The organism is Paenibacillus sp. YIM B09110 (assembly GCF_037167145.1).
Taxonomy (GTDB): domain Bacteria; phylum Bacillota; class Bacilli; order Paenibacillales; family Paenibacillaceae; genus Pristimantibacillus.
Genome location: NZ_JBANSP010000030.1, coordinates 1 through 57,671, shown reverse-complemented (window position 1 = coordinate 57,671; position 57,671 = coordinate 1). Strand labels below are relative to the sequence as shown.

General features: G+C 52.9%; 50 protein-coding genes and 2 riboswitches (1 of these 52 running past the window's edge). Of the genes, 36 read left to right on the top strand and 14 right to left on the bottom strand.

The window, feature by feature from the left end; all coding sequences use genetic code 11:
- Positions 1-329, bottom strand: partial view of an AraC family transcriptional regulator gene (locus V8F51_RS27500; protein WP_337103703.1) — the start only. It extends 1,972 nt beyond the left edge of the window; 329 of the gene's 2,301 nt are visible here — the first part of the coding sequence; it begins with the start codon at positions 327-329; the stop codon falls past the left edge of the window.
- A 263-nt stretch (positions 330-592) separates the two neighbouring features.
- Here V8F51_RS27500 and V8F51_RS27495 point away from each other — a divergent pair, with 263 nt between their 5' ends.
- The 14 genes from V8F51_RS27495 to V8F51_RS27430 all read left to right on the top strand — a co-directional run bounded on the left by V8F51_RS27495 (position 593) and on the right by V8F51_RS27430 (position 20,443).
- Positions 593-1,537, top strand: a complete 945-nt coding sequence (locus V8F51_RS27495; protein ID WP_337103702.1) for an ABC transporter permease — start codon at positions 593-595, stop codon at positions 1,535-1,537.
- Between the two features lie 16 nt (positions 1,538-1,553).
- The gene (locus V8F51_RS27490) at positions 1,554-2,423 is read left to right on the top strand and encodes a carbohydrate ABC transporter permease (protein WP_337103701.1); all 870 of its coding nucleotides are present in this window, start codon (positions 1,554-1,556) and stop codon (positions 2,421-2,423) included.
- Between the two features lie 73 nt (positions 2,424-2,496).
- A complete protein-coding gene (locus V8F51_RS27485) occupies positions 2,497-4,032 on the top strand; it encodes an extracellular solute-binding protein (RefSeq protein ID WP_337103700.1) in 1,536 nt (511 codons plus the stop codon).
- 62 nt (positions 4,033-4,094) lie between these two features.
- Complete coding sequence (locus V8F51_RS27480) at positions 4,095-5,036, top strand: glycoside hydrolase family 43 protein (RefSeq protein WP_337103699.1); 942 nt, start codon at positions 4,095-4,097, stop codon at positions 5,034-5,036.
- Between the two features lie 20 nt (positions 5,037-5,056).
- Positions 5,057-6,574 carry an alpha-N-arabinofuranosidase gene (locus V8F51_RS27475; RefSeq protein ID WP_337103698.1) on the top strand — a complete coding sequence of 506 codons (1,518 nt, stop codon included), beginning with the start codon at positions 5,057-5,059 and terminating at the stop codon, positions 6,572-6,574.
- 55 nt (positions 6,575-6,629) lie between these two features.
- On the top strand, positions 6,630-9,068 hold the full coding sequence (locus V8F51_RS27470; RefSeq protein ID WP_337103697.1) for a beta-mannosidase: 2,439 nt from the start codon (positions 6,630-6,632) through the stop codon (positions 9,066-9,068).
- Positions 9,069-9,098: 30 nt separating this feature from the next.
- The gene (locus tag V8F51_RS27465) at positions 9,099-10,406 is read left to right on the top strand and encodes a family 4 glycosyl hydrolase (RefSeq protein ID WP_337103696.1); all 1,308 of its coding nucleotides are present in this window, start codon (positions 9,099-9,101) and stop codon (positions 10,404-10,406) included.
- 336 nt (positions 10,407-10,742) lie between these two features.
- Entirely contained in the window at positions 10,743-11,744 is a 1,002-nt protein-coding gene (locus tag V8F51_RS27460; RefSeq protein WP_337103710.1) for a methionine ABC transporter ATP-binding protein, read from the top strand.
- The gene (locus V8F51_RS27455; protein WP_337103695.1) at positions 11,741-12,406 is read left to right on the top strand and encodes a methionine ABC transporter permease; all 666 of its coding nucleotides are present in this window, start codon (positions 11,741-11,743) and stop codon (positions 12,404-12,406) included. The genes V8F51_RS27460 and V8F51_RS27455 overlap by 4 nt, the downstream gene beginning before the upstream one ends.
- A 50-nt stretch (positions 12,407-12,456) precedes the next feature.
- Complete coding sequence (locus tag V8F51_RS27450; protein WP_337103694.1) at positions 12,457-13,308, top strand: MetQ/NlpA family ABC transporter substrate-binding protein; 852 nt, start codon at positions 12,457-12,459, stop codon at positions 13,306-13,308.
- Positions 13,309-13,743: 435 nt separating this feature from the next.
- Positions 13,744-15,102 (top strand): polysaccharide deacetylase family protein, encoded by a 1,359-nt coding sequence (locus V8F51_RS27445; protein ID WP_337103693.1) that lies wholly within the window; start codon positions 13,744-13,746, stop codon positions 15,100-15,102.
- A 190-nt stretch (positions 15,103-15,292) separates the two neighbouring features.
- Positions 15,293-16,333 carry an AAA family ATPase gene (locus V8F51_RS27440; protein WP_337103692.1) on the top strand — a complete coding sequence of 347 codons (1,041 nt, stop codon included), beginning with the start codon at positions 15,293-15,295 and terminating at the stop codon, positions 16,331-16,333.
- On the top strand, positions 16,330-17,706 hold the full coding sequence (locus V8F51_RS27435) for a DUF58 domain-containing protein (RefSeq protein ID WP_337103691.1): 1,377 nt from the start codon (positions 16,330-16,332) through the stop codon (positions 17,704-17,706). The genes V8F51_RS27440 and V8F51_RS27435 overlap by 4 nt, the downstream gene beginning before the upstream one ends.
- On the top strand, positions 17,693-20,443 hold the full coding sequence (locus tag V8F51_RS27430; RefSeq protein WP_337103690.1) for a transglutaminase-like domain-containing protein: 2,751 nt from the start codon (positions 17,693-17,695) through the stop codon (positions 20,441-20,443). The genes V8F51_RS27435 and V8F51_RS27430 overlap by 14 nt, the downstream gene beginning before the upstream one ends.
- Positions 20,444-20,597: 154 nt before the next feature.
- On the opposite strand, the gene V8F51_RS27425 is transcribed toward V8F51_RS27430, so the two are convergent.
- Positions 20,598-20,774 carry a hypothetical protein gene (locus tag V8F51_RS27425; protein ID WP_337103689.1) on the bottom strand — a complete coding sequence of 59 codons (177 nt, stop codon included), beginning with the start codon at positions 20,772-20,774 and terminating at the stop codon, positions 20,598-20,600.
- A gap of 123 nt (positions 20,775-20,897) precedes the next feature.
- Here V8F51_RS27425 and guaA point away from each other — a divergent pair, with 123 nt between their 5' ends.
- Positions 20,898-22,436 carry a glutamine-hydrolyzing GMP synthase gene (gene guaA / locus V8F51_RS27420; protein ID WP_337103688.1) on the top strand — a complete coding sequence of 513 codons (1,539 nt, stop codon included), beginning with the start codon at positions 20,898-20,900 and terminating at the stop codon, positions 22,434-22,436.
- Positions 22,437-23,017: 581 nt separating this feature from the next.
- Here the strand turns inward: guaA and V8F51_RS27415 are convergent.
- On the bottom strand, positions 23,018-23,662 hold the full coding sequence (locus V8F51_RS27415) for a metallophosphoesterase (protein WP_337103687.1): 645 nt from the start codon (positions 23,660-23,662) through the stop codon (positions 23,018-23,020).
- Positions 23,663-23,784: 122 nt separating this feature from the next.
- On the opposite strand from V8F51_RS27415, the gene V8F51_RS27410 reads away from it, so the two are divergent.
- On the top strand, positions 23,785-24,060 hold the full coding sequence (locus tag V8F51_RS27410) for a hypothetical protein (protein ID WP_337103686.1): 276 nt from the start codon (positions 23,785-23,787) through the stop codon (positions 24,058-24,060).
- Here V8F51_RS27410 and V8F51_RS27405 read toward each other — a convergent pair.
- From V8F51_RS27405 to V8F51_RS27390, 4 genes are all read right to left on the bottom strand, one after another.
- Positions 24,057-24,572 (bottom strand): hypothetical protein, encoded by a 516-nt coding sequence (locus V8F51_RS27405; protein WP_337103685.1) that lies wholly within the window; start codon positions 24,570-24,572, stop codon positions 24,057-24,059. The genes V8F51_RS27410 and V8F51_RS27405 overlap by 4 nt on opposite strands.
- Before the next feature lie 35 nt (positions 24,573-24,607).
- Complete coding sequence (locus V8F51_RS27400; protein ID WP_337103684.1) at positions 24,608-25,000, bottom strand: hypothetical protein; 393 nt, start codon at positions 24,998-25,000, stop codon at positions 24,608-24,610.
- A gap of 209 nt (positions 25,001-25,209) precedes the next feature.
- Complete coding sequence (locus V8F51_RS27395; protein ID WP_337103683.1) at positions 25,210-25,980, bottom strand: CPBP family intramembrane glutamic endopeptidase; 771 nt, start codon at positions 25,978-25,980, stop codon at positions 25,210-25,212.
- 1 nt (position 25,981) lies between these two features.
- Positions 25,982-26,506 (bottom strand): PadR family transcriptional regulator, encoded by a 525-nt coding sequence (locus V8F51_RS27390; protein WP_337103682.1) that lies wholly within the window; start codon positions 26,504-26,506, stop codon positions 25,982-25,984.
- 189 nt (positions 26,507-26,695) lie between these two features.
- Here V8F51_RS27390 and V8F51_RS27385 point away from each other — a divergent pair, with 189 nt between their 5' ends.
- The 7 genes from V8F51_RS27385 (at position 26,696) to V8F51_RS27355 (ending at position 36,842) form a co-directional block, all read left to right on the top strand.
- Complete coding sequence (locus V8F51_RS27385; RefSeq protein WP_337103681.1) at positions 26,696-27,553, top strand: AraC family transcriptional regulator; 858 nt, start codon at positions 26,696-26,698, stop codon at positions 27,551-27,553.
- Positions 27,554-27,710: 157 nt separating this feature from the next.
- Positions 27,711-28,685, top strand: coding sequence for an N-acetylglucosamine kinase (locus tag V8F51_RS27380; RefSeq protein WP_337103680.1), 975 nt, complete (start codon positions 27,711-27,713; stop codon positions 28,683-28,685).
- Positions 28,686-28,732: 47 nt separating this feature from the next.
- Positions 28,733-30,040 (top strand): 6-phospho-beta-glucosidase, encoded by a 1,308-nt coding sequence (locus V8F51_RS27375; RefSeq protein ID WP_337103679.1) that lies wholly within the window; start codon positions 28,733-28,735, stop codon positions 30,038-30,040.
- A 336-nt stretch (positions 30,041-30,376) separates the two neighbouring features.
- Positions 30,377-31,009, top strand: coding sequence for a carbohydrate-binding protein (locus V8F51_RS27370; RefSeq protein WP_337103678.1), 633 nt, complete (start codon positions 30,377-30,379; stop codon positions 31,007-31,009).
- A gap of 31 nt (positions 31,010-31,040) precedes the next feature.
- Positions 31,041-31,910 (top strand): class B sortase, encoded by an 870-nt coding sequence (gene srtB / locus V8F51_RS27365; RefSeq protein WP_337103677.1) that lies wholly within the window; start codon positions 31,041-31,043, stop codon positions 31,908-31,910.
- Positions 31,911-31,976: 66 nt separating this feature from the next.
- Complete coding sequence (locus V8F51_RS27360) at positions 31,977-35,069, top strand: ThuA domain-containing protein (protein ID WP_337103676.1); 3,093 nt, start codon at positions 31,977-31,979, stop codon at positions 35,067-35,069.
- Between the two features lie 168 nt (positions 35,070-35,237).
- Positions 35,238-35,338: riboswitch (purine riboswitch) on the top strand.
- A 118-nt stretch (positions 35,339-35,456) separates the two neighbouring features.
- Positions 35,457-36,842, top strand: coding sequence for an NCS2 family permease (locus V8F51_RS27355; protein WP_337103675.1), 1,386 nt, complete (start codon positions 35,457-35,459; stop codon positions 36,840-36,842).
- Positions 36,843-37,162: 320 nt separating this feature from the next.
- Here the strand turns inward: V8F51_RS27355 and V8F51_RS27350 are convergent, their stop codons facing one another.
- The 4 genes from V8F51_RS27350 to V8F51_RS27335 all read right to left on the bottom strand — a co-directional run bounded on the left by V8F51_RS27350 (position 37,163) and on the right by V8F51_RS27335 (position 40,507).
- Entirely contained in the window at positions 37,163-38,086 is a 924-nt protein-coding gene (locus tag V8F51_RS27350; RefSeq protein WP_337103674.1) for a proline dehydrogenase family protein, read from the bottom strand.
- A 119-nt stretch (positions 38,087-38,205) separates the two neighbouring features.
- Complete coding sequence (locus V8F51_RS27345) at positions 38,206-38,889, bottom strand: hypothetical protein (RefSeq protein WP_337103673.1); 684 nt, start codon at positions 38,887-38,889, stop codon at positions 38,206-38,208.
- 107 nt (positions 38,890-38,996) lie between these two features.
- Positions 38,997-40,079, bottom strand: a complete 1,083-nt coding sequence (locus V8F51_RS27340) for a phosphodiester glycosidase family protein (RefSeq protein WP_337103672.1) — start codon at positions 40,077-40,079, stop codon at positions 38,997-38,999.
- Positions 40,076-40,507 (bottom strand): hypothetical protein, encoded by a 432-nt coding sequence (locus tag V8F51_RS27335; RefSeq protein ID WP_337103671.1) that lies wholly within the window; start codon positions 40,505-40,507, stop codon positions 40,076-40,078. The genes V8F51_RS27340 and V8F51_RS27335 overlap by 4 nt, the downstream gene beginning before the upstream one ends.
- A 319-nt stretch (positions 40,508-40,826) precedes the next feature.
- Between V8F51_RS27335 and V8F51_RS27330 the strand changes: the two genes are divergently transcribed.
- The 3 genes from V8F51_RS27330 to V8F51_RS27320 all read left to right on the top strand — a co-directional run bounded on the left by V8F51_RS27330 (position 40,827) and on the right by V8F51_RS27320 (position 44,392).
- Complete coding sequence (locus V8F51_RS27330; protein WP_337103670.1) at positions 40,827-42,593, top strand: stalk domain-containing protein; 1,767 nt, start codon at positions 40,827-40,829, stop codon at positions 42,591-42,593.
- Positions 42,594-42,687: 94 nt separating this feature from the next.
- The gene (gene msrA, locus V8F51_RS27325; protein WP_337103669.1) at positions 42,688-43,674 is read left to right on the top strand and encodes a peptide-methionine (S)-S-oxide reductase MsrA; all 987 of its coding nucleotides are present in this window, start codon (positions 42,688-42,690) and stop codon (positions 43,672-43,674) included.
- A gap of 145 nt (positions 43,675-43,819) precedes the next feature.
- Positions 43,820-44,392, top strand: a complete 573-nt coding sequence (locus V8F51_RS27320; protein ID WP_337103668.1) for a nitroreductase family protein — start codon at positions 43,820-43,822, stop codon at positions 44,390-44,392.
- A gap of 327 nt (positions 44,393-44,719) precedes the next feature.
- On the opposite strand, the gene V8F51_RS27315 is transcribed toward V8F51_RS27320, so the two are convergent.
- Positions 44,720-45,997: a LysM peptidoglycan-binding domain-containing protein gene (locus V8F51_RS27315; protein ID WP_337103667.1), complete on the bottom strand. Its 1,278-nt coding sequence runs from the start codon at positions 45,995-45,997 to the stop codon at positions 44,720-44,722.
- A gap of 387 nt (positions 45,998-46,384) precedes the next feature.
- A riboswitch (purine riboswitch) is annotated at positions 46,385-46,484 on the top strand.
- A complete protein-coding gene (locus tag V8F51_RS27310) occupies positions 46,462-46,692 on the bottom strand; it encodes a hypothetical protein (RefSeq protein ID WP_337103666.1) in 231 nt (76 codons plus the stop codon). Its footprint overlaps the riboswitch before it by 23 nt.
- Positions 46,693-46,721: 29 nt before the next feature.
- On the opposite strand from V8F51_RS27310, the gene purE reads away from it, so the two are divergent.
- Genes purE through V8F51_RS27290 form a run of 4 tightly spaced genes read left to right on the top strand, consistent with a single transcriptional unit; the run spans position 46,722 to position 50,614 of the window.
- On the top strand, positions 46,722-47,207 hold the full coding sequence (gene purE / locus V8F51_RS27305; RefSeq protein ID WP_337103665.1) for a 5-(carboxyamino)imidazole ribonucleotide mutase: 486 nt from the start codon (positions 46,722-46,724) through the stop codon (positions 47,205-47,207).
- A complete protein-coding gene (purK, locus tag V8F51_RS27300) occupies positions 47,204-48,397 on the top strand; it encodes a 5-(carboxyamino)imidazole ribonucleotide synthase (RefSeq protein ID WP_337103664.1) in 1,194 nt (397 codons plus the stop codon). Before purE ends, purK begins: the two co-directional genes overlap by 4 nt.
- A gap of 7 nt (positions 48,398-48,404) precedes the next feature.
- Positions 48,405-49,700 (top strand): adenylosuccinate lyase, encoded by a 1,296-nt coding sequence (gene purB / locus V8F51_RS27295; RefSeq protein WP_337103663.1) that lies wholly within the window; start codon positions 48,405-48,407, stop codon positions 49,698-49,700.
- 17 nt (positions 49,701-49,717) lie between these two features.
- Entirely contained in the window at positions 49,718-50,614 is an 897-nt protein-coding gene (locus V8F51_RS27290) for a phosphoribosylaminoimidazolesuccinocarboxamide synthase (protein ID WP_337103662.1), read from the top strand.
- 63 nt (positions 50,615-50,677) lie between these two features.
- Here V8F51_RS27290 and V8F51_RS27285 read toward each other — a convergent pair whose 3' ends face one another.
- Positions 50,678-50,938 carry a hypothetical protein gene (locus tag V8F51_RS27285; protein WP_337103661.1) on the bottom strand — a complete coding sequence of 87 codons (261 nt, stop codon included), beginning with the start codon at positions 50,936-50,938 and terminating at the stop codon, positions 50,678-50,680.
- A 229-nt stretch (positions 50,939-51,167) separates the two neighbouring features.
- Here V8F51_RS27285 and purS point away from each other — a divergent pair, with 229 nt between their 5' ends.
- From purS to purN, 6 genes are read left to right on the top strand one after another with little or no spacing between them, the layout of a single operon-like run.
- Complete coding sequence (gene purS / locus V8F51_RS27280) at positions 51,168-51,413, top strand: phosphoribosylformylglycinamidine synthase subunit PurS (protein WP_307476050.1); 246 nt, start codon at positions 51,168-51,170, stop codon at positions 51,411-51,413.
- Between the two features lie 4 nt (positions 51,414-51,417).
- The gene (gene purQ, locus V8F51_RS27275) at positions 51,418-52,113 is read left to right on the top strand and encodes a phosphoribosylformylglycinamidine synthase subunit PurQ (RefSeq protein WP_337103660.1); all 696 of its coding nucleotides are present in this window, start codon (positions 51,418-51,420) and stop codon (positions 52,111-52,113) included.
- Positions 52,091-54,334: a phosphoribosylformylglycinamidine synthase subunit PurL gene (gene purL, locus V8F51_RS27270; protein ID WP_337103659.1), complete on the top strand. Its 2,244-nt coding sequence runs from the start codon at positions 52,091-52,093 to the stop codon at positions 54,332-54,334. Before purQ ends, purL begins: the two co-directional genes overlap by 23 nt.
- Complete coding sequence (purF, locus tag V8F51_RS27265) at positions 54,319-55,797, top strand: amidophosphoribosyltransferase (protein ID WP_337103658.1); 1,479 nt, start codon at positions 54,319-54,321, stop codon at positions 55,795-55,797. Before purL ends, purF begins: the two co-directional genes overlap by 16 nt.
- Before the next feature lie 59 nt (positions 55,798-55,856).
- Positions 55,857-56,900, top strand: coding sequence for a phosphoribosylformylglycinamidine cyclo-ligase (gene purM, locus V8F51_RS27260; RefSeq protein WP_337103657.1), 1,044 nt, complete (start codon positions 55,857-55,859; stop codon positions 56,898-56,900).
- A complete protein-coding gene (gene purN, locus V8F51_RS27255) occupies positions 56,900-57,514 on the top strand; it encodes a phosphoribosylglycinamide formyltransferase (protein ID WP_337103656.1) in 615 nt (204 codons plus the stop codon). Before purM ends, purN begins: the two co-directional genes overlap by 1 nt.
- Positions 57,515-57,671 lie beyond the last annotated feature (157 nt).

Sequence of the window (57,671 nt, the reverse complement as noted above, 5' to 3'; positions counted from 1 at the left end):
GGGTACGTCGATTGGATGTCGATCATAATTTCCATCGCGTCGCGTTCCTGCACCCGGTCGAACTGTTTGTTCATTAATACCGTGATGATGCGGTTATTGTTCAGCAGGTGGCTGCCGATCGTTCCGATCTGCTCGTGCACGATGTTGGAGGCATAGCTTGTCTGCTGGAGCATGGAAATGACATGCTTGCTGATCGTTTGCTCCGTCTTCGATGCGAACAGAAAGTAGAGCGTACTGCTGACGGCGAGAACGGCCAGGGCGACAAGCAGCACGAAATTAATGAGCATTTTACGATAAACGGCATAACGAAAAAACGGATTCCATCTCATCCGGGTCCCATCCCCCTAAACTCTCTCTATTTATAAACCGCTTACACCTCTTGATGTTCAAACTTTAAAATAGATGCCCGTTTTTTGCAACGTGGACGGTGTGCTTTTCGCAAAAATTGTAGCCGCATCCGATATTTAAAGTGCCGAAAAAGCCCGATTTTAAACGGTTTTCAAATGTTTTAACTACACAGCCCCCTGTTCCCGAATGCATACTGAGAACAGCCAAGAACGACATCTTGACGAACACGAAGGAGGACGACCGAATGGAGCGCACCATAGCCAAACGCGCAAAACGTTATACCTTTTTTACCGACATCCGGAAAAATCCGGTTTCCTATTTACTGGTGCTGCCGGCCATGCTGTACACGCTTATCTACGGATATATGACGCTGCCATACATGGTGATCGCTTTTCAGAAGTTCAGTTATACGAAAGGCATCTTCGACAGCGAGTGGGTAGGGTGGAAAAACTTCGAGTTCTTCTTCCATTCCACTGCGGCAAGCATGGTGACATGGAATACGATCAAGCTGAACTTCCTGTCGATCGTATTCGGAACACTCGTTGCTTTATTGTTCGCTATCTTATTAAACGAGATCCGATCGCGCGTCTTTAAGCGAGTATCGCAATCGACCTTGCTGTTCCCGCACTTTCTGTCTTGGATCATCGTCAGCTATATCGTATACAGCTTGTTCGCCACGGAGCACGGCCTTATCAACAACCTGCTCGAGACGTTCGGCTTCGATCCGAAGAACTGGTATTCCGATCCGAAGCCATGGACCTGGATTCTTGTTGCGCTGAGCGTATGGAAGGAAACGGGGATGTCGGCGGTCATCTACCTGGCAGCCATTACGGCAATCGACGATTCATTGTACGAAGCGGCGAAGATCGACGGTGCGAACCGCTGGCAGCAGATCAAATCGATTACGATCCCGATGCTCATGCCGACCGTATCCATTCTGACTTTGCTGGCCATCGGCAAAATTTTCTATTCCGACTTCGGCATGATCTACGCCATCATCGGCGACAACGGCATGCTGTACTCGACGACGGATGTAATTGATACGTACACGTTCCGTACGCTCCGTACCTCGGGCAACCCGGCGATCGCGATGGCCATCGGTCTGTATCAATCGGTCGTAGGCTTCGTGCTTGTCCTGTCCGCGAACTGGGTCGTGAAAAAATTCAACAAAGACAGCGCCATGTTCTAAGGGAGGGGGAATCTACGTGAAAAAATTCGATCTGTTCCAAATTATAAACACCTTGTTCATCTTTTTGTTCGCCCTCATGTGCACGCTGCCGATCTTGCTCGTCTTGATCGTATCGTTCACGGACGAACAATCGATACTAAGAAACGGTTACAGTTTTTTCCCTGAGCATTTCTCGCTAGAAGCTTATAAATCGGTTTTCGCCAGCAACGGACAGCTGCTTCAGAGCTATGGCATATCGATAGGCGTTACCGTTATCGGTACGCTGGCGGCCGTCATCATTACGGGAATGGCAGGCTACATGCTCGCCAATCGCCAAGTGCGCTACCGCAATCCGATTGCGCTGTTCTTCTTCATTACGATGCTGTTCAATGCCGGCCTTGTGCCTTGGTATATGATGAACGATTTTCTCGGGTTCAAAAACAATCTGCTCGCATTGATCATCCCGACGCTCATCTTCAGCCCGTTCAACCTGTTCCTTGTCCGGAACTTCATGCAGGAGCTGCCGGAGGCGTTGCTGGAATCGGCGCGTATCGACGGGGCAAGCGATGCCTACATCGCCTTCCGAATCGTCTTCCCGTTGTCGTTGCCGGTTCTCGCGACGGTTGCGTTATTTTATGGGCTAGGGTATTGGAACAACTGGTTCAACGCGATCATGCTCGTCGACAAGGAAAGCTTGTACCCGCTTCAATATTTGCTCTACAAGCTGCAGTCGGAGATTAACATGATCAACCAGATGCAAGGCATAGCGGTATCCAACGTGACGGCGCCGACCGAATCGTTCAAGATGGCAATCGCGATCATTACGATCGGGCCTATCGTCCTGCTCTATCCGTTCTTGCAACGGTTCATTATCAAAGGTCTGATCGTCGGCGCGGTCAAAGGCTAAGCTACCAACAAATTTTGATATACGGCTGAAAAGCTTTATATATAATAAAAGTTGCAGAGAGGGGAAACAGAAAATGCACAAAAAGCTTCGATTCATTCCTGCAAGTCTGGCAATTGTAATGCTTGTCGTCCTTATGATGGCATGCGGCAACTCGAACAACGAAGGTAGTGGCAACAGCAACAACGGAGGGAACAGCACGGAGGAAGTTCTTCCGGTACGTTATGCCGTTCCTGGCACGGCGAAACCTGATTTGGAAAATGTGATTAAGAAGGTCAACGAGAAACTGCTTGCCGATGGCGTTAATGTAAAGGTTGAGATTAACTATATTCCGTGGGATGCATGGGATCAAAAGACGAACCTGATGCTTAGCACGGGCGAAGAATTCGAGCTTCTTCACGTGATGGAGAACGGCTCCGTGCCTGTCGGCTCCTATGTCGGCCGCGGAGCGCTTCAGCCGCTCGACGAGCTTATCGACCAATATGGACCTGAGCTTAAGAAGCTGATTCCTGATTACGCGTGGGAAGCGGCTAAGATCGACGGAAAAATCTATTCGATTCCAGCCATCTGGCGCTATGAAACTTCCGGCAGCGGAGAAATGGGTACGCTTGGCTACCGTCAAGATTTGCTGGAGAAAGCGGGCGTATCGTTCCCGACAACGGCGGACGAGCTGATCGATGCGGCAGAAAAAATGCAGAAGGTCGCTGACAAAAATTTGTACATCCAGACCGAAGCAGACGTCTCGCCGATCTTCCTGCACCGTACGTATGATTCCTGGCCGTTCTATGTCGATTATCGCGAACAAATCATTAAGGTCGACCAGCAAGGCAATGTATCTTCTTGGATCGAGAGCGAAGAGTTCAAGAAGGACGCGGAATTCTTCCGTAAGCTTTATGAGAAAAAACTGATCAACCCGGATATTCTGACATACAAAAAAGAAGAGCGCGACAAAGCAATGACGCTTGGCGACTTCCTGTTCAGCACCAACGGCGCTTTGTACTCATCCATCGCGATTGCGAAAAACAATCCGACAGCGAAGATCGAAGAAGGTTACCTGTCCGCAGAGAAGCCTTTGCTTCAATACTTGGCATTCGGCAACACGAACGCCGTTCCGATTACGGCGAAGCATCCTGAAGCGTCGATCAAGTTCATGAACTGGCTGTACAGCAACAAGGACAACCATAATCTGTTCCTCTACGGTATCGAGGGCACGAACTTCAAGACGGTAGGCGACCGCACGATCGACATCATCCGCGACGCCAACGACCAGAACTACTATTTCGATTCCTGGATGATCGGCAATATCAATTATATGATGTTCGACTCCAAGACGCCTGAGAACTACTTGAAGACGCAAACAACCGAACCGACGAACCCGGTTGAATTCTCGCCGGTGCTTGGCTTCCGCTTGAACACGGAACCGATCGCGGTAGAGTACGCGAACGTATTGTCCGTCGTAAAGTCGAGCATTATTCCGATCAAATTGGGCGTTGTGCCTTACGACAAACATTTCCCTGCCGCGCTGGAAAGCTTGAAAGCGGCTGGACTTGATAAAGTCGTTGCGGAATATCAGAAGCAGTTCAAAGAATGGCAAGCGAAGCAAAACCAATAGTTTGCATAATTCGAAATCCGCGGTCTAGGCTGCGGATTTCGCTTATGAAGGGGGATAAATCAATGGGTAAATCTCACAATGCCAGCTTGTCGGGCAATCCGGTGTTCCCAGGCTGGTATGCCGATCCGGAGGCTAGAATTTTCGAAGGGAAGTATTGGATCTATCCGACCTATTCGGCACCTTACGATCAACAGACCCATTTCGATGCGTTTCATTCCGAGGACTTGGTCCAGTGGACGAAAGTGGAGCGCATATTGGAGCTAGGCGACATTCCATGGGCTAGACGTGCCATGTGGGCGCCTTCTCCTATTGAGCGGAATGGCCGCTACTATTACTATTTCGCGGCTAACGATATCCAGAGCAATGATGAGCTTGGAGGCATCGGCGTCGCGGTCGCCGATCATCCCGCAGGTCCATATCGCGATGCGCTAGGGAAGCCGCTGATTGACCGGTTTCATCACGGTGCGCAGCCGATCGATCCGCATGCGTTCATCGACGACGACGGCATCGCCTACTTGTATTATGGCGGGTGGGGGCATTGCAACGTGGTCAGACTGAACGACGACATGATCAGCTTAGCGGCATTCGAAGACGGGGACATATACAAGGAAGTGACGCCGGAGCAGTTCGTGGAAGGACCTTGCATGATCAAGCGAGGCGGAAGCTACTATTTCATGTGGGCCGAAGGCGGATGGGGAGGCCCGGGTTATTCGGTGGCTTATGCCATCTCGGAATCTCCGGTAGGACCGTTTAAGCGCGTCGGAAAAATATTGCAGCAAAACCCGGACGTCGCGACCGGAGCGGGTCATCACGGGATGATTCAAATACCGGGTGAGGATGAATGGTACATCGTGTACCATCGCAGACCGTTGTCCGAGACGCTCGCCCAGAACCGAGTCGTCTGCATGGACCGATTATGGTTCGAAGAGGACGGCAGCATTCGTCCCGTCGAGATGACTTTCGAAGGCGTTCAAGCGAGGCCGATGAAAGGGACTCAGCGATAGAAAGCGGGTTGGGATTTCAGATGAATAACGTAATCAGAGTGCGTGTGCAAGAGGAGTTAAGTGTAATCAATCCCAATATTCATGGCCATTTCATCGAACATATCGGAAGCTGCATCTACGACGGAATTTGGGTAGGGCCGGACTCGGCTATCCCGAATATGGACGGGCTTCGATTGGATGTAGTCGAAGCCTTGAAACAAATCAATCCGCCGGTCATTCGCTGGCCCGGAGGCTGCTTCGCCGATCAGTACCATTGGCGCGACGGTATTGGACCGCGCGGAGAGCGGGCTTCGCAGGTCACCAGCCGCTGGGGGCCAGACGAAGTAGAGCGCAATGAGTTCGGCACGCATGAGTTTATGCGTTTTTGCCAGCTGCTCGGAGCGCAGCCTTGGCTTGGAGGCAATGTAGCGACCAGTACGCCGAAAGAGCTGCGGGACTGGGCGGAATATTGCAACTTCCCGGATGGTACGACGCTATCGAAGGAAAGAATCGCAAATGGGGCAAGCGAGCCCTTTGACGTATTGTACTGGGGAATCGGCAACGAAAGCTGGGATTGCGGCGGCAAGTTCATGCCGGATACCTACGCGGACGCTTATCGGCATTTTGAAAGCAACTTTCCTAATTTTTACGGTAAACCATCGTATCTGATCGCCTGCGGTCCGGACGGGAACAAGCTGGAGGAGCGCAAGGAATGGACGTCGGCGTTTTTCGGACAGCTGGCGAAGTGGCGCAAGCCGCGCCTTCATGGCTACGATGCTCATTTCTATACATGGAACAGCTCCGCGCATGCGGGGACGCCAACGGAGTTTACGGTGGACGAGTGGTATCGGCTTATCGCTGAAAGCATGAAGGTAGAAGAGATGATACTGGAGACGCGGGCGATGATGGATGAATATGATCCCGAGCGGAACATCGACATCATTGTAGGAGAGTGGGGCACCTGGCACAAGGGACGCAGAGAGGACCCGCTCCTATGGCAGCAGAACAGTATGAGGGACGCTATTATTGCGGCCGTCAATTTGGAAATTTTCCATGAACATTCCGATATCGTGAAGATGGCCAACCTTGCGCAGACCGTTAATATATTGCATTCGCTTATTTTGACCAAGGAAGAAAAGATGATCCTAACGCCTACCTACTATGTGTTTAAGCTCTATCAAGGTCATAAAGGAGGGCGACGCGTCGGATTGGAGCTAAGTTCACCTGTTGTGACCTTCGCGAACGGGACGACGAAAGATTCACTCCCTGCATTAAAGGGAACGGCTTCCGTGAAGGACGGAGTGTTGACGCTAAGCGTCGTCAATCTTCATGCGTCGGATGCGATCGATGCGGTTATCGAGCTTCCTGGGGAGACTGCAGGGGAATGGTCGGCAGAGCAGCTTTCGCATGAGAGATTGAACAGTCACAATACATTCGAACAACCGGATACCGTCGTTCCTAAGAAGGTTGAAGCCGGCTTCATCCATGAGGGAAAGCTTCATTTTGTGTTTCCGGCTGCTTCGGTTACCGTATTCACCGCGACGCTCGCGACGGTCTAGCTGATCACTCCAAGCGGGCTTGACGAATAAAGAGTTAAGGATGGGAGAGAGAGAAATGATTAAGCTGTTGTTGGATGGAACGTGGCAGTTGACGCATGAGAGGAGCCATGAAGCCTATCGTGCCCAGGTTCCAGGATTCGTTCAACGCGATCTTGCTTTGGCGGGCGTCGTTCCGGACGAAAACGATCCGTTATTCGAATCGAAGGTGGAGTGGATCGAGCACGACGATTGGGAGTACCGGCGAAAGTTCTCGCTTAGCGAGGAGATGCTGCAATCGGATGCGCTCGATCTATTGTTCGAGGGCATCGATACGTATGCTTCCGTCACGCTTAACGGTGTGGAAATCGGCAAAACGGAGCTCATGTTCGTTCCATACCGATTCGGGATTAAAGGCGTAGCCAAGCTGGAGAACGAACTCGTCGTAAGCATCTCGTCGCCGACAGCCGTACTCGCAGAGAAGGAGAAGTTATTCGGCGAGCAATTGAAGCTGTGGAACGGCTCGACCGTTCGATTGCAGGGTCGGAAGGCGCAATACGGTTATGGCTGGGACTGGGGTCCGCGCCTCGTCACCGTAGGCATTCATAAATCGGTCAGCATCGAAGCTTATGACGCGATTCAGGCGGAGCGCCTCGGATACAACTTGACCCGTCTTTCAGAAGAGAAAGCAATCCTGAACGCGTCGTTCTCACTCCGCAACGTCCGTGAGGAAAGCTTGGCGTCCGAGATCGTCTACCGTTTATATGAAGGAGATACCGTGTGCGCGGAGAAAAGGGAAGCGGTGAAGCTGAGGCCCGGCGATCAGAAGCTGAGTGCTTCCTTCGAGGTTGCGAATCCGAAGCTCTGGTATCCGGCAGGTTATGGCAGTCCTCATCTGTATCGGCTTGAGGTGTCTGTTGTATCGGCTGCTGCTTCCGTCCAGCTGGAGCGGACCGTCGGCATTCGAGAGGTGAAGATATCCCAGCCTTACAAGGAGAAGGGACGGCGCTTCATTATCGAAGTTAACGGCATTCCGATGCTCTGCAAAGGCGTGAACTGGATTCCGCTGACGCTTTATCCGAATCAGGATACGAGAGAAGATTACCGCCGCGAGATCGACGCGATTGCGGCCGGCAACATGAATATGATTCGAATATGGGGCGGCGGCGTATACGAGAGCCAGTCTTTCTTCGACGAGTGCGACGAGAAAGGGATTATGGTATGGCAGGACTTCATGTTCGCCTGCGGCGATTATCCGGACGATGATACGTTCTGCGAGCTTGTTCGCCAAGAGGTGGATTACATCATTACGGAATACGGCTACCATCCGAGCATCGTGCTTTGGTGCGGCAATAATGAGAATATGACGTTCATCGAGCGAAGCCGCAAGCATCGCGCTCACGGCTTCGGCGAAAAAATATTTTTTGACCTCATGTATGAGGTATGTGCGCAGGATACGCTGCGTCCGTATTGGCCTTCGAGTCCGTACGCGCATGCGTTCGATCATAACAACTACGAAGGTACGTACGGCGACCAGCATTATTGGCATGTATGGGGACGTACCGAGCCGTATGAGAATTACCGCAATATTGAAGGAAGCTTCTTATCGGAATTCGGGATGCAGAGCTATCCGTCCAATCGCGTCATGAATAAGGTGGACGCTTCGGGCATGCTGCACGGCGAGAAGATCCATGCGATTCAGAAAGGCGTCTACGGCCATCAGAAGCTGATGTATTACATTACCGCGGACTATCATCTGCCGGCTAGACGCGACGATTATGTTTATTTGTCGCAATTAATGCAGGCGAACGCGCTGCGGACGGGCGTTGAGCATTGGATTTCGAGAATGCCGGATACGTCTGGCGTGCTCGTCTGGCAGTGGAGCGATCTATGGCCATCGATCAGCTGGTCGATTCAAGACTTTGACAAGGTGCAGAAAGCGTCATACTTCTACTTGAAGAGAAGCTTCCAAACGCCGAACGCGCTGCTTAAGGTCGAGATCGGCGCGTCGGCAGCGGACGTTTACGTTATCCATGAGCAAGGCGGCTTCTCCGGCGGCGTTGCCGTTGAATGGTATGATCTGGACAACGATGCGGTCATTGACGTGCAGCAGTTCGAGGTGAAGCTTGATGGACATCAAGCGACCCTTATCGGACAAGTGGATCTGGGCGGTTATAATCCGTCGCGTATAGTGGCTTTCGTTGAACTGTTCGATGAAGCGGGGCAACTGCTTGCCGTCAACTCGTACTTGCTCTGCAAGCCGTATGATCTGAAGCTGCGGCCTGCGAAGCTTACGGTAGCGCAGAAGCAACTTGCTAACGGCGATATTGAGCTGACCGTAACAAGCGATACGTTCGCGAAGGACGTGAGCATTCCAGATGTGGCGGCGCTGTTATCGGACAACTTCTTCGATCTGAGGGCGAACGAGTCGAAGATCATTACCGTTCATCAACCGGCTTTGGAGGATATGAAGTTCGAAGCCATTTGCCTTAACAACGTGCCATATATCGGCTACTAACATAGAGCTTGAACAGAGAGGGGAATGGATATGAAATTCGTATTGATCGGCGGAGGCAGCTTTGTCTTCGCGCCTACGGTGCTGGAGGATGTTATCGTTAAGAATCGCTTAATGAACGATGAGCTTGTGCTTGTCGACCCCAATGCCGAGGCAGTGGAGGCGATGGCGGGAGCGGGACGCCGCATTGCGGATAAGCTTGGGGTTACGGTACGCATATCGGCAACTACGGATCGTCGCCAAGCGCTCGCGGGCGCGGATTACGTCATTGTATCGGCTTCGCCGCAAGGGGCGCGCCGCTGGGCGATGGACTACGATATTCTGAACGAGCTTGGCATGGCGGATCAGGCAAGAGAGTGCGGAGGCGTCGGCGGGCTCATGAACGGGCTGCGTTCGATTACACTGCTTCTCGATGTATGCCGCGATATGGAGGAGGTTTGCCCGCAGGCAAGAATACTGGACGTTACGAATCCGATGCCGCGTGTCGTAACGGCCATTGATCGCTATACGTCCATTCAGGCAGCAGGCTTCTGTAATATCGCCTACCAAGGCGCTGAGGGCTATGCGTTCTTGCCGGCGTTAGTAGGCAAGAAGCCGGAGGACGTTGATATCGTAACGGCGGGATTGAACCATTTTGCTTGGGTCGTATCGATGAAGGACAGGAAGACTGGCGAGGATCTGTTGCCGGCGCTTATCTCGTTCGTACAGGAAGGGGATTGGTCCGCGCTGCCGGAGCATAAGCGCCGCGAGCTGAAGGTGATGCGCAGATGGCTGGAGCAATACGGCGCTGTCGCCGCGGGTGCGGTCGATCATCATGCCGAATATTTGCCGCTGCAGGAGGATATTCATTATGCGACAACCCCTCCTTACCATGGAACGGAGGAAGAGCGGAGACAGCGGCTGCTGGAGCTGCAGGCGATCGCCTCCGGCGAGAGCGGCGATTGGGAGGTGCTGTTCAACCACCCGAGCTGGGAGCATCCCATTGATGTCGCGCTCACGCTGAAATCGGGCGCAACGCGGACGTTCGATATTTTGAACATCCGCAATAACGGTGCGATTCCGCAGCTGCCTTCGGAGCGTATCGTCGAAGTGCCTGTCCGGATCGAAGGAGGCGAGTGGACGCCGATTGCCATACCTGCTCTGCCGGATGCGTTGGCTGCGGCCGTGCGCCGAATTTCCGACGTACACGAGATCATTGCCGAGGCTGCTGCCAAAGGTGATGCTGCGCTTGTGCACCAAGCCGTAGATCTCGATCCGGCTATTAGCAACAAGGAAGCGGCCCATGTTGCCGTTGACCGGATGCTGGCTATTCATGCCGACCTGCTGCCTCAATTTAAATAGGAACTTATCATTTTCATGTCTAATGATGAACCGTCAACCCCGAGCAAATGCTTGGGAGAGGCGGTTTTTTTGCGTAGGATACTTGTTAGCTGAAAGTAGTCCTATTGGCGGAATTAACATGGTTTTTTCCATCTATTTGCATGTTCTATTTGCATTACTATTGCAACAGATACTAATGAAACGATCTATGTTGGAGACAATAGAGCATGAATGGGCAGACTGGAACATTTTGTGCGTTGACCGGAGCGACATCCAATTTATACAATATGGCTTGCTGTAATAGGGGAGTACGGAGCGGGCAACCGCATGGTATGGCACGATAGGGGGCACACGCATCTGATAGAGCTGCATAACATTACGAAATCGTACAAGGTCGGGGCTGTCTCGGTAGAGGCTGTTCGAGATATAAGCTTAAGCGTCAAAAAAGGCGAGATATTCGGCATAATCGGGCATTCCGGCGCCGGTAAGAGCACGCTGCTGCGCTGCGTCAATCTGCTGGAGCGCCCGACATCGGGAACGGTGAAGGTAGGCGAGGTGGAGCTGACGGGGCTGTCGCAGCGTCAATTGCAGGCGCAGCGACGCAAAATCGGCATGATCTTCCAACATTTCAATCTGTTGTCGATGTCGACGGTGCGCGACAATATCGCTTTTCCATTGAGGCTGGCGGGGCAGAGCGGATCTGCCGTACGCACTCGCGTGGACGAGCTGCTGAAGCTTGTCGGGCTGGAGCAGCATGGAGACAAGTATCCTTCGCAGCTGTCGGGCGGGCAGAAGCAGCGTGTCGGCATTGCGAGAGCGCTCGCGGACAATCCCGACGTACTTCTATGCGACGAGGCGACGTCGGCGCTTGACCCGCAGACGACGAACTCGATTCTGTCGCTGCTGCTCGATATTAACGCCAAGCTAGGCATTACAATTCTGTTGATTACACATGAGATGCAAGTTATTCGATCCATTTGTGACCGTGTAGCAGTAATCGACAAGGGAGAAATCGTGGAAATGGGCGAGGTGCTCCATGTGTTTCTGAAGCCGGAGCATGCGGTGACGCGCGATTTCGTCGAGCAAGTGTCCGATACGAGCGCTACAAGCTTGCTGCTGGAGAAACGGCAGGGACGGCTGCTTCGCGTCACTTACGTTGGAGAGCTTACGTATGAGCCGATTCTGTACAACGCGGTGAAGCATACGCCGGTGCAGTTCGCTATTTTGCAGGGGACTGTGTCGCGGATGAAGCAAACGCCTTACGGACAGCTGATCGTGGAGCTGCTAGGCGAGGATCGCGAGATCGATAACGTCATTGCGGCTCTGCGGAAGGAAGGGCTGGAGGTGGATACGCTATGATGATGAGCTTCGAGAACGTGCGCTGGGATGAAATTTGGGAGGCTACCAAGGATACGCTGTATATGTTGACGGCCTCGCTTCTGTTCACCATTATTTTAGGCTTGATCATGGGTGTCGTGTTATTCCTGACCTCGCGCAGGCAATTGCTGCAGCAGCCGATTGTATATGGCGTCTTGTCGTTTATCGTAAATATTTTGCGCTCGGTGCCGTTCGTCATATTGATGATTATGATTATGCCGATTACGAAATGGATTACGGGAACGTCGCTTGGCGTGGAAGGTTCAATTCCGCCGCTTGTCGTTGCGGCAACGCCGTTCTTCGCTCGGCTGGTTGAGACATCGCTGCGCGAGGTGGACCGCGGCGTAATCGAGGCGGCGCAAGCAATGGGCGCTTCCAAATGGGATATTGTGCGACGCGTGCTTCTAAGCGAAGCTCGGCCCGGATTAATGGCTGCCGTGACGATTACGGCAGTGACGCTTGTATCGTATACGGCGATGTCGGGCGTAATCGGCGGCGGCGGATTGGGCGATCTTGCCCTTCGTTACGGCTACCAGCGCTTCCAAACCGACGTCATGCTCGTAACGGTCGTGCTGCTCATCGTCCTGGTGCAATTGCTCCAGATGGCGGGCGACGCGCTTGTTAGCCGCTATAGCCGCAAATAAGGAATAAAGTAGAAATATGGAGAGAAGCTACATTCATAGGAGGGCTAGAGATGAAAAAAACAGGATATATCTTTGTCATGCTGATGCTCGTGCTTGCTTTGGCCGCATGCGGACAAAACAAAAATAACGGTAACGGAGCAGAGCCAACCGATAATGCCGGCAACGCCGGCGAACAGCCAGAGAAAGTGAAGCTGAAGGTCGGCGCATCGCCGGTGCCGCACGCCAAAATATTGGAGGTCGTGAAGCCGCTGCTCGAGAAGGAGGGCATCGAGCTCGAAATCATTGAATTCAATGATTATGTGCAGCCGAATACGCAGCTCTACGAGAAGCAGATCGACGCGAACTTCTTCCAGCACACGCCTTATCTCGAGCAGTTCAACAAGGATAAAGGCTACGATCTCGTTAACGTAGCGGGCGTTCATATCGAACCGTTCGGCGCTTATTCGAAAAAAATCAAAACCATCGATGAGTTAAAAGATGGCGCGAAAGTCGTCATTCCGAACGATCCGTCGAACGGAGGACGCGCATTGGCGCTGATGGCTTCGAACGGCTTGATTAAGCTGAAGGCAGACGTCGGCGTGAACGGAACGGTCGGCGACATTACGGAAAATCCGAAGAAGCTGGACATTAGAGAAGTAGAAGCAGCGACGCTGCCTCGCGTGCTGGACGAGGTCGATCTGGCGCTCATCAACACGAACTACGCTCTAGAAGCCGATCTTGTGCCGACCACTGATGCGCTATTCATCGAAGGCAGCGACTCGCCTTACGTGAACATCCTCGTGTCCCGTCCGGATAACAAGGATTCCGATGCGATCAAGAAGCTTGCAGCCGCCCTTCAATCGTCGGAAGTGAAGAAGTTTATTGAAGATACGTACAAAGGCTCGATCGTTCCTGCATTTTAACGGATGATTGAAGCGAGCGTCCACCCTAGCGGTGGGCGCTTTTTTTTGTTGTTTAGGAAATTATGGAGTTCTTGTGCTGCGATTTGGTGCCTAATCCACTCTAGTATCATTCTAGGCAACTAATTAGTCTTGTGCCAAGCGAGCCGGCTGTTTAGTTCGATATCAGGCAATTAAACGGACTAGTTTGGTAAGTTGGTGGCGAATCGGCACAATTAGTTCGATGAAAGGCAACTATCGAGCCATTTATCCGGCGGTGAGCAGCGGTACGCTCCAAAAGCCAGCTAATCCGCTATCGTGTTACCTACATCAGATGAATGACGATCATAGAGTAGAGTCATTTTGGAGGAGGCTGTCATTTACTAGACTTGCCCTTCATATAATCTATCACATGGTTGAAATTCATTACGATGATGGTAGAGAAGGGTGGCAATGTCGATGCGGCGGACGATGCAGGCGGCTATTTGCGTAATTGTAGTATGGGTCACGATGTTCGAGCTTGGAGGATGGGCAGTGTACAAAGGGGAAGCGGCTGTAGAGGCGACAGCGGTCGAGCTGACGGCTGCCGCGCCTGCTGCTCCTATTACGATTACGCATACCGAGAAGCAGCCGCTGCTCGCAAAGCCGGCCGCTTATGAGTCTGCTGACGACGTGGAGATAGAGCAAGCTGTTGGGAAGCAAGAGCCAGACGTGCAAACGAAGCAGGCTGCAATCGCGAGTGAGCCCGTTGTTCCTGCGCCAACTAAGCCAAGCGGCAAAACCGTCTATTTGACGTTCGACGACGGTCCAAGCCAGCATACGGAGCAGGTGCTTGATATTTTGCAAGCTGAAGGCATTAAGGCGACGTTCTTCATGCTTGGAGAGCAGGTGGAGCAGCAGCCCGATATTGCGAGGCGAGTGCTTGCGGAAGGCCATGCCATCGGCAATCATTCCTATAATCATAAATACGAGAAGCTGTACGGCAGCTTCGCCGTATTCGCGGAGCAGGTGATGAAGGCCGACGATGCGATCTTCGCCGCAACCGGCGTCAGAACGCCGCTGTTCCGCGCACCAGGCGGGACTTACAGCAACTTCGATCAAGGGTATTTTGACGCGATGGCTGCCGCAGGTTATATCGTACACGACTGGAATGTAGATAGCGGCGATTCCAAGCGGCGCGGCGTGCCGTCGTCGGAAATTATCGCGACGGTGAAGGGCTCGAAGCTTGCGGACAGCTTGAACGTGCTGCTGCACGACGGCGGAGGGCATGAGGAGTCAGTGAAGGCGCTGCCTGCGATCATTGCTTATTATAAGGAAAAAGGCTACTCGTTCGCGCCGATTACGACAGCGGTGACGCCGATCCATTTTTCATTGGCCAAAAAGCTGAAGTGGAGCAGACCTGCCGTGAAGGAGAGCGAGAAGGCGGCGCTTGTGCTCTATGCGGAGCAGCTGAGCAGAGATCGGATGACGTTGCCGCAGCCGGTGCATGCGGAGCCGAATCTCATCCTTCATAGAGGCGAGGAACAGCTGGTGTTATCGCCGGAGGAGTATTCCCTAAGTAAAGGCTCGATCAAGGTGTCACTTGCAAAGCTGACCGAGTGGATCGGCGGCACAGCCGAGCTTGATCCGGATAGCGGCGTCGTGGAAGCTTATTATAACGGCGAGCGTATCTATTGGCTGACCGACTTCGCTCTTGGCGGGGCGAAGGGGAGAGACGAGGCGGCCATCGTTCCTGTCCGTTCTACGCTTCAGAAATTCGGTCTAGCAATTGAGAGTTATGTCTATAACGCGGAGCGACGCGAGATTTGGGTAAGATGAAACGCCTGACGGCGTCCTTTCAATAGACGCCATCGTTTCGTCGAAACGTATAGAGAAAGTATGAGCAAACTCATATACCTTCCTATACGTTAAAATAGCGGCCGAATCCGATTCTAGCAGGTCTAAAGCGAGAGTAAGCTGGGGAGACTGAAAAATAGATAGATTTATTTTTCAGGAGGCGAATTATACGATGAATGCTCCCCAATTGTCCGAGGAAGAAGATAAACTGCCGCATAGCCACTGGGCTGAACCGCCGCAAGTGTTATTGAATCGATTGCTAGTGAAGGTAGAGAGTGTCTTGCTAGGAAAACAAGACGTCATTAGACATACGCTTATCGCGCTGCTGGCGGGAGGTCATGTGCTGCTGGAGGATGTGCCTGGCGTTGGCAAAACGATGCTTGCGCAAGCTTTCGCCCGCGTTGTCGGCGGTGATTTCAAGCGCATACAGTTCACGTCGGATATGCTGCCGGCCGATGTGATCGGGGGCGTCGTCTGGGATGCGCGCTCGAGCGAGCTCGTCTTCAGGCCTGGACCGATTATGGCGAATGTCGTGTTGGCCGATGAGATTAACCGTACTTCTCCGCGTACGCAATCCGCGCTGCTTGAAGCAATGGAAGAACGGCGAATCAGCATAGAAGGGAAGACTCGCAGGCTTCCTGTCCCGTTCATGCTCATTGCGACGCAAAATCCGCTTAGCTTCGAGGGAACGAATACGCTGCCTGAGGCGCAGCTCGACCGGTTCATGATGCGGCTGTCGATCGGCTATCCGGCAGCGGCGGAAGAGAAGAAGCTGCTTGAGCAGTACGCTGACCGGAAGCGGGTCGAGCCTGAGCGGCTGCGGCCGGTTATTGCAACGGAGGAATGGCTGCAGATGCAGGCGGAAGCGCGCCAAACGCATATGCATCCGGCTTTAATTGAATATATGGTACAGGTGGCGGCCGTAACGAGACGAGCGCCTGAGGTGCTGCTTGGACTTAGTCCTCGCGCTTTGCGCGACTGGCTGCGCGCTGCGCAGGCAAGCGCTTATGTAGACGGACGCGGTTATGCGATTCCCGATGATGTGCTGGCAACGGCGGAGGCCGTCCTTCCGCATCGGCTTGCGATGCGTTATGTTGCATCCTCTAACGCTCCCGATGCCCTCACCGTCATTAAGCGCGCGGTTCGTGAAGTTCCTTGGCCGGCAGCTGCTGTCGGGGTAAGCGCAGCGCAAGGGGCCGGGAGGCGCAGATGAGCAGTCGCCTGGATTCAGATGCGATTATTGATGAGGATGAAATCATTTCTATACGCGCTTATCGCACGAAGTGGTGGCTATGGTGCCTGATTGCAGTCGGCTGGGGCTGCTCGGTTGCGGCCGTTATGATACGCGGCGGAGCGGTAGAATGGTTCATGGCGGCCGTGCTTACGATGATCAGTCTAATAAGCGGACTTATGCCGGCGCTTGCTGCCGCGGGGCTGAGCGCTGTTCGCAGCGTTGACGGAGTCATGCTGAGAGACGGCGGAGAGGCTGGCGTAAGGCTGTCGATTGCCCGGCGTGCGGCAATTCCGTTCATATGGGTCGCAGTGCGCGAGGAAATCGCCAACGCTTATACGATGAAGGAAAGCCGAGTCGTATACGGGGCGGTATTCATTCCCCTTATGGAGAAGGACAAGGAGCTCGCATATAAGCTGCGCCGATTGCGGCGAGGAAGTCATTCCTTCGCGCCGATGTCGGTGACGGTTGGCGACTGGCTCGGTTTAACTGCCATTACGAAGCAAGTGGACTGTCACTCGGAAGCGATTACCGTTTTGCCTGCCTTGCCTGCCTTGGAGCAAATAGACGAGGCTGATCGAGCTGCGCAAAAAGCGGCGGAAGGCTCGGAGGCGGTCTATACAGGTACGGGACGGGACTCAGGCGCGAATGCGCGTGAGGACAGGACAGCTATAGCGAAAACGGCCGGAATCGGGCCTGACAGTCGGCCGTACCGCGCCGGCGACTCGCTGCGTCATATGGACTGGCGGTCAGCGGCGAGGGGAAGGGGCTTGCAGACGAAGCTGCACAGCCAAGAGACACCGGTTGGTACGTGCATTGTATTGGATACGTGCGCGGCGGGTTATGACGGGAATGACCGGTTATTCGACGCTTGCGCGGGCTGGGCGGCGCTTGCTGCCGAGCAAACTGCAGTTACTGGAGCACAGGTGACGCTACTTATGCAGCACGGAGCAGGTGTTAGCGCTGTCCGTTCGGGATTGGAGGGAGACGGCTTGACGCGCGTATCGGAGCTGCTGCTCGCGATGTCGCGGGCAAAGTGCGACAGCGGAGAGTCGATAGCGGCATTGCTGCTGCTTGAGGAGCAGCTTATAGAGCGGGATGGCGCGATGCTTGCTTTTACCGGCGATTGGCGAAGCGGCAAGCAATGGGGAGATTTGGCTGCTTATGCAGCATCCAAGAGCTGCAGGCTGGAGCTGTTCATCGCCGTGCAGAGCGCCGTGCCTACTTTCGCGATGAGAGAGCAGCAGAAGTGGCTGGAGAGCAGCGGCGTGAAGGTGACATGGCTGCACATTCCGGCAGTCATGAACGAGCTTCCTTTTGCTGAGGAAGGAGGCGAGCTGCATGTCTACGCCTAGATCTAATGCGGAAGGCAAATGGAGCGGAATGAAGCGGGTCGCCGACTCGGCATCTGATCGCAGTATCACGACGGATGAGCACTCACTGCCCTACAAAGCCGTGACGAGCCTGTTATTGTTTGGTTTGCTTGCGGAGTGGCTCCTCCCATGGACGGATGCTGGCGAATGGGCGGCCATTTATCATCCGATGGCGCTGCTTGCCGTTATCGGCTGCGTACTCGCGGCAGGATTATTCCGTATGCCGATGGCGGTGACGATTGCGTTCAGCGTCGTGCTCTGCGTGTTTGCTCTTGCTTTCATGTATAAGGGCGATAGCGAGGGTATGCTCGAGTGGTTAATGGGGTTTCCCGAGCTGCTTGGCGACGACTTCGCGATGATGGCTAACAACGGCTTGTGGGCGATGTCCGGTGAACTTCGCACGCTTATGCTGCTTGCAGGCTGGGCGATGCTCGCACCGGCGCTTCAAGCGCTGCTATGGCTGCGCCAGACGGCGATCGGACTTGCCGGCATTACGGCAGGTTACTTAATTGTGCTTCATGCATGGTTAGGCATTGATGTCATGGGCGGCTTGCTGCGCACCGTTGCGGAAGGGCTGCTGCTTGGCGCGATCGTAACTGTCCCGCGAGCAAAACGTATTTTGGCGGCGGGAATAGGCGCGGTGAAGCGTCTGGATACGGGCTGGCTGACGGGTTCATTGTTCCTGGTGGTTACGATCATTGGCTGCGGATTGTTGTTTGCCGGAGGCAAGGAGACGACGATGGCTCCTGCCGGGTGGACACAATCGTTATCGCAGAAAATAGAACATGCCGTGAATGCGCTTGGCAGTCAAGGCGGCGGTTCCGCGCCAACGTTTCAACGAGCCGGCGGATTCGTGTCAAGCAGCGGGTTGACCGGCTACGGCTTCGACGACAGCCAGCTTGGAGCTCCTCTGCGGAAGGACGGGCGCATTATTTTTACGGGGAGCTCACCGGTTGCCGCATATTGGCGGGGCGAATCGAAAAATTTGTATGACGGCAGAGGGTGGAGCAATGATTGGAGCAACGTGACGCTTATGCCGGTAAGGAAGTCTTCGGATGAAGATGCAGCGCAAGCTGTCCAGTCGAACGAAATCGGCGATGAAACGGTCATTCGGCAGATGATCGTATGGCAGGAGCCTGTGGCTGCCATGCCGTTGTTTGCTTCGGGCAGCGACAGCCGCGTTACGGAGCTGATCGCTTCCGATCCGCGCAGGAAGCTTGGCAGCTTCATGTATAACGAGCGCGCCGATTCGCTGTATGCGCCGTCGCAATCGACGAAGGTGGAGCGATATACGATTGAAAGCGTAATGCCGGTAACAGACGGCGTAAAGCTGCGTGCGTTAAGCGAATACGAGGACGGACAGATGGCGGAGTATGGGGGGGACGAGGCTGCGGCATCCGGACTGGATGAGGATCTTGAGCCTTATTTGCAGCTGCCGGAATCGTTGCCGGGCCGTGTAGTAGCGCTTGCATCCGAAGTCGCGGGCGGAGGCGTAACGAGCCGTTTCGATCAGGTGACCGCGATCGAAGATTATTTGCGTACGAGCTATACGTACTCGCTCGCAGACAGTACGGTACCGCCTGCGGACGCCGACTTTGTCGATTACTTTTTGTTCGAGCAGCAAAGCGGCTATTGCGTGCACTTCTCCTCGGCGATGGTTGTCATGCTGCGGACGCAAGGCATACCCGCTAGATGGGTGAAGGGTTTTACGTCTGGAACTAGGCTGGCGGACGATTCCTCGGCGGGGAGCGTGAGCGATGGAGCTGCCGGCGGTTCAGAAGTTGAGGTAAAGGCGGGCAACGGCGGCGTTCGGCTCGCTAATTACGCCGTCAGCGCTTCGGATGCGCATGCGTGGGTGGAAGTGTATTTCCCGGGCGCAGGCTGGATGCCGTTCGATCCGACGCCGGGATTCACCGGCGTCATGTCGGATGCGGATGCGGCGGCGATTAGCGCCGCATCCGGCAGTGGCGGCGCGGTAGGCGTCAGCGCCGGCGATATAGGCGAGGCGAGCTCGCCGTGGATGGCGGGCGCAGCCCGCTCGTTCGAGGCGGCGGCGGAACGCGCCGCCTCGGCAGTGGCGCGAGCGGCGGATGCGCTCGCGGGGGCGGCGCAGAGCGCCGCCAAGGGCGCGGCGGCAGAGCCCGCCGCTGCCAGCGCCGCAGGCGCGGGCGTGCTGGCGCTGGCGTTAGCAGCGCTGGCTGCCGCGCAGCGGCCACGGCTGCGCCTGGCGCTGGCGCTGCGCCGCTATGGCGCGGCCCACGCCGGCGTTGCTCGGCGCGGCCGCGCAAGCGAAGCTGACGCGCCTGCCCTAGGCGGCGGCGCAGCGCCGCAGGCGCCGACGCTTGCGCCGCGCAGCCAAAGCGGTCGCGGCCGCGCATCGGCCTCGCCCGGCGGCGAAGAGACGCGCCTGCGCGAGCGCTTCGCCGCAGTTGCTGCGGCGCTCGCGCCGCTCATGCATCGCCGTCTCGGCGAGCGCGCGCCGCATCAGACGGCGCGGCAATACGCAGCCGCAGCCGAGTCCGGCTTAGCGGCAGCCCAGCAGGACGCTCTCCGCCAGATGACACTCTGGCTGGAGCAAGCGCAATTCGGCCGGCCGGGCCTCTGGTCCGGCGCGCCGACACCTGCAGAGCTGCGCGCAGTGCTGCGCACGCTCATCAAGCAGCCGCCGAAGGAGAATGTTCCTTCGGCAGACACCGCGCCCCGCCACGCGAATCAATAACCGCGGCGTTGGCGCACAACCAAAAGGCCGTCCACGAGCAATCAGTGGACGGCCTTTTTTCGCAGACGTTACGGACTCAGATAACGCTATGAGCCCGTATGCCGCATATTAACGCAGCTAACGGAGTCCATTGGCGCTAACCGGGCAAATCGAGTCAGAATAGAAGCACAAACGCCACAATAGAACCTCTATGGTCCGTAACTTGCCCCCAAATGCCACCTTTGTCGACATAACGTCTGTACAGTCCGTAACCGACCGAACTAACCGGATAACTGAGCTGTCTTTCAACCGCATTCGTCCCTTTTTCGCCGACCGTTCTCAGTACGCACACAGCCTTAACTAACTAGTAACTTGCGCCCCAAACATTGCCAATTCGCACCTGCGAACGCATTCGCCTTGACTCGCTTAAACCCCCTTATATATAATTACTACATCTATTGAGGGAGGCTCGGTAATGACTAAGCAAAATGAAATCATCGTTGTTCTCGACTTTGGGGGACAATACAACCAACTAATTGCACGCCGTATTCGCGATTTAGGCGTATACAGCGAGCTGCTGCCTTACAACACGTCGGTGGAGCGGATCCGCGAATTGCAGCCTAAAGGCATCGTATTCTCGGGAGGACCGGCTAGCGTTTATGAGGAAAATTCACCGCTTGTAGATCCAGCGATTTATGACCTGAACATTCCAATCTTCGGTATCTGCTACGGCATGCAAATGATGTCGCACCAGCTTAACGGCAAGGTTGAACGCGCAGGCAAGCGCGAGTACGGCAAAGCTGAAGTTGACTTTGTGGAAGGCTCGCAAATCGGCTTCGGACTCGACAAAGTACAAACGGTATGGATGAGCCACGGCGACCATGTCGTTGAACTGCCTGAAGGCTTCCAAGTCGACGCAAGCACGGAGCATGCTCCCGTTGCGGCGATGAGCAACGCGGACCGCAAGTTCTTCGCGGTGCAATTCCACCCGGAGGTGCGTCATTCGGAGTTCGGCACGGATATGATCCGCAACTTCCTGTACCATATCTGCGACTGCGACGGCAACTGGTCGATGACGTCGTTTATTGATGATACGATTCAAGAAATCCGCAACCAAGTCGGCGACAAAAAGGTGCTATGCGCCCTCTCCGGCGGCGTTGATTCCTCCGTTGTAGCGATCCTGCTGCACAAAGCGATCGGCAAACAGCTTACTTGTATGTTTATCGACCACGGCATGCTGCGCAAAGGCGAAGCGGAAGGCGTTATGGAAACGTTCGTTGGCAAATTCGATATGGAAGTTATTAAGATCGATGCCCAAGAGCGTTTCCTTAGCAAGCTGAAGGGTATAGACGACCCTGAACAGAAGCGCAAAATTATCGGCAACGAATTCATTTACACGTTCCAAGAAGAGTCGGACAAGCTGGAAAACTACGAGTTCCTTGCTCAAGGCACGCTCTACACGGATATCGTTGAGAGCGGTACGGCTACGGCGCAAACGATCAAGTCCCATCATAATGTCGGCGGCTTGCCGGAAGACATTAAGTTCAAGCTTGTTGAGCCGCTTAAAGCGCTGTTCAAGGACGAAGTCCGTAAAGTCGGCGAAGAGTGCGGCTTGCCGGAAGCGATCGTATGGCGTCAGCCGTTCCCAGGTCCGGGTCTTGCGATCCGCGTGCTTGGCGAAGTAACGGAAGAGAAGCTTCACATCGTACGCGAATCCGACGCTATTCTTCGCGACGAGATCGCGAAAGCGGGTCTTGACCGCGAGATTTGGCAGTACTTCACGGCGCTTCCGAACATGAAGAGCGTCGGCGTTATGGGCGATGCTCGTACGTACTCGTACACAGTAGGCATCCGCGCGGTTACTTCGATCGACGGCATGACGGCTGACTGGGCGCGTATCCCTTGGGATGTGCTCGAGAAAATCTCCGTCCGTATCGTCAACGAAGTCGACAACGTCAACCGTATCGTGTACGACGTAACGTCGAAGCCACCTGCAACAATCGAGTGGGAATAGACCGGATAAACGTACACCTGCAACAATAGGATGCAAAAAATTACTCTCTTTTATTTGCGTTGTTTAGCAAATGAAAGAGAGTTTTTTTATAAACAAAAGCAATGAACTATATTGAGAACTTCAAACTGAACAGCTCTCCTGCTCCTTAGTACCGCCCAATAAATAGCATTAACTGTAACGATAAGTGCTAGATATGGATAGTAGATGCATAAGTGGTTACAAATTATGGAAAGTCGAATCTTTTGCTGATTTTAGGAAAGCGTCGGGCTGCGTATTTTTTTAATGGACACTACGAACGCTTAGCGAACATATAGCGCGTTGTTCATTTTCTAATGGACATTACAGATCGTTACAGGCACTAAATTAATCAATACGGTATTAATATGCCTTCTTAGCATCGTTTCTGTCCATTAGCCCCTTGAAATCAGTCGATAGTTTGTTTAAGCGGCGATTTTGTCCGTTCTCGGTCGGCTCGTTAGAGAGGTGCTGCGAAGTATTCGTTTCGACGAAACGTTGGCGCATATAGATAGAGGACGCCGTCAGGCGTTTCTTCTTAGGTGCAACCCGTCCAAATTGCTAATTTATTTACCCTTCTTTACCACATATTCCTGCCACGCAAAACTGCCGCCATCTTGTTTTCTCTTCTCAAAACTGGAGTATATGCCTGAAGCCGTATCATACTTCAGAACGGGAATAGTCTTACTCACACGAGTATCGCCGTCGATATAGAAGTGGCTTTGCTTGTCCCAATAAACGTTATGATAATCGGCGTCGCCACTAATTTCAGAAGTAGCAATATGCCCTGCAATAATATCCTTATAAAACTTTCCAGTTGTATGAGGGTATTTGCTGCAAAAATAATAATCTTCCGATCCCCATTTCCACAATTCCTCCGCTTCTTCGTCAACGCCGGCATGAACGAATATTTGCGTGTCCGTTTCATAATAAAAGGGCAAGCCTTTCAGCCAACGTATAACGGCGGCATTGTTAAATGAACTAGCTTTGGAATGGATATCCTCAAGCAACAAAAGCTCATGATTTCCCGCTAAAACGATGACTAGCTCTTTATGCATTTCTTGCAGTTCTTTGATGAAATGCAAAATCGACAAGTCTTGAGAATGGATATCGATATAGTCGCCCAGCAAAACCAGCCGATTTTCTCCGCTCAAATCAACTAAACGAAGCGTTTCTTTGAACAGATCCAGTTCCTCATGAATGTCTGACATAGCGAAGATACAAGGCATGTGCATTCCTCCTGCTGAACAATATTCGAAGAAGTCAAACAATAGGAAATAGAAGGAAACTATTCCTCGAACCTAGAAGACATACAGAATAGGGGGGCAGTTAGATGCGCAAGCAAGGAAGAACAATATTTCTGTGGATGAATTACGTTTTGTTCGGGATATGTGTTTTGTTTTATATCGTGCTCTTAAGGGCTCCGATTACGTTTCTGGAGGGAGCTGCTGTCGGACTGTTTGCGTACGGCGTATGCTTTGGGTTAATCCGTATCGGTTGGTACAGGTTTGTCAAAGGGGTGCTGCTCGCGATGCTTTTTGCCTTGTTGGCGTTGGCACTGTATGCGTTAGGGTACGTTCTTGTACATTCTGGTCAGCTCTCGCATTAACTCCAAGCTTCTGAAAACCCAGCAACAACTTTTACTAAGTAATTATATGTAAAACCCCGTTTACCGGGATACTGTTTATCTGCAATGACTTTTAATCGTTTGTACAAATCCGAATCTTGTGGCATCTTATTTCTGACCGCATGAATGGACTCTTCTTTTGCATCGTTGCTGAAAGTAGCATCCTCAATACGAAAATTGTTCAGAATAAGCCATTCAATAGGCTCGGAAGCTTTTACAAAAGGTTGGATTTTTTTTAATGAATCCAAATTTGCTTCAGCCCACAAATACCAGTTGTTGAGTATTTTTTTAGCGGTTGGTATATAAACTTTGCATTCCATGACGGCTTCAAGTTCTTTCACGAAATCATCAAATTCAGAATCATACTCTACACCTTGCGTTTTATTTAAGTTTTGAGATTGGAAGTGATTTATTCGTGATTTGTACATTTGGTTAATCCCGTGACAGTTTGTTTCTACATACTTGATCGTCTTAATCATTTCACTTGATTTCATATTTTTCCTCCTTGATCTATTGTGATTGATCTTCTTTACTGTTGCTTTGAAATATCTTCGTTCATTTCAAGCAATTTTGCAGCTTTCAAAACCAACCGAACTACGAATGATTTATGAACCCTTGCAACATGAAAGATATCTTTGAAATCCACTTGCAATTCTTCAATGCATTTTAAAACGGAGAGCTCAAGATTAAGCGTCGTACTATAATCGATATCACTTTTTTCGCTGCTTTGATATTCATATGGAACTTTAGCATCTTTAACCTTTTCCCAGTTAACCGATTTTCTGATCGGAAAAACTTCTCTTACTTTTTGATTAATGATGTATCCATAAGTGGGTGAAACCCCTTCAGCCTCCACCATTTTTTGTTTTTCCAATCGGAGAATGGTTTCAGCTTCCTGACTTAGTCGCATTTGTATTCGCATTGAAATATCTCCTCCCACATGTTTATGAAGTCTTTTTGACTACGTAGTCCAATATACTGTGCAAAGAAATATTTGTCAAACCTTTCCTTAACCTTAGAATGCAAAAATACTCTCTTTTATCTGCGTTGTTACGCAAATAGAAGGGAGTATTTTTTCCTGTATGAAATCCAATCAAACTGCAATTTTGGTTTCATTCGGCTCTGATTCGTTTAAATTGCCGTAGTTGTGCGAGCGCTTTTGGGAGAGAGGGCAGCCGCTTTTCTCTGACCGGATACGATCAGCCACACCAGTTGGACGATCAGAATAATGATGACCAGATAGTCGTAAATGTGTGTGCTTGGGGTATTGCCGGTGAAGTTGATGAAGTTATGCAGGCCGTGAAAAATGATCGTTAACCATATCGCGCGATTTTTAGCTACGAGCAGGGCAAGCACGAATCCGAGAATGAACGCATAGACGATTTGGAGTATCGTATCCTGCATGGACTGGCCGCCAAGCGCCTGCAGTGCATGCGTTACGCCGAACAATACGCTGGATACGCCAACCGCTATTGTTTTGCCCTTCTGCATCAACGCCCGCAGCATAATGCCACGGAACAACGTCTCTTCAACAAATCCAACCAGGAATAGCTGGGACAGCAGCATATAGACAAAATAGGAAGCAGGCTGCGCTTGAAAGCCATGATTTGCGATCATCAGGACAATTAAGATAAGCAGCAACGGCAGGTAGTCTGCCCATTGCCTGGCCGTCAGGCTGCGAAGGCTGCCGAAATAGAACATGCTCCATCTTTTGGTCACGGACAAGTAGATGAGCAGAAACAAAGCGATGGGCACAAAGCCAAGAAACGGAGCAAGCGGATGCGTCATTTCCGTTATGGAGACATAAGCGCTGCCGCCGGCGACGCACACGATTAAGGCAAGCTCGATCAGAATGAGGATCAGATAGGGACGTTTCACCGCATAGTCGTTTTGTGTTTTCATGTTAAAACTCCTTTTTGTTCATAATTTGTTTGAGCCATTCATTCTCCATTTGGAAAAATTGCAGACCGTAATGCACCGTAGAGACGCGGTAGTAGTACTGATCTTTATTTTCAAGCTGCTCCAGTTCTTTGGACACAATGGCCTGAACCGCGTTCATCTGCTTGATTTGAAGCTCTATGGAACGCTGATAGTCGCTTAGGTTGCGTTGCCTTGTTTCTTCGTCGAGATAGTCGTAGAAAAAGATCTTGACCATATATTCGCGTTTGTTCGACTTAAGCGGCTCACGCAGCCATGTGATGAAATGCCGCTGCCCCTTCTCGGTTACGGCGTACAGCTTCTTGTTCTTGCTGTCGTTCGTTTCCTCCTCGGTAACATAAGCCTCATCCACGAGACGTTTTAATGCCGGATACAGACTGCCGTAGCTCATTTTGTAAAAGATGCCGATCGTCTGCTCCGTAACCTTTTTAATATCGTAGCCGCTCATTTTTCCTTGCATAAGCATGCCAAGCGTAACCAGTTCAATCATGGGATGTCGTTCGCTCCTTTTATAAAAATATATCTAGATGATATATCTATTTGATATATTTAATTTATCCGATTTCCCTTTTGTTGTCAATAAGGTATTTTGATCAGTTTCTTACCTGACAATGAAACGCTATCCCGGCTCTGCTATAATCAAGGGACTAGCAATAAGGGAACAGGGGAGAACGCCGCGATGAACAGTCCATCTAAGACGATTACAAAGGATGAAATAAGATTTGATCCATCCTTTCCGATGACGATTACGCAGACGCGCGGCGTGAGTCCGACCTTTCAACGGCTGCATTGGCATAAGGCGCTTGAAATTAATTACATACGAGAGGGAAGCGGATATTACCTTATTAACGGCAATCGCTACGACTTTCAGCAAGGCGACATTGTGCTGATCCACTCGAATGACCTGCATCGGGCTTTCGAATCGGAAGGGCTCGTTATGACCATTGTGATGTTCGATCCTGCCTACTTGGCGCTGGAGCACCGGTATGACAGGGAGCTGCTGCTTCCCTTTCGCGAGCTTGGCGCATCGCTCGAATACGTGTTGGACCGGGACCATCCGCAGTTGCCGAGGCTGCAAGAGGCAATCGCGGTCATGTACGATGAAAACGCGCGCAAGGAAGCTCATTACGAGACGATCGTCCGGGCACAGCTTATTCAGTTTGTTGCGCTTGCAGGCCGCTACTTCATGAGGCGGGAGAGCGGCGGGAGTCAACCGCTCCGGGGAATGGAAACCATGCGGGAAGTGCTTCATGCGATCGAATCCGATTATGCGAGGGCATGGACGCTGCGTTCGCTGTCCGAGCTCGCCCATCTCAGCCCGTCCCGATTCAGTACGCTGTTCACGCAGGTGGTAGGAACGTCACCGATGGATTATTTGATTCAGCTTAGGCTGGCGCATGCTGCAAGCTTAGTGCGGGAGAGCGATATGAAGATGATTGAGGTGGCCGAGGCTTGCGGCTTCCGCAACTTGTCCAACTTCAATCGCCTGTTCAAGCACTATTTCGGCCTATCGCCGTCTTCGTTGCGAAGAGGGTGAAAACAGTAAGATAGTATCATTGCATCGCGCCATTGCAGGAGAGCGCGGTGCTTTTTTGTTATATGATAGTTGTAACAAAAGCACGAAAGTTACGATCATTCGGAGCACGATGCTCGATACTTGATATTCGACTCGATACTTCGATCAGATAAAGGATGTGAGATTCATTTTATTTCTAGGCGTAGATGCGGGAGGCACGAAGACACACGCTTTACTCGTCGATGAAGCAGGCCGTGTGCTCGGCCAAGGCTATGCGGGCAACGGCAACCATCAGACGGCATTCGCACAGGCGGGAGTTCATATCGACAAAGCTTGCGGGGAGGCGCTGCAGGCGGCAGGCGTGACGAAGGAGCAGGTGGACTTCGCCTACTTCGGTCTTGCCGGCGCCGACCGAGAGCCGGATTACGTTATATTGCGCCCGATGATCGGGGCGCTTGGCTTCGGGCAGTACGCGATTGCATGCGATACGATGATTGGCATGCGGGCGGGAACGACCCGCTCCCATGGGGCGGTCATCATTAGCGGCACGGGCTTTAATGCCTCAGCCCGCAATGCGAAGGGAGAGGAGCTGCAATACGGCGGCTTCGGCTACTTGTTCGGCGACGGGCAAGCCTCGGGCTCCGATCTGGCGATTCATGCATTCCGCAGCGCGATACGCGGGTGGGAAGGCAGAGAGCAGTCAACACTGCTGAGCGACATCGTCCCGAAAGAGCTTGGTTATCTTTCGGTCAAGGCGATGTACGATGATGCGCTGGATAACGGTGTCCGTCCGCCCAGAACGCTTGGCAAGCTGGTGTTCCAAGCCGCCGCTCAAGGCGATGCGGTGTCGATTCGTATTTTGCAACAGGCGGGACAAGAATTGGCCGTTTCGGTTAATGCGCTCATTAAGCGGCTCGGCATGCAGCAGGATGTATTCGATGTGGTGCTGACGGGCAGTGTGCTGTCGCGAGGCGCAACGAATCATATGGTGGAAGCGATCAAGAAATCGGTTGGCGAGATTGCGCCAAATGCGAGCGTCGTGAAGCTATCGGTCGATCCGGTCGTTGGTGCGGTCATGAGCGCGATGGATCAAGCGGGTATTACGATCGATGAGGCGTTGGATAAGGCGCTCAGGCAGATCACGTTCCAATAAGCAGCAAGTAAGTATTTACCATATCCATTACGGGGAGGATAATCGCAATGAACAAACAAGGCTTGAAAATCGCAGTCATCGGGGGCGGCTCTTCTTACACGCCCGAGATCGTTGAAGGCTTCATTAACAAATACAACGAGATGCCTATTCGTGAGCTATGGCTCGTCGATATTGAAGAGGGCAAGCATAAATTGGAAATCGTTGGCGAGCTTGCAAAACGTATGGTGGAGAAGTCAGGCCTTCCGATCAAAGTGATGCTGACGCTCGATCGGCGCGAGGCGATCGCGGGTGCAGACTTCGTTACGACGCAAATGCGCGTCGGCTTGCTTGCAGCAAGACGCCGCGACGAACACATTCCAATATCGCACGGCGTGATCGGTCAAGAAACGACAGGGCCGGGCGGGATGATGAAGGCGCTGCGCACGGTTCCCGTTATTTTAGACATTTGCCGCGATATCGAGGAGCTGGCGCCGGACGCTTGGCTGCTCAACTTCACGAATCCTGCGGGAATCGTGACCGAAGCGGTGCTGAAGCATAGCAAGGTCAAGACGGTTGGCCTTTGCAATTCGCCAATCAACTTCCAAAAGTTTGTCGCGAAGGAGTATGGCGTATCGGAACGCGAGGTGCTGCCCGAATTCGTAGGCATTAACCATCTGCACTGGGTGACGGCGGCTTATGTGAACGGAGAAGACAAGCTGCGAGAGATGATCGAGGGCGGCAAAGACTACTCGGCAACGAACGTGACGGCCTTTGATTGGGATTATGATTTCTTGTCGTCGCTTGGCGCGATACCGACTTATTATCTGCGATATTTCTACTTGACCGACGTCATGTATGCGGAGATGAAGGAGTCGATGGAGAAGAACGGTACGCGCGCGGAAGTTGTCAGCCGTGTTGAAGCGGAGTTGTTCGAGCTGTACAAGGATGTTAATCTAAGCGAGAAACCAAAGCAATTGGAGAAGCGCGGCGGGGCGTATTACTCCGAAGCAGCTGTTAACTTGATGCACTCCTTGTATACCGATAGACGTGATATTCAGACGCTGAACGTGCGCAACAACGGCATTATTCCGTTCCTCCCCGAGGACGCGAGCATTGAGGTGAACTGCGTCGTGACGGCGCAAGGTCCGATCGCTTTGCCTCCGCAGCGCGTTCCTGAGCAAATTAAAGGGCTGCTGCATGCGGTCAAAACGTACGAATCGTTGACGATAGAAGCGGCTGTGACGGGAGACAGAGGCATTGCGCTGCAGGCGATGGTCCATCATCCGCTTGTTCCAAGCATCGCCGTGGCGAAGCAATTGCTGGACGAGATGCTGGAGAGCAATAAAAGCTACTTGCCGCTATTTTTTGCGAAATAAAAGAATTTCATATGGAAATCGCCAGCCCTTGCCTGAGCTTCTCGGCAGGGGTTTTTTTGTATTCATTCTCATGCAAAATGGTCGTTTATAGGTCTACAGTATTGCATTACACTCGAAAATTTAATTTTGTCTTATATTGGATTTTTTGAAGAAATCGTATGATTCCTATGAAAAACGATTTTTGGTTAAAAATGCAGTATTAAGTTATGAAAGCACTTCCATTTTGTTGGAGGTGAAGGGGGGAACGGCCGATCCACTCAGGGGTCGCACACTTGCCAGGATGGGTAGACAGAACGATATGAAGTCAATCATCTAAAATGACGAGGAGTGTTTTCCATGAAAAAAAGGTATTCGGTTATGATTTTGGTTCTCGTGTTATTCGTATTAAATTCCGCGATTGCTTTCGCTGCTATCGATCCTTACAGCCCGATCGCAACATCCGCTAACACGGAGCTGAACAGCGACTCCGGCAAATTCTCCGACGGCAATGGTCCCCGCATTGAGGACAACGAAAATAAAAATATCGGATATATCGTAGCAGGCAACTATGCCAAATACGGCGAGGTTCAATTCGGTGATGCAGGCGCTTCCAAAGTGAAGATCGAGATTGCGACTCCGTCCGAAACCGGCACGGTAGAAGTATATACAGGTGCTCCGACAGGTACGCCGATCGCAACGATAGAATATAAGTCGACAGGCGACTGGCAGGCTTACCAGTGGTTCGAAGCACCGGTTTCCGGCGTGACGGGAACGCAAGATTTGTTCGTCGTATTCGTTAGCGGGGATCTTAACGTTCGCAACGTTCAGTTCGAATCGGCAGACGGCGCGGCGGCACCGGCAGCGGGCGAACCGGCGGCGGAAGCCAATCCGAAGACTGGCGATTCAGGCGTTATGCTCTATGTAGCGCTTGCAGCTGGAGCTGCAATGCTCATGGTTCTATCGAGAAAAAAATTCGCGAAGCAATCCTAATAACGAATGACTGATTAACATAAGCAAGCGAATGAGGATGTCCCTTTGTCATAGCGATGGCGAAGGGACGTTCCTGTTAGAGGGCATGATGGGCTCACGAACGGGGAACGGAGTGAATGCGATGAACGCTTGGCGGGAGACGAGAATACGGCAAGCGCTGCTCGTTATCGGCGCTATTGTCTTTTTGTTTGCGAGTATCCGGATCGCGGACTATTACATGGACGGCTACAAAAACAAGAAGGTATATGCGGATTTCCGGAGCGCCTATGCCCAGCCGCTGGAGGAGCAGCTTCCCGAGCCAGCTGGGACAACTGCCGGCACATTGGCTGACGAACCGGTAGAGCCGATAATCAATCCGAAGATTGCGGCACTGCAGGAAACGAACAAGGACATTGTAGGCTGGGTCCGCATCGAAGGAACTCCAATCGATTACCCGGTCGTGCAAGGGGAGGATAATGCTTTTTATTTGAAGCATGACGCGGAAGGCGGCAAGAACAAAGCCGGCAGCATCTTTATGGATTACCGCAATGACGCCGGCGGCGATAACCGCAATACGATTGTTTACGGACATTACATGAAAGACGGCACGATGTTCGGGAAGCTGCAAAATTACGAAAGCTGGTGGACGTTCGATCGATTGAAGACGATCGATTTCGAATTGCTGACGGGGGACGAAGAGTGGGTTGTCTTCTCCGCTTATGTAGCCGATCCCTCCTTCGATTATATTCGGACAGAGTTTGATTCGGACGAACAGTTTCAGTCGTTTTTGGACGACATTCAGAGGCGGTCGCTGCATCCGTCTACGGTGAAGCCGACGGCAGACGACAAGATTTTGACGCTATCGACCTGCTCCTATGATTACGACAATGCCAGGTTTGTCATTCACGCCGTACGGCGTTGAGTGCGCAAATCCGATTCAATTACAAGTTATCGGCTCTATTGCCGGGCAAGGGAGAGATTACGCTGCATGATGGCCAGCAAAGGTAACGGAAGGTCGACCTTAATATACGTGGCGATAAGCGTCGTCGCTTTAGCCGCGCTATTCACTTATTTATTTTTGGCGAAGGACAAGAGTGAGAGAGATCCCGATCACTATCGGGTTCTCGTCTTGAGCAAAACGGATGGCTTTCGGCATGACGCTATAGAAGAAGGGATTGCGGCTATTCGTGTTCTAGGCGAGCAGAACGGGTTCGAGGTGGATGCGACGGAGGATACGTCCGTGTTCACCGATGAGGGACTTGATCCTTATGTGGCAGTCGTCTTCTTGAATACGACGGGAGAAATATTTAACTTCCAGCAGATGGAGGCGTTCGAGCGGTATATTCAGGCGGGCAAAGGTTATGTCGGCGTCCACTCCGCTTCGGATACGCTCCATTCCTGGCAATGGTATATGGATCTTGTCGGCGGCATGTTCGTCGATCATCCGGCCGTCGTATCGGCGGAGCTGCAAACCGCGGATCGCGCGCATCCTTCGACGGCCTCGTTAGCTGCCAAATGGACGCATACCGACGAATGGTACAATTTCATGGCTAATCCGCGCGGTGCTGTCCATGTGTTAATGACGGTCGACGAGAGCACGTACGAAGGCGGCAAAATGGGATATGACCATCCCGTTGCGTGGTGTCAAAACTATGACGGAGGCCGCTCCTGGTATACCGGACTTGGGCATACGAAGGAAAGCTATGCGAGCGAGCCGTTTCTGCAGCATCTGCTCGGCGGCATCTCCTGGGCGGCTGGCGCGGCGGAAGGCGATTGCGCCGCAACCGTATACAGCTCGGCCAATTACCAGAAGCAGGAGCTGATGACCGGCTTGAGCGCTCCGATCGGGCTTGACTTCGCGCCTGACGGGCGCATCTTCTTTATTGAGATTGGCGGAAGCGTTAAGGTAAACGATCCGAAGACCGGCATTACGACGTTATCCGCCAAACTACCGATCGTTGAAGGCAATGAGCAAGGACTGCTCGGTATGGCGCTGGATCCGGAGTTTGACAAGAACAGCTGGATTTACTTGTATTACACGCCGGTCGGCGCGGCCGAGGAGGATGTGCTGTCAAGGTTCGAGGTGAAGGGCGATGAGGTAGACTTAACGACGGAGAAGGTCATGCTGCGCGTGCCTACCCAGCGCAAAGAATGCTGCCATCATGGAGGTAACCTGGAATTCGGGCCTGACGGCTATCTGTATCTGTCGACGGGCGACAACGCCAATCCGTTCGAATCAGACGGTTATGCGCCGACAGACGAGCGGGACGGCAGATCAGCCTGGGATGCGAGAGGCACTTCCGGCAATACGAACGATCTAAGGGGCAAAATATTGCGTATCAAGCCCGAGAGCGACGGCACGTATTCGATTCCGGAAGGGAATCTGTTCACGGACGGATCAGGTAAGCCGGAGATCTATGTGATGGGCGTGCGCAACCCTTATCGTATGGGCTTCAGTCCATACGACAACGCGCTCTATTGGGGCGACGTAGGTCCGGATGCAGGAGCGCCGAATGTGCTGCGCGGCCCGGTCGGCTATGACGAGATTAACCGGGCGACGGAAGCGGGCAATTACGGTTGGCCGTTCTGCTCCGGCGATAACGAGTCTTACCGCACGTACAATTTCTTGATGCGCGTAGCGGGCAAGGCGCAGGATTGCGCGGCGATCGTTAACGACTCGCCGAATAATACGGGAGCGAAGCAGCTGCCTCCGGCAGTCGGAGCAATGGTCTACTACCCTTACGGTCCAAGCGAGAAGTTCCCGGGCATTACGGACGGCACAGGCCGTACGGCAGCCGTTGCCGGCGTGTACAAATATGATCCGGATCATACGAATCCGTTCCGCATGCCGCGCTACTTGGACGGCTCGCTCATCGCATTTGACTTCTCCCGTGAATGGTTCAAGGAAATCAAGTTCGACGACCAGGGCAAGCTGATGCAGGTCAATCCGTTCCTTCCGAACATTAACTTCGATCACCCGATCTACGCCAAGATCGGCCCGGACGGCAGTCTGTATGTGTCGGAATTCGCAAGCGGCTCGATCGACGGCAAAATCTCTCGCATCGTCTACAGCGGGGCGGCAGGCGATCAGCCTCCGGCCGTGAAAGCGGTCGCCAGCGCGACGAACGGACTTGCTCCGCTTGCGGTATCGTTCAGCACCGAGGGCACGACGGATCTTGAAGGCGGAGAGATGCGCTACGAGTGGGACTTCAACGGCGACGGACAGACTGATTCCAAAGAACCGAATCCGAGCTATACGTACGAGAGCAACGGCAACTACTCGGCCAAAGTAACGGTTATCGACGACCGGGACAATGCCGCGTCGCTCATTATTCCGATAACGGTCGGCAACCGGGCGCCTACGATTGAGTTCGTCTCTCCGGCAGCGCATGGACTGTTCGCTTGGGGAGATACGATTGAATATGAAGTGAAGGTGACGGACGCAGACGATGGCAGCATCGATTGCTCGAAGGTCATGGTGACGCCAGCGCTCGGTCATGACGAGCACGCCCATCCAAGTCCAACCCAAAGCGGCTGCAAAGGCTCGTTCGTATCGGTGAAGAGCGACACCAATATCGAGAATACGTTCCTGCTGCTAACTGCTACGTATACGGATAACGGTACTGCAGAAGCGGCTCCGCTGACTAGCGCCGTATCCATCAAGCTGCTCTCTACGGATCGCCAAGCGGAATATTACAACGAGAAGAGCGATGCGCCGAAGGCTGAATTGACGCAGGATGAAGGCGGAGGCAGCAATATCGGCTTCATCGAGAACGGATCGTGGCTTGCTTTCACCGATATGAATCTCATTAACATTACCGGCGTGAAGGCGCGCGTATCGTCGGCAGGATCGGGCGGTACGATCGGGATGCGGGTCGGTTCGCCGGAAGGCAAGCTGATCGCAGAGATGAAAGTTCCGGTAACGGGCGATTGGCAGAATTGGGTGGACGTATCGGCCGACTTTACAGAAATGCCGATTGGTCCGAACGATATATACTTCGTGTTCACCGGAGGCGAAGGATTCCTGTTCAACATTAACAAATTCGATTTCATCGGACGGGGGATAGCTTCAGGCGAATAATAGCAGTTAGTCTTGGCATAGTTATGGAAAATAGTTCAAATATTAGGTCAAAGGACTTGCTTACTTGGTTTGGAAACGCTGTAATCGCGAATATTGGCAACTACTGCAGCAAATATTATTCGCTAAATAGCATTGACAAAATCCGTTCCCACTTCTAAAATTGGAGACGGAAAACAACAGCATATTTTTCGTATAATCTCAAGAATCGGCTTGAGAGTCTCTACTCGGTCACCGTAAATGACCTGGCTACGAAAATGGGAAGAAGCGCGCCACGGTCCGGCGTGTATACTTTTTCCGTTTTTGCAGAGCCTAGGAAAATGTGGTAATCACATTGTCGCTAGGCTCCTTTGTTTGTTCCACCACAATTTTGGGAGGTTATTGATCAAAATGGAACGTTTCTTTCGCTTAAAGGAACACGGGACAAATGTCAGGACAGAGATTATGGCGGGGCTGACGACTTTCATGACGATGGCATACATATTGGCCGTCAATCCAATCATACTCACGCCGACAGGACTTGACTGGACTGCAGTATTTCTTGCTACGGCGCTTGCAGCCGGTATTTTCACGATTGCAATGGGTCTGTTCGTCAACTTCCCGGTAGCACTTGCTCCAGGTATGGGCCTTAATGCGTACTTCGCATCCGTCGTTATCGCTTCGGCGGCAACGGATGAGCCTATTTCACCGGCAATGGGACTAACGGCCGTCTTTATTTCCGGTATTATATTCATCATCCTGACGGTAACGCAAATTCGTCAGATGCTTATTACGGCAGTACCAGACAGCTTGAAGCATGCGATTACGGTCGGTATCGGCTTGTTCATTACGGTTGTCGGCCTGAAAAACAGCGGTCTGATGACAATCGCCGTGTCGAGCTTCACGGATATTCCGGCCGGCAAGTTCACGCCGGTTACCGGCAACGAAACGGTTATGGGCCTTGGCAGCTTCACGGACGGCACGGTTGTTTTGACGGTTGTGGCTCTGCTTCTAATCGGTATTTTGATGGTGCTTCGCGTACCGGGCGCTATCCTGTGGGGTATCTTGGGTACGACGGTAATTGGCATTATCTCTGGTCAGGTTGACGTAAAAGAAGTGTTTACGGACAAAACATGGGTGCCTGACTTCGGCACATTGAACTTCTGGCACTTCGACTTTGCAGGCGTGTTCGAGGTTGGTCTTGTTACGGTCATCCTGACGTTCACGTTCGTTGAATTGTTCGATACGTTCGGAACGCTTGTCGGTACGGCTAACCGTGCCGGCTTCATGAAAAATCCGGAAGAGGGCAAGAAAAAAGTCGGCAAAGCGATGTTCGTTGACGCTATCGGCGTAAGCGGCGGCGCGGTGCTCGGCACAAGCACAGTAACGGCGTTCATCGAGAGCTCCGCAGGTGTTGCACAAGGCGGACGCACAGGTCTGACTGCGGTTACGACAGGTATCTGTTTCTTGCTCGCCATCTTCCTGTCGCCGATTGTAGCCCTTATTCCTGGCGCGGCAACGGCAGCGGCTCTTATTATCGTCGGCGTGCTGATGATGCAATCGGTTAAGGAGATCGACTTCTCGGATCTCGTATACGCGATTCCAGCGTTCTTCATCATCGCGTTCATGCCTTTCACTTACAGCATCGCTAACGGCATCTCGTTCGGTATCGTAACGTATGTCGTGCTTGCTACGGTTGGCAATCTTGCGAAAAAAGGCAAATACAACGTTCACTGGCTCATGTGGGTATTGGCGGTTCTCGTTATTTACCGTTACGTATTCATGGGCGGCGAATAGAGCGAATAGTTCTCAAACAGGAAGGAGCAGCGCTGGACCGGCGCTGCTCCTTTTTTTGTTTCCGTTATGAAGCACTTCATAGAATAGTGAGGGTAATCTCATTATTTTTGAACATATTCATCTGCTCGTCTGATTTAGTGAGGCAAATCTCACTGCTCATGAAGCTAGATTCACGAGCAATGAGGTTTGCCTCACTATTGTTGCGAATAGCGCTAACAGGTGCTGAGATAAGTGAGTCCGGCCTCATAAATAGTGAATTTTAACTCACAATTTGCGCCTGCACCAGTCTGGAGCTTGATCATTCCGTTTAATGCCAGAAGCTACTTGAACATATTCCTCAGCACGAGCATCAGGTTGGCGGGTTTCTCGGCTAGGCGGCGCGTATAGTACGGATACCACATGACCCCATAGGGGACGTAGCAGCGTATGCGATAACCTTCCTTGGCGAGTAGAGCTTGCTTTCCCGAGCGGAGGCCATAAAGCATCTGGAATTCGAACCGGTCTTTGGCGATGCTATGCTCGCTTGCGTATTGCTTCACCCAGTCGATGATATGGTCATCATGCGAGGCGATGGCCGTGTAGACGCCTTCATCAAAATGAAGCTGAGCGAGCTTCTTGAGTTGGCTGCGAACGTCGTTCAGTTGCTGATAGGCGACGGATTCGTTTTCCTTGTACGCGCCCTTAACGAGGCGGAGATTGACGTTCTCGCGAATCATATCTGCCGCATCCTGCTCGGTTCGGAATAAGTAGGCTTGCAGCACGGTGCCGACATTCGTCAGTCCTTCCTTGTGCAGTCTCCGTACGATGTCGATCGTCGCTTGCGTATGGGGCGAATCCTCCATATCGATCCGGACAAAATTGCGATGATGCCTTGCCCGCTTCACAACATCGCGAATATTGGACAAGCAGGCGCCCTGATCTAGCGCAAGTCCCATCTGGGTCGGCTTCAGCGAGACGTTGGCGTCGACCTTGCGCTCCGCAATACCGTCGAGCAGCTTCACGTACTGATCCTTGTAGGCTGTTGCTTCGCTAAGCTGTTTAATGCCTTCGCCGAGATGGTCGAGCGTAACCATAATGCCAATCCGGTTCAGCGTCTCCGCTTCCTCCAGCGCTTCCGCAAGCGTGTCTCCGGCGATGAACTTGCCTGCCAGCTTGCGTCCATAACGTATGGACAGCTTCTCTACGGCGGGAATGCCGGCGACCGTCAGCAGCGACTTGCGATACCATTTTGCACCGATGCCCATCTATGCCGCTCCTTTCTTCGCAGGGGTAGGAGTGTCGTCTCGATCGTTATGCTACTAGTATATTCATCCATGCAAAAAGATCAGCCCCGTGAGGCTGATCTTTTTTTTTCTTCGGCGCGTTACGCTAGTCTCGTCAGAACAAGGTTGCGGAATGAATATGCTATGCCAGGCGGGTCCAAAGGCGACGTCGTGACCAGTCCGATCTCATCGCCGGCGTCTAGGGCGACCAGAGCTGTTACCGAACCGGTCGTGTTCTGAGCAACTATGAAGATGGTCGTATCCGGATCCAGGAAGTTCGCGCCATTCACCGTTCCTTCGAAGGTAACCCTGTCCGGACCGAGTTCCCCAGGAGTACCGACCGTTGCGGTAGCGAAAAATTGGTATACGCCGGCTGTGTCGACGATCAGTGTATCGCCGTCCGGACCGACAGTAATGCCAGATAGCGGGCCAAACGCGTCAAACGGAACGGCAGTCTGCGTTGAAGTAGAGCTTTCAGTCGAATTGGAGAAAAGCGATCCGTAGCCTAAAATCGTTGTTCCATCTGCGCCGGCTGTTCCCGTTGGTCCCGCAGGTCCGACCGGACCTTGCGCTCCGACGGCGCCCGCTGCTCCTACCGTACCGGTTGCTCCTGCAGGACCTTGCAATCCAGTGATTCCCTGATTGCCTCTGGGTCCTCGCGGGCCGCGAAGCTTGATGATTTTTTTGCACTTGCAGCGACGATTGTGCTTATGCCCGCAGTGAGCGCCTGATTTGTGTTTGGTCTCGCATCTAGCCCTCCGCTTGCAATGAAGTCTTCCGCTCATAGCTATCACTCCCAACTATCATATATGAATAGATACCCCATTATATGTAGCCGGGAATAATAGAAAACGGCGCTTTGCCATAGCAAAACGCCTTAATCTCATGTCTATTATTTGAAAAACAAAAAGTGCGTCGGAAGCCGGCGAAGCTGTCCGTCCGACGGATTGTTAATGATGCGGCCGTTAAATACGAGCGAGGAGGAGCCGCCTCCGTCGAGATTGTAGCCGTCAACGGCGCCGAACCGCTGAAGCAATAGCTGCAGCTCGCCAAGCGTTGCGCCGGAGCTGCCCGATTCATTGTAGCCGTCCACGACGAGGAACAGAAGCTGATTGTCCTTGTAGTTGGCCACGACAGTACGGGGAGCGCGCTTAGGGCTTGTCTGCCACTTCGTAGGAATCGTCGTCGGCGAGCCGTTCCGCAACAGAACGGGGACGAACGAAGCGCCGAACTTCGGTTTCTTCGCATCGAGCTGCCCTTGGTTCGTAAACTTACCGCCGATCAGCTCGTTCTGGTCATTCAGTCCGACGAAGAACAGATCGGCGTAGGTCGCTTCGAACCCGCCTGTATATTCGCCGTCTACGATGGTCGTGCTCAGCGGATAGCGTTTGCCGCCGCCGTCGGCGAATCCGCCTGCATTCACGCCGGCGATAGCCTTATGCCGATTGACGGCGGCAAGCGTCGTCTCGGATGAGCCGAGGCTGTCCTTGCCAAGCGCCATCGTCATCGCATCGTCCGACTTCAGTTGCACCTTCAGCGCATAGTACTTGAAGTTCTCCGCTTTCATGTAGAAGAGCTGAGCGCGGAGCTTGTCCGATTCGATCGTGGACGTGGGCTTGCCGAGCTTGCTCGTAATGTTGCGATCGTAAACGAGAAGCGGCTTCATCGCATTCGAAGCGGCAAGCGATGAGATTTTCGCCATTTCCGCATTCGTCTGGTTGTAGAGCTTCAGTTGCTTCTGAATCGACTGCCGCGTCTCGCCTGCAATCAGATGAGCGCTGTCCAGTCCGGCCGATGTTTCCTGCACCTTCGCAGAATCCAGCGGCTGCTGCTCGGTTATAGCTTCCGGGAAAGCAGCAGCAGACAGCGACACAACAATGTCGGACAAGAGCAGCCACAGCATGATGCCGAGGAAGGGCGCAACGGCGAGCAGGGCAGTCCGGTTAAATCTTTTTACGGTCAGGTTCGTAATCATTTGAGCACTTCCAAGCTTTTTTGCAGTTCGTTCAGCTGTTTCTTCACTTCATTCAGTTGCGTGTACAGCTTGTTGCTGTTATCCGTCTTCGAATCGGCGTTATCCTTCGTGAAGGTCAGAAGCTCGTTCAGAGCATCGACTTTTGCCCCTAGATCGGCAATGTCGGCTGTATAGTTGGTCTCCAGCTCTTTCATGCGCGCCTCGTACGTTTGCTGCATCGCCGTAATCTGGCTGGCGGTCTGCTGCTCTAGGCTCTCGCTAATATTTTGCTGGATACGGTCAGTGTACCACTTGGCCCCGTAAATACCGGAGGAAATTAGGACGAGCCATAAGCAGGCAAATAGGATCAATGCCCTGCCATTTCTCTTCTTGCGGCGGGTCATATCGGTACTGACGCCCGTTCTCGAATCCAAAGCGATATCGTTCATATGTATGCGTTCACCTCTCTTGTGTGTGGTTAGCGAAGAAGAATGGATGAACGCAACTGCAAAAAATAAGGTTAACCTCTCAAATAGATTAGACCGTATTTTAACCCGAATGGTTGCGGATGTCACCTTATTGTAACAAACCTTTAACGATTGCGGGCACTATCCGATGTGCCAATACGTGCCAAGAAGGAAAGAAAAAGCCATATGGAGGACAGCTTGGCTGCGGCGTAGTCCTAGACTCCGTAACTTTTGTCTTTCTGAAGTCGTCTAATCTTCGGACTGCGCAATTATTGAGAATGCCGACAGCGAGGAGAGAATTGTGATCAAAGACAACCAAAGACCGACTAAACCAAACGGACAGAAACCTATAATCAGCAAAGCTATTGCTTTATCAATCGCCATTTCTATTGCAACTGCCGGAGCGGGACATCCTGCAGAGGCGGCTGAACGCAAGCCAGCGCAAATTGTGTTTGTGCATGGCGAGAAGCAGGTAAGCGTGAACGGGACAGTAAAGCCGACCGCCGCACCGATGCCTGTAGTCAAAGGGGTAACCATGATTCCGATCCGCTTGATCGCATCGGCTATCGGAGCGAAGGTGTATAACGACAAGAGCGGCACTCATATCGATACATATGCCAACAAAGTTACGCTGAACGTCAACATGCGCGGCACAAAGCGCAATAACAGCTACAAGCTGATGGCTGCACCAGCCTTGAGCATTAATGGAACACTCCATGTTCCTATTTCGGCTGTCTCATTGCTTTGGACAGGCTCTTATACGTTTGATAAAAATAAAGCACAGCTCTCGATCGTCATCCAGCCTGATCCGAATGTGCCGCCGGTCGCAGATTTTCAATTGCCTATTGAGGTGAAACGCGGCGAGAGAGTGTTGTTGCAAGACTTGAGCTATGATCCCGATGGTAAGCTGGCGAAGGTAGAGTGGATAGACCGCAAAGAGGTTTATTTTGAAGCAGGAACCTATACGATTACGCAAAAGGTATACGACAACGACGGCGCTAGCAGCCATGTAACCCGACAGCTCAAAGTGACGGACGAGGTTATGTATACGCCATTCGAATACTACATGCGCTTCGGTACCCCGGGAGCGATGTTCGATGTAGATACAAGGCTGATGAATACGTATGAGGAAGCGGTTGTTACGGAGACGAGGGGTGGACGCACCCTTTATATGTCGAACGCGCCGGAACGTTTTTTTGATGAAGGGTTGCTTTACGAGGACGAGCTTGACGGGGCTGGGCGCTTATTCATCCATCACCGGAACGGATCCTCCGAACGATTGAAGCTTGCCGTCGTGGTCACGAACGAGCAGAGCGAAGCGGTTCAACTGACGATAGGCAATCGTGGACTTGCAGGACCAAGCCACAATGCGCTTCAGTTCGGTTTTGCAGCGGTCAAGAGGTACTTAACGGGAGCAGCGCCGCGCGTGCTGACGATCGAGCCGAATACTTCCGCAATTCTGCTTCCTGAGCTTGATAAAATCGCGCTAAACCAAAATAACGGCATTTCCGGCTTAATTGACGTCGATTCAGATGGGCCGCTGACTTATACGACGATGGCACTTAAGGAGAGTACTGATCCGCTGGACGTTGTCCACAACCTGCCGAGCCTCGAGAAGGTAGGCAATCGGGGAACGTTCGCCAATACGGACTTATCGCTGGTCGTGGGTGAACCGCTTGGGATAACGGCTAAGAAGCTTAGATTAGGACATCGAGGCACATCGATTACCGGAGTTGACGCTTTGACAGGTCAGGCAACGGTTGACGGGGGAGAATACGGTGCTGTTAATACGATCAAGCTGACCGATGTGGCATATGGTACGCGTATATTGTTTAACCCTCGGGCGGGTAATTTTCTAGGCGCGATTGAAGTGAACGGCGAAGTGATTTCGGTGCCGGCGGGCGGTTTCGCCGATCCGTCGAAAGGGGTTCTGCTCCATATCCAGCATCAGCCGGAAGGAGATGCAGCGCTGCTGCCGCCTCCGGAAGTGACGATTCGGTTCACCTCGCCGGGCGCAAGCTCGCTGCCCGTGCTGCTTGTTATTTTGCCGGGAAGCGCATTCGAATAACGGTATAATGGCTGCCTTTGTTGTATGGCCCTCTTGTCATGTATAATAGGAGAGAAAGGTTCGAAAGTTTACACGTCAATGGAGGGAGATCAACATGGATCAACCATTATCGCATAATAGCGGCGGGCGCCGCACGGAACAAGCAGCATTCGCAGGAGGGTGCTTCTGGTGTATGGTATCGCCTTTCGAGGAAATGCCGGGTATCGTCTCCGTCGTCTCCGGCTATACAGGCGGGCATAAGGAAAATCCGACGTATGAAGAGGTATGCTCCGATACGACTGGACATGCAGAAGCCGTTCTTATTACGTACGACCCTGACGTATTCCCCTATGAGAAGCTGCTAGACATCTTCTGGCATCAGATCGATCCTACGGATGCGGGCGGACAGTTCCATGACCGCGGCGATTCCTATCGGACGGGCATCTTCTATTATACGGAGGAGCAGCGCCAGCTGGCGGAAGCGTCGAAGCAGGAGCTTGCGGCAAGCGGACGATTCGATAAGCCGATTGTGACCGAGATCGAACCGGCAGGAAAGTTTTATGCGGCTGAGGATTATCATCAGGGCTATCATAAGACGAATCCGTTCCGTTACAAAATGTACCGTAAAGGCTCGGGACGCGACGCTTTCATCGCGAAGAACTGGAGCATGATCAAGGATCAAGCTGAGCTGAAGAATAAGCTTACCCCTATCCAATACGAAGTAACGCAAAACAGCGCTACGGAGCGCCCCTTCACGGGAGAATATTGGGATCATACCGAAGACGGTATCTATGTCGACATTGTATCGGGAGAGCCGTTATTCAGCTCGCGTGACAAATATGATGCCGGTTGTGGCTGGCCGAGCTTCACGAAGCCGCTGCAGGCTGCTTCCATTTCGGAGCACACCGATACAAGTCATTATATGGTGCGCGTAGAGGTGAGAAGCAAGGAAGCCGACTCTCATCTGGGCCATGTGTTCGACGACGGACCGCAACCGACGGGACTGCGCTATTGCATCAATTCGGCTTCGCTTCGATTCGTAGCGAAACAGGATTTGGAGAAGGAAGGCTACGGGGAATACCTCGTGTTGTTCAAAATATAGGAGTATATGATTTCACATTATACTGTCCCTATATTTCTCCGGAATGAAACGCGCTCACGCCGCCAGAGGACGGCGATAGCCGTTTCACCTTGACGAGTAAATCGAAGTATATTTAAAAGCTATCATAAGTTGGGGAGAGAGCATGATGTTATTGGAAGAGGCGATTCAAGGACGAAGATCGATCGGGAGAGTGAAGATGGATCCCGTTCCGCGTGAAGAAATCGAGAAGCTGCTGGATGCGGCAGTGTGGGCTCCAAGCCATTTTAATACGCAGCCATGGAAGTTCATTGTGATGTCAGGCGAGGGCAGATCGGCTTTGGGCAACGGATACGCCAAAGTTGCGGCGGCGCAGCTTCCTGATCTGAGCGGAGAGGAGCTGGAGGATCGTCTGGCGAAGGAGCGCACGAAAGCGTTCCGCTCCCCGGTCGTGATTGCGGCAGTATGCTCGCCATCAGATGATCCGCGTGCGGTATTGGCAGAGGAGATAGCCGCAGCGCATTGCGCGGTGCAGAATCTGCTGCTAGCCGCTCATGCGAACGGACTTGGCGCCGTATGGCGTTCGGGTGATCCGATGTACCATCCGGCAATGAAGGAAGCATTCAGCCTCTCCGAAGCTGAACAGCTGGTAGGGCTGCTATTCATCGGTTATCCCGATATGACCGCGCCTGCCGCGAAGCGTACGCCGGCTGCAGAGAAGACTGTTTGGTTGGAACAATAAAACATTAAGCATTAAAGGCTGTCCGAGTGTGTCTGGTTTATTCCAGATCACTTGGACAGCCTTTTTGATATTATTGGAGGCTATAATGGATATTTGCAGGATAGAGCGACCTTTTGTGATCGGCATATTGGCTATACTGGATTTTTGCAGCAACTTCTTTTTGGAATGGTTGAAATGAGGTTTCCTGAAGCAAAGTTAGAGCAAATATCCAACATAGCTCTGGTTAGGGCTCGTTCTCGGTTAAAGTTAATGCAGATATCCAACATAGCTTAAGGGTGGGTGGGTTATGCGTCGTCGGATCGGTATAGCGTTATTGAGGCGTTAAGCTTAAACTAGCTTCTTTATTGTGAAGTTCGCATCAAGCACATACCAATTCTGCGGGAACGAGACGCCGAGCACCCAATAACTGACGCCGCGCAAACGATAGCTTTTGACGATGTTGAACTTGGCTTGCACGCTGCGGGCATCCTCGAACCATACGGTGTGCTCCCGTCGCTGCTCGTCGAAGTAGTTGTAATGCGGTGATTGGCTCAGCGCGTCGTATTTGATCTCCGCGCCGTATTTGGCGGCACGACGCACCGCTTCCTGCGGGCTGACCGTAGGCGCCCATTTGCCCCCTTGCACGTAAGGGAGCGTCCAGTCATAGCCGTATAACGGCATGCCCATGACGATTTTGCCAGCCGGAATGACGGTGAGGGCGTAGTTCAGCACCTTCACGACTTCGTTCAGCGGCGCGACGGCGCGCGGCGGTCCGCCTGACCAGCCCCATTCATATGTCATCAGAATGACGAAGTCAACGATTCGCCCGTGAGCGGCATAATCATGCGCTTCATACAGCGTACCGGTCTGATCGGCGCTCAGCTTCGGGGCAAGGCAGCTTGAAACCAGATAACCGCTTGGATGCAGGCGGTCTACGAGCTTCTGCAGGAAGGCGTTGTAGAGGGCTCGGTCGGCAGGCGGTACGTACTCGAAGTCGACGTTGAGCGCGAGATAACCTTTGTTTTTCATAATGGCCAAAATGTCTGTAATCAGCCGTTCTTGTACAGATTGGTTGGACAAGGCGGCATGAGCGATCTCGGGGCTGAACGTGCCGTTCTCGAAGTTCGTAATAACCATCATCGGAGCGGCGCGGTGCGCGTAGCCTGCTTTGATAATAGCCGAGTCGTCGAGCGGGATCATCGAGCCGTCCAACTGCACGCGATAGCTGAACGGACTTAAGTAGGTTAAGTATTGGCCGATATCATTCACGATCTCGACGCCCGCTGCTCCGAACTTCTCGGTATAGGCATTCACCTCTGTAACCGGCTTCGTCGCTTGCGGAATCGTAATCACCTGTCCGGGGTAAATCAGCGCCGGATTTTTAATTGGATTCACAGCCATCAACTGCTGAAGCGAGAGACCGTACCGCTCTGCGATCGCCCATAGGCTCTCTCCAGCCAGCACTTTATGGCTGGTTACTTGCTGAGGGATAATGACCGATTGGCCGATGACGAGCGGTTCTTCTCCCCGCAGGCCGTTCGCGGCGAGTATGTCATTGAGAGGGACGTCGAATTTCTGCGACAACGCCCAAAGTGTATCCCCCCTTTGCACGACGTGAATATGCATGCCTGCCCAACCTCCTTATACGTTCTGTGGTTCATCCATGGAATGAAAATGCCGAAATAGACGCTACTAAACATCTATATTCAAGAAGAGCCGTCCCTAGTCTGCAAGTACGGCCGGCAACGTCTCAAATGAGGTTTGGCTCTGTTTTTCGCCTCATGCCAGCGGGCATAAGCCCTTTTTTTGGGCATACTGTTCTGATTTTCCGTACGATTTATTCAAAAAAACGAACCTTTATAAAACTTCCCCTCATAATGTTCGTATTTTATTGACAGTGTTAGGGCGATTAGATAAACTAGAGTAGGCTTAAGGCGAGCATACTGCCTTGAACGACATGATTCGACAAATATCAAGATTTGCGTTATATATTAAAGTAGAAGAAATAACGCTAACACTTAGTTAAGATACACTCGTATATTTTCGGGAGAAGGCCCGAATGTTTCTACCCGGAAACCTTATTTTCTGGACTACGAGCATGAAGTGAAGCGATGAACGAGAGCTGCGCACAGCCATTTGCCAAGCATAGGTTGCTCCTCTGACGGGGCAGCCTTCTGTTGTCTCCTAAGCGCTGGAAGCTGCCTAATCATCGAATCCTTTACTGAGCGGCAAGCGGCATACTTTTGTTGTCGCCGGCGCTCGCGCTCGCAGTCCGAGGCAGCCTGGATACGGTTGCTTGCGGGCTTTTTCTGTTTTTCCATACTCTATTGATGAAAGTAGGTTTGATCGCATGTCTGCGAAGGTAGGCGTAATCATGGGCAGCAAGTCGGATTGGGACACAATGAAATTAGCTTGTGACATTCTGGAGGAGCTTCAAATTCCGTATGAGAAAAAGGTTGTGTCGGCGCATCGTACACCGGATTTGATGTTCGAATATGCGGAATCGGCAGTAGAACGTGGGCTTAAGGTCATTATTGCCGGAGCCGGCGGAGCTGCACACTTGCCCGGCATGGTCGCTGCGAAGACGATTTTGCCGGTTATTGGCGTTCCGGTTAAATCCTCGAATCTAAGCGGACTTGATTCGTTGCTCTCTATTGTACAAATGCCGGGCGGCATTCCGGTTGCAACAGTAGCGATCGGCAATGCAGGCGGTACGAATGCAGGCTTGCTTGCCGCTCAAATGATCGGCGCATTCGATCCTGAAGTGCAAGCGCGCGTGGAAGCGCGCCGCGAGCGCGTGAAGCAGGAAGTGCTGGAAAGCAGTGAAACGCTATGAGCAGCGAAGCGGGCAATAAGTCGTCCGCATCCGCAGAGAATGTGAAGACGCTGCTTCCGGGCAGTACGATCGGCATTCTCGGCGGCGGCCAGCTTGGCCGAATGATGGCCAATGCAGGCAGCGCGATGGGCTATCGGTTCATTGCTCTTGATCCGACGCCGGATGCGCCATGCGGACAAGTATCGGAGCAAATCGTAGCGGCGTACGACGACCGCGCGGCAGCTCGCGAGCTTGCGAAGCGGTCGGATGTCATCACCTACGAGTTCGAGAACGTCGATGCCGATGTCGCGGCAATGCTGATGGCGGAATCGTACGTGCCGCAAGGCAGCAAGCTGCTCTACACGACGCAGCATCGGCTGCGCGAGAAGCAAGCGATCGAAGCGGCAGGCGTTCGCGTAGCGCCTTACAGCGAGATCCGCAGCGTGGACGAGCTTCACGAGGCGGTAGGACGTTTCGGTACGCCTTGCGTGCTGAAGACGGCGATGGGCGGCTACGACGGCAAAGGCCAATGGGTCATCCGCAACGAAGACGAGATCGCCGAAGCTTACGAGACGCTTTCGCGCGCGGGCGTACAGCTCGTGCTCGAGCAGTTCATTCGCTTCGACAAAGAATTATCAGTAATAGCGGCGAGAAGCCCGCAAGGTGAAATAAAAGCGTTCCCTGTTGCGGAAAATATTCACGTCGATAATATATTGCACTTATCTATCGTTCCGGCACGTATTAACGAGGACGTGCAGCGCGAAGCGGAACGACTGGCGATGCGCATTGCCGAAGGGCTTGGCGTCGTAGGGTTGATCGCGGTGGAGCTGTTCGTTACGGCGGATGGCGAGCTGTTCGTTAACGAGCTGGCGCCTAGGCCGCATAACAGCGGTCACTACACGATGGAAGCTTGCCGGACGTCGCAGTTCGAGCAGCATGTACGCGCGGTATGCAACTTGCCGCTCGGGGATACGGCGCTCATGAGCCCGGTCGTTATGGTTAACGTACTTGGGCAGCATGTAGAGCCGCTGCTTGCGCTTATGGCGCAACATGATGATTCGGCGGAACGCTTGAACGTCGCGCCGAAGGTGCATTTGTACGGGAAGAAGGAAGCGGTATTCAAGCGCAAGATGGGCCATGTGAACGTCCTTGCGCCAAGTACCGAAGCAGCGCTGGAATGGATTCAAGAAACGAATATTTGGAAGGTGTGAATGGTTTATGTTAGAGCGTTACAGCAGACCGGAAATGAGAGCGATTTGGACGGAAGAGAACAAGTTCAACGCTTGGCTCGAAGTTGAACTATGCGCATGCGAGGCTTGGTCCGAGCTTGGCGCGATTCCGAAGGAAGATGTCGTGGCGCTTCGCAAATCGGCGGCTTTCGATATTGACCGCATCTACGAAATCGAGTTAGACACTCGCCATGACGTTATCGCGTTCACACGCGCCGTGTCCGAGAAAGCAGGTCCTGAAGGCAAATGGGTTCATTACGGTCTTACTTCGACCGACGTTGTTGATACGGCGAACGGTTACCTGCTCCTTCAAGCGAATGCGATTTTGTTCAAAGATATCGAGCGTTTCATTGAAATTCTTCGCGACAAAGCGATCCAATATAAAGATACGCCTATGATGGGCCGTACGCATGGCGTTCATGCGCAGCCGACGACGTTCGGTCTGAAAGTAGCGCTCTGGTACGAGGAAATGAAACGTAACCTGGAGCGCTTCCAGCATGCGGCTAACGGCGTACAGTTCGGCAAAATGTCCGGAGCGGTAGGCACGTTCGCGGATATCGATCCGTTCGTGGAAGAGTTCGTCTGCAAGAAGCTTGGCATCACGGCAGCTCCTATCTCGACGCAAACGCTGCAGCGTGACCGTCACGCCGAATATATGGCGACGCTGGCGCTTATCGCGTCCTCGCTCGACAAGTTCGCTACGGAAATTCGCGCTTTGCAGAAGAGTGAATTCCGTGAGGTTGAAGAGCCTTTCGCGAAAGGTCAAAAAGGATCTTCGGCAATGCCGCATAAGCGCAACCCAATCGGCTGCGAGAACATCTCCGGTCTAGCGCGCGTTATTCGCGGACATATGTTGACGGCTTACGAGAACATTCCGCTCTGGCATGAACGCGACATCAGCCATTCGTCGGTTGAGCGCATCATTTTGCCGGACGCAACAATGCTGCTTAACTACATGTTGAACCGTCTTGGCAACATCATCAACAACCTGACGGTGTTCCCGGAAAACATGAAGCGCAACATGCATGCAACTTACGGCGTGCCGTTCTCCGGCCGCGTATTGACGAAGCTGATCGACAAAGGCTTCAGCCGCGAAAAAGCATACGACACGGTTCAACCGCGCGCGATGCAGGCTTGGGAAACGCAACGTCAGTTCCGCGATATCATCAGCGAGACGGAAGAGGTAACAAGCGTACTGTCGGCTGAAGAAATCGACGATTGCTTCAACCCGGCATGGCATCTCAAGCATGTCGACACGATCTTCTCACGTCTTGGATTAATCTAGAGAGGGGTAAGCCATCAATGACTGTTCAATCGCAAGCTCTATCCACGGCTGTTGATTACATTAAGGCTCCTCTTATATATAAAGGCAAGGTGCGGGAATTGTATGATCTCGGCGAGCATTTCCTGATCGTCGTGACAGACCGCATCTCGGCATTCGATTACGTGCTCGACCCGGCCGTACCGGACAAAGGCAATGTGCTGAACCGCCTATCGGCTTATTGGTTCGAGCAAACAGCCGACATTCAAGTAAACCATGTCGTGCATACGGACGTTGAGAAGCTTGGCGACCTCGTTACCGAGCCTGAACTGCTTCGCAATCGCATCATGGTTACCCGCAAAGCGGAGCGCATTGATATCGAATGCGTCGTTCGCGGCTATATCACGGGCGGCGGTTGGAGACAATACCAGCAAACGTCCGCGATCAACGGCATCGAGCTTCCTGCAGGTCTTCGCAAGAACGAGCGCTTCCCAGCGCCGATCTTCACGCCTGCGGCCAAGAACGACGTCGGCCACGACGAGGACATCCCGTTCGAAAAGATGGCTGAGATGGTTGGCGCTGAGCTCGCGGATGAGCTTCGCGACCGCAGCATCAAGCTGTATGAGTTCGCGCATGCGTATTGCGCGAAGCATGGCATCATTCTTGCCGATTGCAAATTCGAATTCGGACTTATCGACGGCAAAGTTATATTGATCGACGAAATCTTCACGCCGGACTCGTCCCGCTTCTGGGCCGAAGGCAACTATGCCTTCGACATCGAGATCGACAGCATGGACAAGGAGCCTGTACGCACTTATCTGCTCGGCTCCGACTGGGATCGCGACAGCAAGCCTGCTCCGCTTCCCGAATCCGTAGTAGCAGCGACGACCGCCCGCTACCGCGACATCTACCGCCGCCTCGTCGGCGTTGAACTATAAACGTTTGTTTGTCTGATGCGTGTATGGTGGGTTCAAGCGCCGCTTGGTTGGATTTCGTCCAGTCTAAAGTAAATTTTTCTTTTCTTTCTCGCTTTGACTGTAAAACATCCAATCAAAAGCGCCTGTTTCCCGGCTTTTACGCTTTTTGCTCTTATACCCCCGTTTTGGTTGGATGAAGTTCAGCCAAAACGGACGCAGCCAACGAAGTGCGGCTGCTCCAGCAAGCATGGCAGCGGTGCACCCCGCGGCCGTCTCAAAACAGAAACCAATCTCTTTCACAGCCAGCGCGCGCGTAAGCGCAAAGCGCGGCTGTCCAAGCTTCACCGACCACCCCGCAAAGGTTTAGTGATGAGCTAAGCGTGAGCGCGGAGAGCAGAGGTTGTTGTCGTAGAGCGACAGCGCTCGCGTCTAGCTATCGTAAATTTACACGTTAGAGTGTAATCAAAAATTTACGATTGCTAATGCGACGGAGACAATTACCTCTGCGTCCCGCGCGGCATCGGCTTAACACTCCTCACTCCCTATGCGGGAAAACTCACATTTCCAGGAGGCTATTATGAAGGCAACCGTCTATGTCACGATCAAAGAAAACGTTTTGGACCCGCAAGGAACAGCTGTACAAGGCGCGCTTCACTCGATGGGCTTCGCCGAAGTCGGCAAAGTGCGCATCGGTAAATACTTGGAGCTTGAGCTTGATACGAACGACCGCGCAGAAGCGGAAGCACGCATCAAAGTGATGTGCGAGAAGCTGCTTGCGAATACGGTTGTCGAAGATTACCGTTTTGAGCTGGAGGGATAAGACGATGAAGTTTGCAGTTATCGTATTTCCAGGCTCCAACTGCGATATCGACTGCTACAAAGCGGTTGAAGAAACGATCGGCCAGCCTGTCGACTACGTATGGCATACGGCTACCGACCTTTCCGCATATGACGGCATTCTAGTTCCTGGCGGTTTCTCCTACGGCGATTACCTGCGCTGCGGCGCTATCGCTCGTTTCGCTAACGTAATGAGCGAAGTGAAGAAAGCGGCTGACCAAGGCAAGTTTATCCTTGGCATTTGCAACGGATTCCAAATCTTGACCGAGGCTGGACTGCTTCCTGGCGCTTTGATCCGCAACAACGGACTGAAGTTCCGCTGCCACCAAACGCCGCTTGAAGTTGTTAACAACAATACGGCTTTCACCAACCAATACTCGCAAGGCGAGATTATCAATATTCCGATCGCTCACGGCGAAGGCAACTACTTCTGCGACGACGCGACGCTTGCTGAACTGAAAGCGAACAACCAAATCGTGTTCCGCTATGCAGGCGACACGAACCCGAACGGTTCGGTAGAGAACATCGCGGGCGTTAGCAACAAAGCTGGCAACGTAGTTGGCATGATGCCGCATCCAGAGCGCGCAGTTAACCAATTGCTCGGCTCGGAAGACGGCAAACGGATGTTTACATCGATTTTGAATGCATGGAGGGAACAACATGGCGCAGCAGTTAACGGCTAAAGAACCGACGGCGGAGCAAATTGCCGATCAGAAAATTTACAGCCAATTTGGCGTATCCGATTACGAATATGAGCTTATTTGCGGATTCCTTGGCCGTAAGCCCAACTACACGGAGATCGGCGTATTCAGCGTCATGTGGTCCGAGCACTGCTCGTACAAAAACTCCAAACCAATCTTGAAAAAATTCCCGATCACGGGTCCTCGCGTCCTGATGGGACCGGGCGAAGGCGCGGGCATCGTCGACATCGGCGACAACCAAGCGGTCGTGTTCAAGATCGAATCGCATAACCATCCATCTGCGGTTGAGCCTTTCCAAGGCGCGGCTACAGGCGTAGGCGGCATTATCCGCGATATTTTCTCGATGGGCGCACGTCCGGTTGCTCTATTGAACAGCCTTCGTTTCGGCAATCTTGAGAATGAGCGCGTTAAATATTTGTTCGAGCACGTCGTTAGCGGCATTGCCGGCTACGGCAACTGTATCGGTATTCCTACCGTTGCGGGCGAAGTGATGTTCGACGAGAGCTATGAGGGCAACCCGCTCGTTAACGCCATGTGCGTAGGTCTTATCGATCACGATAAAATCCAACGCGGTGTAGCAAAAGGGGTAGGCAACCCGGTATTCTACGTAGGTCCGGCAACGGGCCGCGACGGTATCCACGGTGCGACATTCGCATCCGTTGAGCTGTCCGAAGAATCCGAAGAGAAGCGTACGGCTGTACAAGTAGGCGATCCGTTCATGGAGAAGCTCGTTATGGAAGCAACGCTTGAGCTGATCGATTCCGGTATCGTACTTGGCATTCAAGATATGGGCGCAGCAGGCCTCACTTGCTCCAGCGCGGAGATGGCTTCGAAAGCAGGCAACGGCCTTGAGCTGTACTTGGACGAAGTTCCGCAACGCGAAACTGGCATGACGCCTTACGAAATGATGCTTTCCGAATCGCAAGAGCGCATGTTGTTCGTTGTTGAACCGCAGCATGAAGCGCAAGCGAAAGAAATTTTCGACCGTTGGGGCATTATTTGCGCCAAAGTCGGCAAAGTAACCGATGACGGACGTCTTCGTTTGTTCCACCAAGGCGAAGAAGTGGCTGATATGCCGGTTAAAGCACTCGTTGACGAGTGTCCGGTTTATGAGAAGCCATCTGCAGAGCCTGCTTACTATCGTGAGAATGCGAAAGTGGATACAGCTGCTTTTGCCGAAATCACGGACTTGAACGGCGCTTTGGAAAAAGTGCTTGCATCCCCTACGGTTGCTAGCAAAGAGTGGGTTTACAATCAATACGATTACATGGTTCGTACGTCGACGGCTGTTCAGCCGGGCTCCGACGCGGCTGTCGTGACGATTCCCGGCACGCGCAAGGCGCTTGCAATGACGACGGACTGCAACGGTCGTTATGTATATCTGGATCCTGAAGTTGGCGGACGTATCTCCGTTGCCGAAGCAGCGCGCAATATCGTTTGCTCCGGCGCAGAGCCGCTTGCGATTACGGACAACCTGAACTTCGGCAACCCAGAGAAGCCTGAAGTGTTCTGGCAGCTTGAGAAATCGGCAGACGGCATGTCCGAAGCTTGTGTCGTGCTCGATACGCCTGTAATCGGCGGTAACGTCAGCTTGTACAACGAGAATGCCAAAGGCGCGATCTACCCAACGCCGGTAATCGGCATGGTTGGTCTCGTACACGATATCGACCACATTACGACGCAAGGCTTCAAAGCCGATGGCGACGTAATCGTCTTGATCGGCGAGACGAAAGCAGAGTTCGGCGGCAGCGAGCTGCAATACGTGCTCCAAGGCGCACCTAGTGGACGTCCGCCGGAAATCGACCTCGCTACGGAGAAAAAAGTAATCGGTGCCGTTCTTGGCGCGATTCAAAATGGTCTAGTCGCTTCGGCGCATGACTTGTCCGAAGGCGGCATTGCGGTAGCTGCCGCAGAATCTTGCATCAGCGGCGGACTTGGCGCAGAGATCGCTCTCTCCACTGAGCTTCGCGCGGATCAATTGTTGTTCAGCGAATCGCAATCGCGTATTCTGCTCTCCGCTAAACCGGAAAATGCTGCGGCATTGACGGCTTACCTGAACGAGCAAGGCGTAATCAACGCTACTATCGGTACGGTTAAAGGCAGCAGCCTTTCCATCAACGTAAACGGCAAATCCGGCATCAACGCGCCGGTCAAACAACTGGAGAAGGTCTGGAAGGATGCGATTCCATGTCTGATGAAATAAGCAAGCATTTGCTTTGGACGGGAGATCATTATAACGAGGGTATCGGACGTGACGATATTTTCGACAAACTGCGTGAAGAGTGCGGCGTCTTCGGGGTATTCAATATCCCGGCGGCGTCAAGCCTCTCTTACTACGGCCTGCATGCGCTTCAGCATCGCGGCGAAGAAAGCGCGGGAATATGTACGGTCGATACGGCTAACGGCAATGCCTTCGCCTATCACCGCAACATGGGACTTGTGAAGGAAGTGTTCGGCAAGGACGAGCTTGACCATCTGAAGGGCGACCGTGCGATTGGCCACGTTCGTTATTCGACCGCAGGAGAGAGCAAGCTGGCGAATGCACAGCCGCTTATCTTCCGCTATCGCGACGGTGACCTAGCTGTTGCAACGAACGGCAACATCGTCAATGCGCCGGAAATCCGCAAGGAGCTTGAGATGTCCGGTTCGATCTTCCAAACGTCGAGCGACACGGAAGTTATCGCGCATCTGATCGCTCGTTCTCCGAAGGATTTCGAGACGGCGGCGAAAGAAGCGTTGCAGCGTATTGTCGGCGGATTCGCCTTCCTGATCATGACGAATGAGAAGCTGCTCGTCGCTTCCGATCCGAACGGACTTCGTCCGCTCGTGATGGGACGTATCGGCGACGGATTCGTATTCTCGTCGGAATCATGCGCGTTCGAGTCGATCGGCGCGGAATATGTTCGCGATGTGCAGCCGGGCGAGTTGCTGATTTTCGACGCTGACGGTATGCGTGAAGACCGTTATGCCGAAGTGGAGCGCCGTGCGACTTGCGCGATGGAATATATTTATTTTGCCCGCCCGGACAGCGATATTAACGGAATCAACATCCACTCGGCGCGCAAACGGATGGGACGCCAGCTTGCACAGGAATCATTCGTAGACGCGGATATTGTAACGGGCGTGCCCGATTCCAGTATTTCCGCGGCGATCGGTTATGCCGAGCAAACGGGTATTCCTTATGAGCTTGGGCTTATCAAAAACAAATATACAGGCAGGACGTTTATCCAACCTTCCCAAGAGCTGCGCGAAAAAGGCGTGAAAATGAAGCTTTCCGCCGTTCGCAAAGTCGTGGAAGGAAAACGCGTCGTCATGATCGACGATTCGATCGTGCGCGGCACGACCTCGCTTCGTATCGTGAACCTGCTTCGTGAAGCAGGCGCGACCGAAGTGCATGTGCGGATTACGTCACCGCCTTTCAAAAACCCTTGCTACTACGGCATCGATACCCCTGACCGCAAGGAGCTGATCGCTTCGTACCGGACAGTGGAAGAAATTCGCAAGCAGATCAACGCGGACTCGTTATCTTTCCTAAGCAATGATGGATTCGTTGATTCGGTCGGTGGCAATGACGGAGCGTATAACCGCGGCATGTGCCTGGCTTGCTTCGACAATGACTACCCGACGCCGGTGAATGAAGAATCGGACAAAAGCTGCAGCTGCTAGAACGAGGCAGAGTGGGGCAGAAATAAAGTATGCATTACATTTTAAGGAGTTGACCGAAAGTGTCAGAAGCGTACAAAAAGGCCGGCGTCGATATAGCGGCGGGCAACGAAGCGGTTGAACGGATGAAAAAGCACGTTAAGCGCACTTACCGTCCAGAGGTTATGGCGGAGCTTGGCGGCTTCGGGGGCTTGTTCGGCCTGAACAAGGACAAGTACGAGGAGCCTGTCCTCGTATCCGGAACGGATGGCGTCGGCACGAAGCTGAAGCTTGCTTTTGCAATGGACAAGCATGACACGATCGGCATCGATGCGGTAGCGATGTGCGTGAACGATATTATCGTACAAGGCGCTGAACCCCTGTTTTTCCTCGATTACTTGGCTTGCGACAAAGTCGTGCCTGAGAAGATCGAAGCGATCGTTGCCGGTATTGCTGAGGGCTGCGTGCAAGCGGGCTGCTCGCTAATCGGCGGCGAAACGGCAGAGATGCCGGGTATGTACTCCGAAGGTGAATACGACATCGCCGGCTTCACGGTCGGTATTGTAGATAAGAAAAAAATGATCGACGGATCGACCATTTCTGCAGGCGACGCGGTTATCGGCTTTGCATCGAGCGGCATTCACAGCAATGGCTTCTCGCTCGTTCGCCGTTTGCTGCTTGAAGAGGCTGGTTATTCGCTGGAGCAAACTTTGGACGAGCTCGGCGGCGCGCGTCTTGGTGACGTTCTGATCGAGCCAACGCGCATCTACGTGAAATCGGCGCTTAAGCTGATCGAGCAAGTGGACGTGAAGGGTATGGCGCACATTACGGGCGGCGGCTTCATCGAGAATATTCCGCGCGTATTGCCGGAAGGCGTTAACGTTGATATCGCATACGGCTCGTGGCCGATTCTGCCAATCTTCGAATTGATGCAGGAGAAGGGCAACATTACGAACCGCGATATGTTCACGACGTTCAACATGGGCGTAGGTTTGATCGTAGTTGTACCGGCTGATCAAGCGGAGACTGCGCTGCGCGTTGCGGCGGAGCTTGGCGAGGAGGCTTACCGTATCGGAACGGTTACGGAAGGAAGCCGCATCGTAACGTTTACGGGAGCGGAAGTATAATGGCATCGCTTCGCATCGCCGTCTTCGCTTCGGGACAAGGCTCGAATTTCCAAGCGATTGCGGATGCGGTGCAGGAGGGGAAGCTCGATGTAACCATCGAGCTTCTTGTTTGTGACAAGCCTGCCGCTCCCGTTGTGGAGCGCGCACGGAAGGCGGGCGTGGACACGTTCCTGTTCACGCCGAAGGAGTACCCGTCTCGCGAAGCATACGAGACGGAAATTATCGCCGAGCTGCAGCGCCGCGGCGTTGAGTTGATCGTGCTGGCCGGCTATATGCGGATCATCACATCGGTGCTGGTTGATCCGTTTTATGGCCGGATGATTAATATCCATCCGGCGCTGCTGCCGGCTTTCCCAGGCGTGAATGGCATCGGCCAAGCGTTGGAATACGGCGTCAAGCTGACCGGCGTCACCGTCCACTACGTGGACGGCGGCATGGACAGCGGGCCGATCATCGCGCAGGCCGCTGTGGAAGTGGCGGACGGCGACACGGAAGCGTCGCTCGCCCCGCGCATTCATGCAGCAGAGCAAGCGCTGCTGCCGAGCGTCATCCAGCTCATCGCGGAGAACCGCGTTACGCTGGATGGCAGGCATGTCTCGATCCGCCGCGGGTAAGCGGCGGCGGTGCTGGGGATGCACCAGTGCTGGCTGACGAATAGAGCTAGAAAGTAGCTCTGTTTCGTGGTGGGAGCGGCGAAACTGAGCTCAAACGGCGTTGGTGCTGGCGAATAGAGCTAGAAAGTAGCTCTATTCCACAAACTAAGGTTAGTTT

Coding starts and splice junctions, on each gene's coding strand:
- V8F51_RS27350 (WP_337103674.1), bottom strand. CDS start 38,086: ATGGGCATCGGTGCAAAATGGTATCGCAAGTCGCTGCTGACGGTCGCC.
- V8F51_RS27375 (WP_337103679.1), top strand. CDS start 28,733: ATGAACAAACAAGGCTTGAAAATCGCAGTCATCGGGGGCGGCTCTTCT.
- V8F51_RS27370 (WP_337103678.1), top strand. CDS start 30,377: ATGAAAAAAAGGTATTCGGTTATGATTTTGGTTCTCGTGTTATTCGTA.
- purL (WP_337103659.1), top strand. CDS start 52,091: ATGGCGCAGCAGTTAACGGCTAAAGAACCGACGGCGGAGCAAATTGCC.
- V8F51_RS27315 (WP_337103667.1), bottom strand. CDS start 45,997: ATGCATATTCACGTCGTGCAAAGGGGGGATACACTTTGGGCGTTGTCG.
- V8F51_RS27415 (WP_337103687.1), bottom strand. CDS start 23,662: ATGTCAGACATTCATGAGGAACTGGATCTGTTCAAAGAAACGCTTCGT.
- V8F51_RS27345 (WP_337103673.1), bottom strand. CDS start 38,889: ATGAGCGGAAGACTTCATTGCAAGCGGAGGGCTAGATGCGAGACCAAA.
- V8F51_RS27465 (WP_337103696.1), top strand. CDS start 9,099: ATGAAATTCGTATTGATCGGCGGAGGCAGCTTTGTCTTCGCGCCTACG.
- V8F51_RS27430 (WP_337103690.1), top strand. CDS start 17,693: ATGTCTACGCCTAGATCTAATGCGGAAGGCAAATGGAGCGGAATGAAG.
- V8F51_RS27470 (WP_337103697.1), top strand. CDS start 6,630: ATGATTAAGCTGTTGTTGGATGGAACGTGGCAGTTGACGCATGAGAGG.
- V8F51_RS27355 (WP_337103675.1), top strand. CDS start 35,457: ATGGAACGTTTCTTTCGCTTAAAGGAACACGGGACAAATGTCAGGACA.
- V8F51_RS27400 (WP_337103684.1), bottom strand. CDS start 25,000: ATGCGAATACAAATGCGACTAAGTCAGGAAGCTGAAACCATTCTCCGA.
- V8F51_RS27340 (WP_337103672.1), bottom strand. CDS start 40,079: ATGATTACGAACCTGACCGTAAAAAGATTTAACCGGACTGCCCTGCTC.
- V8F51_RS27495 (WP_337103702.1), top strand. CDS start 593: ATGGAGCGCACCATAGCCAAACGCGCAAAACGTTATACCTTTTTTACC.
- msrA (WP_337103669.1), top strand. CDS start 42,688: ATGGATCAACCATTATCGCATAATAGCGGCGGGCGCCGCACGGAACAA.
- V8F51_RS27435 (WP_337103691.1), top strand. CDS start 16,330: ATGAGCAGTCGCCTGGATTCAGATGCGATTATTGATGAGGATGAAATC.
- purF (WP_337103658.1), top strand. CDS start 54,319: ATGTCTGATGAAATAAGCAAGCATTTGCTTTGGACGGGAGATCATTAT.
- V8F51_RS27440 (WP_337103692.1), top strand. CDS start 15,293: ATGAATGCTCCCCAATTGTCCGAGGAAGAAGATAAACTGCCGCATAGC.
- srtB (WP_337103677.1), top strand. CDS start 31,041: ATGAGGATGTCCCTTTGTCATAGCGATGGCGAAGGGACGTTCCTGTTA.
- V8F51_RS27290 (WP_337103662.1), top strand. CDS start 49,718: ATGACTGTTCAATCGCAAGCTCTATCCACGGCTGTTGATTACATTAAG.
- purQ (WP_337103660.1), top strand. CDS start 51,418: ATGAAGTTTGCAGTTATCGTATTTCCAGGCTCCAACTGCGATATCGAC.
- purN (WP_337103656.1), top strand. CDS start 56,900: ATGGCATCGCTTCGCATCGCCGTCTTCGCTTCGGGACAAGGCTCGAAT.
- V8F51_RS27335 (WP_337103671.1), bottom strand. CDS start 40,507: ATGAACGATATCGCTTTGGATTCGAGAACGGGCGTCAGTACCGATATG.
- purE (WP_337103665.1), top strand. CDS start 46,722: ATGTCTGCGAAGGTAGGCGTAATCATGGGCAGCAAGTCGGATTGGGAC.
- V8F51_RS27450 (WP_337103694.1), top strand. CDS start 12,457: ATGAAAAAAACAGGATATATCTTTGTCATGCTGATGCTCGTGCTTGCT.
- V8F51_RS27475 (WP_337103698.1), top strand. CDS start 5,057: ATGAATAACGTAATCAGAGTGCGTGTGCAAGAGGAGTTAAGTGTAATC.
- V8F51_RS27405 (WP_337103685.1), bottom strand. CDS start 24,572: ATGAAATCAAGTGAAATGATTAAGACGATCAAGTATGTAGAAACAAAC.
- V8F51_RS27485 (WP_337103700.1), top strand. CDS start 2,497: ATGCACAAAAAGCTTCGATTCATTCCTGCAAGTCTGGCAATTGTAATG.
- V8F51_RS27395 (WP_337103683.1), bottom strand. CDS start 25,980: ATGAAAACACAAAACGACTATGCGGTGAAACGTCCCTATCTGATCCTC.
- V8F51_RS27310 (WP_337103666.1), bottom strand. CDS start 46,692: ATGGAAAAACAGAAAAAGCCCGCAAGCAACCGTATCCAGGCTGCCTCG.
- V8F51_RS27360 (WP_337103676.1), top strand. CDS start 31,977: ATGATGGCCAGCAAAGGTAACGGAAGGTCGACCTTAATATACGTGGCG.
- V8F51_RS27410 (WP_337103686.1), top strand. CDS start 23,785: ATGCGCAAGCAAGGAAGAACAATATTTCTGTGGATGAATTACGTTTTG.
- V8F51_RS27320 (WP_337103668.1), top strand. CDS start 43,820: ATGTTATTGGAAGAGGCGATTCAAGGACGAAGATCGATCGGGAGAGTG.
- V8F51_RS27390 (WP_337103682.1), bottom strand. CDS start 26,506: ATGATTGAACTGGTTACGCTTGGCATGCTTATGCAAGGAAAAATGAGC.
- purK (WP_337103664.1), top strand. CDS start 47,204: ATGAGCAGCGAAGCGGGCAATAAGTCGTCCGCATCCGCAGAGAATGTG.
- V8F51_RS27455 (WP_337103695.1), top strand. CDS start 11,741: ATGATGATGAGCTTCGAGAACGTGCGCTGGGATGAAATTTGGGAGGCT.
- purB (WP_337103663.1), top strand. CDS start 48,405: ATGTTAGAGCGTTACAGCAGACCGGAAATGAGAGCGATTTGGACGGAA.
- V8F51_RS27445 (WP_337103693.1), top strand. CDS start 13,744: ATGCGGCGGACGATGCAGGCGGCTATTTGCGTAATTGTAGTATGGGTC.
- V8F51_RS27480 (WP_337103699.1), top strand. CDS start 4,095: ATGGGTAAATCTCACAATGCCAGCTTGTCGGGCAATCCGGTGTTCCCA.
- guaA (WP_337103688.1), top strand. CDS start 20,898: ATGACTAAGCAAAATGAAATCATCGTTGTTCTCGACTTTGGGGGACAA.
- V8F51_RS27385 (WP_337103681.1), top strand. CDS start 26,696: ATGAACAGTCCATCTAAGACGATTACAAAGGATGAAATAAGATTTGAT.